Annotated in this window: 53 protein-coding genes (2 of these 53 only partly in view); 32 read left to right on the top strand and 21 right to left on the bottom strand. The window is 64.0% G+C overall.

The genetic code is table 11. From position 1 onward, the window contains the following. The 5 genes from L0F51_RS15015 to mutS all read right to left on the bottom strand — a co-directional run. Positions 1-214, bottom strand: the 5' end (the start) of a protein-coding gene (locus tag L0F51_RS15015; RefSeq protein ID WP_234629978.1) for a universal stress protein. 269 nt of this gene lie to the left of the window's left edge; the window shows 214 of its 483 coding nt (coding positions 1-214); it begins with the start codon at positions 212-214; its stop codon lies beyond the left edge, outside the window. A gap of 49 nt (positions 215-263) precedes the next feature. After that, on the bottom strand, positions 264-1,325 hold the full coding sequence (gene trpS / locus L0F51_RS15020) for a tryptophan--tRNA ligase (protein WP_234629979.1): 1,062 nt from the start codon (positions 1,323-1,325) through the stop codon (positions 264-266). Between the two features lie 76 nt (positions 1,326-1,401). Further along, entirely contained in the window at positions 1,402-2,964 is a 1,563-nt protein-coding gene (gene murJ, locus L0F51_RS15025; protein WP_234629980.1) for a murein biosynthesis integral membrane protein MurJ, read from the bottom strand. 60 nt (positions 2,965-3,024) lie between these two features. After that, on the bottom strand, positions 3,025-5,844 hold the full coding sequence (locus L0F51_RS15030) for a [protein-PII] uridylyltransferase (protein ID WP_370642421.1): 2,820 nt from the start codon (positions 5,842-5,844) through the stop codon (positions 3,025-3,027). After that, the gene (gene mutS, locus L0F51_RS15035; protein WP_370642422.1) at positions 5,841-8,594 is read right to left on the bottom strand and encodes a DNA mismatch repair protein MutS; all 2,754 of its coding nucleotides are present in this window, start codon (positions 8,592-8,594) and stop codon (positions 5,841-5,843) included. The genes L0F51_RS15030 and mutS overlap by 4 nt, the downstream gene beginning before the upstream one ends. 170 nt (positions 8,595-8,764) lie before the next feature. Between mutS and sppA the strand changes: the two genes are divergently transcribed. From sppA to pnp, 12 genes are all read left to right on the top strand, one after another. Further along, positions 8,765-9,727 (top strand): signal peptide peptidase SppA, encoded by a 963-nt coding sequence (gene sppA, locus L0F51_RS15040; RefSeq protein ID WP_234629981.1) that lies wholly within the window; start codon positions 8,765-8,767, stop codon positions 9,725-9,727. A 10-nt stretch (positions 9,728-9,737) separates the two neighbouring features. Beyond that, positions 9,738-10,025, top strand: a complete 288-nt coding sequence (gene ihfB / locus L0F51_RS15045) for an integration host factor subunit beta (protein ID WP_234629982.1) — start codon at positions 9,738-9,740, stop codon at positions 10,023-10,025. A gap of 4 nt (positions 10,026-10,029) precedes the next feature. Next, positions 10,030-10,380, top strand: coding sequence for a lipopolysaccharide assembly protein LapA domain-containing protein (locus L0F51_RS15050; protein ID WP_234629983.1), 351 nt, complete (start codon positions 10,030-10,032; stop codon positions 10,378-10,380). 14 nt (positions 10,381-10,394) lie between these two features. Continuing rightward, on the top strand, positions 10,395-11,354 hold the full coding sequence (locus L0F51_RS15055; RefSeq protein ID WP_234629984.1) for an ornithine cyclodeaminase family protein: 960 nt from the start codon (positions 10,395-10,397) through the stop codon (positions 11,352-11,354). 180 nt (positions 11,355-11,534) lie between these two features. Continuing rightward, positions 11,535-12,089, top strand: coding sequence for a ribosome maturation factor RimP (rimP, locus tag L0F51_RS15060; RefSeq protein WP_234629985.1), 555 nt, complete (start codon positions 11,535-11,537; stop codon positions 12,087-12,089). 95 nt (positions 12,090-12,184) lie between these two features. After that, positions 12,185-13,795: a transcription termination factor NusA gene (gene nusA, locus L0F51_RS15065; RefSeq protein ID WP_234629986.1), complete on the top strand. Its 1,611-nt coding sequence runs from the start codon at positions 12,185-12,187 to the stop codon at positions 13,793-13,795. Continuing rightward, entirely contained in the window at positions 13,792-14,484 is a 693-nt protein-coding gene (locus L0F51_RS15070; protein ID WP_370642423.1) for an RNA-binding protein, read from the top strand. The genes nusA and L0F51_RS15070 overlap by 4 nt, the downstream gene beginning before the upstream one ends. A gap of 12 nt (positions 14,485-14,496) precedes the next feature. Then, complete coding sequence (gene infB / locus L0F51_RS15075; RefSeq protein ID WP_234629988.1) at positions 14,497-17,127, top strand: translation initiation factor IF-2; 2,631 nt, start codon at positions 14,497-14,499, stop codon at positions 17,125-17,127. 154 nt (positions 17,128-17,281) lie between these two features. Beyond that, a complete protein-coding gene (gene rbfA, locus L0F51_RS15080) occupies positions 17,282-17,701 on the top strand; it encodes a 30S ribosome-binding factor RbfA (protein WP_234629989.1) in 420 nt (139 codons plus the stop codon). A 2-nt stretch (positions 17,702-17,703) separates the two neighbouring features. Further along, positions 17,704-18,606, top strand: a complete 903-nt coding sequence (truB, locus tag L0F51_RS15085; protein WP_234629990.1) for a tRNA pseudouridine(55) synthase TruB — start codon at positions 17,704-17,706, stop codon at positions 18,604-18,606. 164 nt (positions 18,607-18,770) lie between these two features. Beyond that, complete coding sequence (rpsO, locus tag L0F51_RS15090; protein WP_092812128.1) at positions 18,771-19,040, top strand: 30S ribosomal protein S15; 270 nt, start codon at positions 18,771-18,773, stop codon at positions 19,038-19,040. A gap of 170 nt (positions 19,041-19,210) precedes the next feature. Next, the gene (gene pnp / locus L0F51_RS15095) at positions 19,211-21,331 is read left to right on the top strand and encodes a polyribonucleotide nucleotidyltransferase (protein WP_234629991.1); all 2,121 of its coding nucleotides are present in this window, start codon (positions 19,211-19,213) and stop codon (positions 21,329-21,331) included. A 117-nt stretch (positions 21,332-21,448) separates the two neighbouring features. On the opposite strand, the gene L0F51_RS15100 is transcribed toward pnp, so the two are convergent. The 4 genes from L0F51_RS15100 to fabA form a co-directional block, all read right to left on the bottom strand. Then, positions 21,449-23,461 carry a bifunctional diguanylate cyclase/phosphodiesterase gene (locus L0F51_RS15100; RefSeq protein WP_234629992.1) on the bottom strand — a complete coding sequence of 671 codons (2,013 nt, stop codon included), beginning with the start codon at positions 23,459-23,461 and terminating at the stop codon, positions 21,449-21,451. Between the two features lie 162 nt (positions 23,462-23,623). Then, positions 23,624-24,454 (bottom strand): enoyl-ACP reductase FabI, encoded by an 831-nt coding sequence (gene fabI / locus L0F51_RS15105; protein WP_234630378.1) that lies wholly within the window; start codon positions 24,452-24,454, stop codon positions 23,624-23,626. An 8-nt stretch (positions 24,455-24,462) separates the two neighbouring features. Beyond that, positions 24,463-25,689, bottom strand: a complete 1,227-nt coding sequence (fabB, locus tag L0F51_RS15110; protein ID WP_234629993.1) for a beta-ketoacyl-ACP synthase I — start codon at positions 25,687-25,689, stop codon at positions 24,463-24,465. A gap of 36 nt (positions 25,690-25,725) precedes the next feature. Then, positions 25,726-26,253 (bottom strand): 3-hydroxyacyl-[acyl-carrier-protein] dehydratase FabA, encoded by a 528-nt coding sequence (fabA, locus tag L0F51_RS15115; RefSeq protein WP_128290424.1) that lies wholly within the window; start codon positions 26,251-26,253, stop codon positions 25,726-25,728. A gap of 196 nt (positions 26,254-26,449) precedes the next feature. Between fabA and irrA the strand changes: the two genes are divergently transcribed. Both irrA and L0F51_RS15125 read left to right on the top strand, forming a co-directional pair. Beyond that, complete coding sequence (gene irrA, locus L0F51_RS15120) at positions 26,450-26,881, top strand: iron response transcriptional regulator IrrA (protein ID WP_234629994.1); 432 nt, start codon at positions 26,450-26,452, stop codon at positions 26,879-26,881. Between the two features lie 169 nt (positions 26,882-27,050). After that, on the top strand, positions 27,051-28,166 hold the full coding sequence (locus L0F51_RS15125; RefSeq protein ID WP_234629995.1) for an ABC transporter ATP-binding protein: 1,116 nt from the start codon (positions 27,051-27,053) through the stop codon (positions 28,164-28,166). Between the two features lie 161 nt (positions 28,167-28,327). On the opposite strand, the gene L0F51_RS15130 is transcribed toward L0F51_RS15125, so the two are convergent. Next, positions 28,328-29,860 carry a YifB family Mg chelatase-like AAA ATPase gene (locus L0F51_RS15130; protein WP_234629996.1) on the bottom strand — a complete coding sequence of 511 codons (1,533 nt, stop codon included), beginning with the start codon at positions 29,858-29,860 and terminating at the stop codon, positions 28,328-28,330. Positions 29,861-30,194: 334 nt separating this feature from the next. On the opposite strand from L0F51_RS15130, the gene L0F51_RS15135 reads away from it, so the two are divergent. Beyond that, positions 30,195-30,890, top strand: coding sequence for a YrbL family protein (locus L0F51_RS15135; protein WP_234629997.1), 696 nt, complete (start codon positions 30,195-30,197; stop codon positions 30,888-30,890). 34 nt (positions 30,891-30,924) lie between these two features. On the opposite strand, the gene gshB is transcribed toward L0F51_RS15135, so the two are convergent. The 3 genes from gshB to rsmI form a co-directional block, all read right to left on the bottom strand. Next, positions 30,925-31,872 (bottom strand): glutathione synthase, encoded by a 948-nt coding sequence (gshB, locus tag L0F51_RS15140; RefSeq protein WP_234629998.1) that lies wholly within the window; start codon positions 31,870-31,872, stop codon positions 30,925-30,927. A 90-nt stretch (positions 31,873-31,962) separates the two neighbouring features. Next, positions 31,963-32,328: a YraN family protein gene (locus L0F51_RS15145; protein WP_234629999.1), complete on the bottom strand. Its 366-nt coding sequence runs from the start codon at positions 32,326-32,328 to the stop codon at positions 31,963-31,965. A 17-nt stretch (positions 32,329-32,345) separates the two neighbouring features. After that, positions 32,346-33,209, bottom strand: a complete 864-nt coding sequence (rsmI, locus tag L0F51_RS15150; RefSeq protein WP_234630000.1) for a 16S rRNA (cytidine(1402)-2'-O)-methyltransferase — start codon at positions 33,207-33,209, stop codon at positions 32,346-32,348. Positions 33,210-33,359: 150 nt separating this feature from the next. Here rsmI and L0F51_RS15155 point away from each other — a divergent pair, with 150 nt between their 5' ends. From L0F51_RS15155 to polA, 3 genes are all read left to right on the top strand, one after another. Continuing rightward, a complete protein-coding gene (locus L0F51_RS15155; RefSeq protein WP_234630001.1) occupies positions 33,360-34,532 on the top strand; it encodes a penicillin-binding protein activator in 1,173 nt (390 codons plus the stop codon). Positions 34,533-34,687: 155 nt separating this feature from the next. Then, positions 34,688-35,758, top strand: coding sequence for an acyltransferase family protein (locus L0F51_RS15160; RefSeq protein ID WP_234630002.1), 1,071 nt, complete (start codon positions 34,688-34,690; stop codon positions 35,756-35,758). A gap of 117 nt (positions 35,759-35,875) precedes the next feature. Beyond that, complete coding sequence (gene polA / locus L0F51_RS15165) at positions 35,876-38,911, top strand: DNA polymerase I (protein ID WP_234630379.1); 3,036 nt, start codon at positions 35,876-35,878, stop codon at positions 38,909-38,911. Between the two features lie 179 nt (positions 38,912-39,090). Here the strand turns inward: polA and L0F51_RS15170 are convergent, their stop codons facing one another. After that, complete coding sequence (locus L0F51_RS15170; RefSeq protein WP_234630003.1) at positions 39,091-39,411, bottom strand: hypothetical protein; 321 nt, start codon at positions 39,409-39,411, stop codon at positions 39,091-39,093. A gap of 261 nt (positions 39,412-39,672) precedes the next feature. Here L0F51_RS15170 and L0F51_RS15175 point away from each other — a divergent pair, with 261 nt between their 5' ends. Then, on the top strand, positions 39,673-40,314 hold the full coding sequence (locus L0F51_RS15175) for a hypothetical protein (RefSeq protein ID WP_234630004.1): 642 nt from the start codon (positions 39,673-39,675) through the stop codon (positions 40,312-40,314). A 3-nt stretch (positions 40,315-40,317) separates the two neighbouring features. On the opposite strand, the gene L0F51_RS15180 is transcribed toward L0F51_RS15175, so the two are convergent. Beyond that, positions 40,318-41,064 carry a sulfate transporter family protein gene (locus tag L0F51_RS15180; RefSeq protein WP_234630005.1) on the bottom strand — a complete coding sequence of 249 codons (747 nt, stop codon included), beginning with the start codon at positions 41,062-41,064 and terminating at the stop codon, positions 40,318-40,320. A gap of 48 nt (positions 41,065-41,112) precedes the next feature. Between L0F51_RS15180 and L0F51_RS15185 the strand changes: the two genes are divergently transcribed. Next, positions 41,113-42,126, top strand: coding sequence for an adenosine kinase (locus L0F51_RS15185; RefSeq protein ID WP_234630006.1), 1,014 nt, complete (start codon positions 41,113-41,115; stop codon positions 42,124-42,126). 155 nt (positions 42,127-42,281) lie between these two features. Here L0F51_RS15185 and hslU read toward each other — a convergent pair whose 3' ends face one another. Together hslU and hslV are read right to left on the bottom strand one after the other, a co-directional pair. Beyond that, positions 42,282-43,592, bottom strand: a complete 1,311-nt coding sequence (gene hslU, locus L0F51_RS15190) for an ATP-dependent protease ATPase subunit HslU (protein WP_128290437.1) — start codon at positions 43,590-43,592, stop codon at positions 42,282-42,284. Continuing rightward, positions 43,589-44,155 (bottom strand): ATP-dependent protease subunit HslV, encoded by a 567-nt coding sequence (hslV, locus tag L0F51_RS15195; RefSeq protein ID WP_234630007.1) that lies wholly within the window; start codon positions 44,153-44,155, stop codon positions 43,589-43,591. Before hslV ends, hslU begins: the two co-directional genes overlap by 4 nt. A 190-nt stretch (positions 44,156-44,345) precedes the next feature. Between hslV and hisB the strand changes: the two genes are divergently transcribed. From hisB to L0F51_RS15250, 11 genes are all read left to right on the top strand, one after another. Continuing rightward, complete coding sequence (gene hisB, locus L0F51_RS15200) at positions 44,346-44,939, top strand: imidazoleglycerol-phosphate dehydratase HisB (protein WP_234630008.1); 594 nt, start codon at positions 44,346-44,348, stop codon at positions 44,937-44,939. A 2-nt stretch (positions 44,940-44,941) separates the two neighbouring features. Then, complete coding sequence (locus L0F51_RS15205) at positions 44,942-45,466, top strand: DUF2628 domain-containing protein (protein WP_234630009.1); 525 nt, start codon at positions 44,942-44,944, stop codon at positions 45,464-45,466. Further along, the gene (gene hisH / locus L0F51_RS15210) at positions 45,463-46,104 is read left to right on the top strand and encodes an imidazole glycerol phosphate synthase subunit HisH (protein ID WP_234630010.1); all 642 of its coding nucleotides are present in this window, start codon (positions 45,463-45,465) and stop codon (positions 46,102-46,104) included. Before L0F51_RS15205 ends, hisH begins: the two co-directional genes overlap by 4 nt. A 7-nt stretch (positions 46,105-46,111) precedes the next feature. Next, positions 46,112-46,846 (top strand): 1-(5-phosphoribosyl)-5-[(5-phosphoribosylamino)methylideneamino]imidazole-4-carboxamide isomerase, encoded by a 735-nt coding sequence (gene hisA / locus L0F51_RS15215; protein ID WP_234630011.1) that lies wholly within the window; start codon positions 46,112-46,114, stop codon positions 46,844-46,846. A 97-nt stretch (positions 46,847-46,943) separates the two neighbouring features. After that, positions 46,944-48,911, top strand: a complete 1,968-nt coding sequence (locus L0F51_RS15220; protein WP_234630012.1) for a bifunctional diguanylate cyclase/phosphodiesterase — start codon at positions 46,944-46,946, stop codon at positions 48,909-48,911. Between the two features lie 186 nt (positions 48,912-49,097). Next, positions 49,098-49,889 (top strand): imidazole glycerol phosphate synthase subunit HisF, encoded by a 792-nt coding sequence (gene hisF / locus L0F51_RS15225; protein WP_234630013.1) that lies wholly within the window; start codon positions 49,098-49,100, stop codon positions 49,887-49,889. Then, entirely contained in the window at positions 49,886-50,224 is a 339-nt protein-coding gene (locus tag L0F51_RS15230; RefSeq protein ID WP_234630014.1) for a phosphoribosyl-ATP diphosphatase, read from the top strand. The genes hisF and L0F51_RS15230 overlap by 4 nt, the downstream gene beginning before the upstream one ends. Beyond that, positions 50,212-51,177: a type I pantothenate kinase gene (gene coaA, locus L0F51_RS15235; protein WP_234630380.1), complete on the top strand. Its 966-nt coding sequence runs from the start codon at positions 50,212-50,214 to the stop codon at positions 51,175-51,177. Before L0F51_RS15230 ends, coaA begins: the two co-directional genes overlap by 13 nt. Before the next feature lie 2 nt (positions 51,178-51,179). Beyond that, positions 51,180-51,917 carry an orotidine-5'-phosphate decarboxylase gene (pyrF, locus tag L0F51_RS15240; protein ID WP_234630015.1) on the top strand — a complete coding sequence of 246 codons (738 nt, stop codon included), beginning with the start codon at positions 51,180-51,182 and terminating at the stop codon, positions 51,915-51,917. Positions 51,918-51,928: 11 nt separating this feature from the next. Further along, on the top strand, positions 51,929-52,240 hold the full coding sequence (locus L0F51_RS15245; protein ID WP_128290448.1) for a DUF1330 domain-containing protein: 312 nt from the start codon (positions 51,929-51,931) through the stop codon (positions 52,238-52,240). Between the two features lie 4 nt (positions 52,241-52,244). Then, positions 52,245-53,027 carry a molybdopterin-synthase adenylyltransferase MoeB gene (locus L0F51_RS15250; protein ID WP_234630016.1) on the top strand — a complete coding sequence of 261 codons (783 nt, stop codon included), beginning with the start codon at positions 52,245-52,247 and terminating at the stop codon, positions 53,025-53,027. A 36-nt stretch (positions 53,028-53,063) separates the two neighbouring features. Here L0F51_RS15250 and L0F51_RS15255 read toward each other — a convergent pair whose 3' ends face one another. Beyond that, entirely contained in the window at positions 53,064-54,062 is a 999-nt protein-coding gene (locus L0F51_RS15255) for a D-glycerate dehydrogenase (protein WP_234630017.1), read from the bottom strand. Between the two features lie 298 nt (positions 54,063-54,360). Between L0F51_RS15255 and L0F51_RS15260 the strand changes: the two genes are divergently transcribed. Further along, complete coding sequence (locus L0F51_RS15260; protein WP_234630018.1) at positions 54,361-54,762, top strand: SH3 domain-containing protein; 402 nt, start codon at positions 54,361-54,363, stop codon at positions 54,760-54,762. Between the two features lie 39 nt (positions 54,763-54,801). Here L0F51_RS15260 and L0F51_RS15265 read toward each other — a convergent pair whose 3' ends face one another. The 3 genes in view from L0F51_RS15265 to L0F51_RS15275 are tightly spaced (at most 1 nt apart) and all read right to left on the bottom strand, a layout consistent with a single transcriptional unit that may run on beyond the window. After that, a complete protein-coding gene (locus L0F51_RS15265; protein WP_234630019.1) occupies positions 54,802-55,629 on the bottom strand; it encodes a carbohydrate ABC transporter permease in 828 nt (275 codons plus the stop codon). A gap of 1 nt (position 55,630) precedes the next feature. Then, positions 55,631-56,626 (bottom strand): carbohydrate ABC transporter permease, encoded by a 996-nt coding sequence (locus L0F51_RS15270; protein WP_234630020.1) that lies wholly within the window; start codon positions 56,624-56,626, stop codon positions 55,631-55,633. Next, positions 56,623-56,904, bottom strand: the 3' end of a protein-coding gene (locus tag L0F51_RS15275; protein ID WP_370642424.1) for an ABC transporter substrate-binding protein. The gene runs 984 nt beyond the window's last position; the window shows 282 of its 1,266 coding nt (coding positions 985-1,266); its start codon lies off the right edge, out of view; it ends in the stop codon at positions 56,623-56,625. The genes L0F51_RS15270 and L0F51_RS15275 overlap by 4 nt, the downstream gene beginning before the upstream one ends.

A 56,904-nucleotide genomic window follows, 5' to 3' on the forward strand; every position in this document is an offset into this window, starting at 1 on the left:
CTTCCATGGCTTCAGCGCGCATCACTTCTTCGACGCCCAGCCAATGCTGGAAATCACCAGGCTCGATGACGAAGAGCATGGTGACGGCGCCGTTGGTGCGCTCCGCACGCTTTGCGGCATAGCGCATCGCGCGCACGCATTCCGGCGTGTCGTCGATCACCACCAGGAATTTTCGCTTGTGGCCCTCTGCCCGGGCGCGTCTCGGCCGCATCATGCACTCATGCTGCCATTGGCGGGAGCTGTCAGCAAGCGTGGCGTCGCCGTCATGCGGCAGACCCGCTCTTGGCTTGCGGCCGCAAGAGCCCGACCACGTCCTTCACCTCATCCATGATCGGATCGGCAATGGCGCGCGCCCGGTCGGCGCCACGGGCGAGCAGCGCGTCGATCTCGGCCGGATCGGCGAGCAGGCGCCGCATCTCGTCCGCGATCGGCGCGAGGCGAGCAACCGCAAGATCGGCGAGCGCCGGCTTGAAGGCGGCAAAGCCCTGTCCGCCATATTCGGCGAGCACGGCCTCCTTGCTGGTGCCGGCGAGCGCGGCATAGATCCCAACGAGGTTGTCGGCGCCGGCGCGATCCTTGAGACCCTCAAGCTCAGAGGGAAGCGGCTCCGGATCGGTGCGCGCCTTGCGCACCTTCTGGGAGATCGCATCGGCGTCGTCGGTCATGTTGATGCGCGAATAATCGGACGGATCCGACTTCGACATCTTCTTGGTGCCATCGCGCAGGCTCATGACGCGCGTCGCGGGTCCCGTGATGAACGGCTCCGGCAGCGGGAAAAACTCTTCTGCGAAGCCGTGAGCGGCGATCGATTCGGCGAAGTCGTTGTTGAACTTCTGCGCGATGTTGCGGGCGAGTTCCAGATGCTGCTTCTGATCCTCGCCGACCGGCACATGCGTGGCCCGGTAGACGAGAATGTCGGCGGCCATCAGGTTGGGATAGACGAAGAGGCCCGTGGAGACGTTCTCGCGATCCTTGCCCGCCTTCTCCTTGAACTGCGTCATGCGGTTGAGCCAGCCCATGCGGGCAACGCAGTTGAACACCCAGGCAAGCTCGGCGTGAGCCGCCACGGCCGATTGATTGAAGATGATCGAGCGCTCGGGATCGACGCCGCCGGCGATATAGGCGGCGGTCAATTCGCGAATGTTGGAGCGCAGCTCCTTCGGATCCTGCCACAGGGTGATGGCGTGGAGATCGACGACGCAATAGATGCAATCGTGCGTCTCCTGCATCTTCACCCAGTTCACCATGGCTCCGAGATAATTGCCGAGATGCAGCGAATGGGTCGGTTGCATGCCGGAAAAGACACGGTGTGGATGGCTTGTCATGGGGATTGTCCGAAAGGAAACGGTGGGAATTTCGGATGCCGTTATCGCCGCTCGATCACCACCACGCAAGGCCGCTTCACGCAGCCCTGCGCCGCATGAGACCGGCGAGCGCACGCAGATCCGCCGCCCCGATCAGATGCGCCACGGCGAAGTAAACGGCGGCGGCAACGCCGCATAAGCCGAGCAGCAGACCAAAACGTACGAGGAAGGGTTCGCCCGGCGCCATCAGCGGTGCGAGCCAGAGGGCGCCGACGTAGAGAACGCCGCCCAGAACCGCCGATGCTGCGACAATGCGCGGCGTCCGGCGCAGGACGACACTGTCGACGGTCCAATGGCCGCGACGGCGCAACGTCAGGATGAGCAGCGTGATGTTGGTCCAGCCGGAAACCGCCTCGGCGGTCGCGATCCCCGCCTCGGCAAAAATCGGAAAGAGCGTCAGAGCGAGCGCCACGTTGATCGAAACGGCGATGGCGGAAAACATCATCGGCGTCTTGGTGTCTTCGCGGGCGAAATAGCCGGGCGTGAACACCTTGACGAGGACGAAGGCCGGCAGGCCGAAACCGAAGACGCGCAGGGCTGCGGCCGTCGCCTCTCGCGTCTCCACGGAAAAGGCACCGCGCTCGAAAAGCACACTCACCAGCGTTTCGGGGATGGCGATCAGCGCGGCGGCCGCGGGCAGCGTCAGGAAGAAGGCGAATTCGAGCGCCCGGTTCTGCACATGCGTCGCCTCGCGAAAATGCTCCGCCTTCAAGGTGCGCGACAGTTCCGGCAGGAGGACGACACCGATCGCGATCCCCACCACGCCGAGGGGCAGCTGATAGAGCCTGTCGGCATATTGCAGGATCGAAATGGCTCCGGCCTTGGTCGAGGCGATGATCTGGCCGATGAAGAGATTGATCTGCGTGATGCCGCCGGCGGCGGCCGCAGGTGCCGCAAGCCAGAGAAGCCGCTTCACGCCGGGGGTCCACTTCGGCCGCTTCAGGCGCATATGGAAACCGATGCGCCGCGCCGCCCAGGCGACCATGAGGAGCTGCAGAACACCCGCCACCAACACCGACCATGAGAGGATGCGGCCGACCTCGGGTCCGCTCATGTCCTGCAAGAAGGTGACGGCCAGGGCGGCGATCGTGGTGACGTTCAGAAGGACGGGGGCGAGCGCGGGAATGAAAAACGTGCGGTGTGCGTTCAAGACGCCCGTCACCATCGCCGTCAGCGACATCAAGACGAGATAGGGAAACATCACCCTGAAGAGCTCGATCGTCAGGGTGAACTTTGCGGGATCCTCACGGAAGCCCGGCGCCAGAATGGTAACGATGAGCGGGGTGGCCACCATCACGAGGGCGGTGAGTGCGAGAAGCACGAACATGAGCGCCGCCAGCACATCCTCGGCGAACAGGCGGGCCCGATCCTCCCCGTCGCCTTCGAGTGTGCGCGAATAAAGCGGCACGAAAGCCGCGTTGAAGGCGCCTTCTGCAAAAAGCCTGCGAAACAGGTTCGGAAACCGGAAGGCGGCGTAAAAGGCATCGGCCACCGGCCCGGCGCCGAGAGCCGCGGCGATCAACATCTCCCGGACGAAACCGAGAACCCGGCTGGCGAGCGTGGCGCCGCCGACGGAGACGAATTTTTTGACGAGGCTCACGGGCGGCGGCTCATTCTGTAAAAAAGCGCGGAGGGGAGAAGAGAAGCAAGGAGGCCGCTCTCAAGAGGCGGCCAAGGCCGCCGCATCCGCGGCAGCGCCTTCGATGATGGCAACGAGTTCGCGCCGGATGCGCTTCTGGCGCGCCTGCGCCGTGATTTTCTGGCCGAGAAGATCGGTCACGTAGAACGTATCGACCGCGCGTTCGCCGAAGGTGGCGATGTGGGCGGAGGCGATGTCGAGACTGAGATCGGCGATCACTCTCGTCAGATCGTAGAGAAGCCCGATGCGATCGAGACAGGCGATCTCGATCACCGTGAACCGGTCAGAGAGAGAATTGTCGATCTTGACGTCGGGCTCGATGGTGAAGGCATCCTGCTTGGCCGGACCTTCACGCCGCTTGGCGAGCATGTCGGGCAGATGCACATGGCCGGCCAGCGCTTGTTCGATCAGGGCTGCGACCCGCTCGGCGCGCCGCCTCTCATCCGCATCCGCCTCGAAAGCCCGAGAGACGACGATGGTATCGAGAGCGCGACCATCCGTGGTGGTGAAGATTTGCGCGTCGACGATGTTCGCCCCCGTCGCCGAGCACGCCCCGGCCATCAAAGCGAGAAGCCGCGGATGGTCGGGCGTCAGGATGGAAATCTCGGTGACGGCCTCGAAATCGCGCACCGTCACCTCATGGGCGAAAGGCCGGTTGCCGTCGCCCGTGCGGCGGATGAACTCGGCGTGCCGGACCTGGTCTTCCAGAGCCGTGCGCAGCCAGTAGGCCGGGTAATGCAGTTCGAGCAGGCGTTCGCGCTCCTCCTGCGGCCAGTCGGAAAGCTTGGCGGAGAGCTCGGCGCGGGCGCGGGCGATGCGCTCGTTGCGGGCGATCTTGGAATGACCGCCGGTCAGGATCAGCTCGGTCTCGTTGTAGAGCGTGCGCAGAAGCTGGCCTTTCCAGCCGTTCCAGACACCCGGTCCGACGGCCCGGATATCGCAGACGGTGACGATCAGGAGCAGCTTCAAACGCTCCGTCGTCTGCACCACCTTGGCGAAGTCCATGATGGTGCGCCGATCGGCAAGATCGCGCGACTGCGCCGTGATCGACATCGTGAGGTGCTGCTCCACGAGCCAGGCGACGGTTTCCGTCTGGTGGGCGGTGAGACCGAGCCGCGGGCCGACCTTTCTGGCGATGCGGGCCCCGGCGATGGAATGATCTTCCACCCGCCCCTTGGCGATGTCGTGCAGAAGCAGCGCCACGTAAAGCACCGTCTTGTCTGCGATCTCCGGCAGGAAATCCGTGCACAGCGGCAAATCTTCGGTGAGGCGGCCGCTTTCCAAAGCGGCGAGCGTTCCGATCGTGCGGATCAGATGCTCATCCACCGTGAAGTGGTGATACATGTTGAACTGCATCATCGCGACGATGCGGCCGAACTCCGGCAGGAACTTCCCGAGCACCCCGGTCTCGTTCATCTGCCGCAGAATGACCTCCGTATTCTCTCCCGAACAGAGGATCGAAAGGAACAGACGGTTCGCTTCCGGATCGTTCTGCAAATCCGGCCCGATCAGGCGCAGCGACTTCGTGATGAGGCGCACCGTATCGGGGTGAAAGGCGTGGCTGCCTTCCGCGGCATAATGAAAAACGCGGATGAGATTGACCGGATCGCGGGTGAAGACGGCTTCGTCACGCTCGCGCAGCCGGTTGTTCTCGACGTAGAAGTCGCCGAGAAAAGCGGCCTCCTGCCGCCGCACTTTGAACGTCCGCAGGAGACGGTTGAGGCGCGCCTCCTTCTTCTGCTGGCGCTCTTCGAGGGCCGCACAGACGATGCGCGTCAGGTCGCCCACGTCCTTCGCCACGAGAAAATAATGTTTCATGAAGCGTTCGACGGCTTTGAGCCCGGGATGCCGGGTGTAGCCGAGCCTTCGGGCGAGCTCGGGCTGGAGATCGAAGGAGAGGCGTTCCTCCGCCCGGCCGGTGATGAAATGCAGATGACAGCGCACCGCCCAGAGGAAGTCGTCGCATTTGCGGAAGAGACGGTTTTCGGCCCGACTCAGAAGCCCGGCCTCGACGAGCGCCTCGCCACCAGCATGCGTCTGATAGACGTATTTGCCGATCCAATAGAGCGTCTGCAGATCGCGCTGGCCGCCCTTGCCCTCTTTGACATGCGGCTCGACCAGATAGCGTGACGTGCCGATGCGCGCATGCCGGGAATCGCGCTCTGCAAGCTTGGAAGCGATGAATTCCGGCGCCGTCCCTGCGACCACTTCCTTGTTGAAGCGCTCCTGCAGATCCTTGAACAGGCTGTCTTCGCCGCAGAGGAAGCGTGCCTCCAGAAGCGCCGTGCGCACGGTCATGTCCTGCCTGGCCATGCGGATCGATTCCGTCACCGTGCGGGTTCCGTGACCCACTTTGAGGCCGAGATCCCACAGCATGTAGAGAACGAATTCCGTCACGCTCTCCGACCAGGCGGTGGATTTATAAGGAAACAGAAACAGCAGATCGATGTCGGAGCCGGGCGCAAGCGTGCCGCGGCCGTAGCCCCCCACGGCGGCAACCGTGAGCCGCTCGGCGGAAGAAGGATTGCTCGCCGGATAAACGAGGCCGCCGAAATCGACGAGAGCCACGATCATAGCGTCGAAGAAGGTCGAAAGCCTCTGTGCGGCCCTAACCCCCTTGCCGTCCTCCTCCAGATCCTCGCGCACTTTGGCGCGCGCCTCGCCGAGGGCGGCTTTGAGCCCGGCAAGAAGCTGCGCCCGCGCTCCGGTCCGCGCCGGATCGCCGTCCGCAAGAGGCGCACGAAACACCTCGGCCAATCGCTCGGGATCGATCGGCAAATCCGCGTAGCGGGAAAAATCGAGATCTATCGCAGAACGGAGTTCGGTCTCAGTCACGCTCATATCTTTGCCGATCGACGCAGGCGTTTCAGTTCAAACAATTGGTCGAGAGCCTGCCTTGGGCTGAGCTCGTCCGGGTCGAGCCCGTCAATATAAGCCAACAACTTCGTGGTTTCTTCATCGATCTCGACGCGCGCCGGCCTTGCGGCGAAGAGCGGCAGGTCGTTCAACAACTCCGCCGGGCTGGACTTGCGGTCGGCCGCCTCGAGCCTGTCGAGGATGACACGAGCCCGGGCGATGACCGGCGAGGGCAGACCGGCGAGTTTTGCGACCTGGATGCCGTAAGAACGATCGGCCGCGCCGGCGACAACCTCGTGCAGGAAGACGACATCGCCCTTCCATTCCTTCACCCGCATCGTGGCGTTGTCGAGGCGGGGAAGCTTGCCGGAGAGCGCGGTGAGCTCGTGATAATGGGTGGCAAAGAGCGTCCGGCAGCGGTTCTGCTCGTGCAGATGTTCAACCGCCGCCCAGGCGATGGACAGGCCGTCGAACGTCGCCGTGCCGCGCCCGATCTCATCGAGAATGACGAGGGCTCCGGGGCCCGCCTGATTGAGGATCGCCGCCGTCTCGATCATCTCCACCATGAAGGTGGAGCGGCCGCGGGCGAGATCGTCGGCAGCCCCGACGCGCGAAAAAAGCCCGTCTACCACGCCGATATGCGCGGCGTTGGCCGGCACATAGGCGCCGGTCTGGGCGAGGATCGCAATGAGGGCATTCTGGCGAAGAAAGGTCGACTTGCCCGCCATATTCGGGCCGGTGACGAGCCAGATGCGGCCCGTCTCGTCGTCGGCGTTGCCCAGGTGGCAGGAATTGCCGACGAAGCTGTCGCCCGAGCGGCGGAGCGCCTGTTCCACCACGGGATGGCGCCCCTCCTCCACGATGAAGGCGCGGCTGGCATCGATATGGGGGCGAACGCAGTTTTCCGCCGCCGCAAACTCGGCGAAGCCTGCGGCGACATCGAGGGCCGCCAGCGCCTCGGCCGTCCGGCGGATATCACCGGCAAGCGCTCCGGCCGCCTGCGCGAGATCGGCGAAGATCTGCAACTCGATCGCCAGCGCCCGGTCGGCGGCAGAGGCGATCTCACGCTCCAACTCTCCGAGCCGCGGCGTCGTGAAGCGCATCGCATTGGCGAGCGTCTGCCGGTGGATGAAGCCCGATTCCTCCTTTTGCAGAGGTGCGGCCTGGGCGGCGCTCGCCTCGACGAAATAGCCGAGCACGTTGTTGTGGCGGATCTTGAGGCCGCGCACACCTGTCGCGTCGCTGTATTCCTTCTGCAGCGAGGCAATGATGCGGCGGCTCTCATCGCGGAGAAGCCGCAGTTCGTCGAGGTCGGACGAGAAGCCTGCCCGCACGAAACCGCCGTCCCGCTTGAGGAGCGGCAGTTCCTCGGCAAGGGCTGAGTCGACCGACTGACTGAATTCGCGCGGCGCCTGAGAGAGAAGGCCGGCTATCTCCTTAAGGTCTGATTCTAAAGGCAAATCGAGCTCGGACAAGAGATCCGACAAAGACAGAGCGACCCGCAAACCGGAGGAGAGCGCGGAGAGATCGCGAGGACCGCCGCGGTCCAGGGTCAGGCGCGTGAGCGCGCGCAGAATATCAGGTGCCTCACTGAGAACGCGCCGCAGCCTGGTTCTGAGCGCGTCTTCCTCGAGAAGCGTCGCGACGCTGTCGAGACGAAGATTGACCGCGGCCGGATCCGTCAACGGGCTCGCCAGACGCTGCGCGAGAAGACGGGAGCCTGCGGGCGTCACCGTGCAGTCGATCGCCTCGATCAGCGACCCTTTCTTCTCGCCATGCAGCGTGCGGAAGAGCTCGAGATTGGCCCGGGTGGCCGCATCGATGCGCATCGCCGCGCCGTCATGCTCGCGGCGGAGCGGCGCGATCGGCGGACGTGCCGCGATCTGGGTCTTTTCGACATAAGCGAGAATGGCCGCGGCGGCCGCCGTCTCGGCGCGCGAGAAATCGCCGAGACCGTCGAGCGAGGCGACGCCGAAATAGGTCGTGATGCGTGCGCCGGCCGTCCCGGGCTCGAAAAAAGAGGCTGGCAGCGGCGACAACGTGGCCCCGACGAGAGCAACGGCCGAGGAGAGCGCCTGATCGCTCGCCAGCCTGTCGACGACGAGCACTTCGCTCGGCTCGAGCCGCGCAAGACAGCGCTCCAGCCCGCCCGCCGGCACGGTCGTGACGCAGAACTCGCCGGTCGAAATATCGATCCAGGCAAGCGCATGGGCCGGGGCCTCGCCGTCGGAGGCCGGGATCCGGCTGACGGCCGCCAGAAAGTTGTTGCGCCTAGCGTCGAGCAACGTCTCTTCGGTGAGCGTACCGGGCGTGACGAGGCGCGTCACCTCACGTCGAACGACGGATTTGGAGCCGCGGCGCCGGGCTTCCGCCGGATCTTCCGTCTGTTCGCAGACGGCCACACGGAATCCGGAGGCGATCAGCTTCTGCAGATAATCGTCGGCCGCGTGCACCGGCACGCCGGCCATCGGAATATCCTCTCCGAGATGCTTGCCGCGCTTCGTCAGCGCGATGCCGAGGCAGCGTGACGCCTTCTCGGCGTCGTCGAAAAAGAGCTCGTAGAAATCGCCCATGCGATAGAACAGGAGGCAATCCGGATTGGCCGCCTTGATCTCGATATATTGCTCCATCATCGGCGTCAGCTTGGGCGCACCGGCCTCCTTGGAAGCAGGCTCGGCAGGACGGGGCACCGGGGACGACGCCGGAGCGGTTTTTGTAGCGGAAGCGGTCGGCATGCGCGAAGCTTAACGACAGCGCCGCGCCGATGCCACATCGACCGGGCGGAAGGCCCCAAGATTCCGAAGCCACGACGCTTGCGGATTGACGAATATGTAGCGGGCAGAAATGCATGGGAGCGCTTGCGGCGGTGTCTGGCTGCTGCTACCTCGCCCGGAAGGAGTACCGGATGGACACTGAGGATCTTATCGAGCGCCGCCGTTTGCGGCGCCGCGCCAGTTTCTGGCGGGTCGTCGCCTTCGTCGTGGCGATCGCCGCGGTGGCGTTTTTCGTGCGGCAATCCGGTGTCGTCGGCGGGTCCGGCGACCAGATCGCACGCATCTCGGTGGAGGGCTTCATCCCGACGCGCCCCGACGCGGTGGATCTCCTGGAGCAGGCGGCCGACACAGACAGCGTGAAAGCCATTATCCTGCGCATCGATTCACCCGGCGGCGCGGCCTCCGGAGGCGAGGCGCTCTACAAGGCCGTGCGCGATGCGGCTCAAAAGAAGCCGGTGGTCGCAACGATCGAGGGCCTCGGAGCCTCTGCCGCCTACATGACGGCAATCGGCGCGGATCATATCGTGGCGCGCGAGACGGCTCTGACAGGCTCGATCGGGGTGATCCTGCAATTCGCGACGGTCGAAAACCTTCTCGACAAGCTCGGGGTCAATTACGTCGAGGTGAAGAGCAGCCCGCTCAAAGGCGAGCCGACACCGTTCGAGGCGCCGAGCCCGGAAGCGCTTGCCATGGTGCAGTCGGTCATCGACAGCTCGTATGACTGGTTCGTCGGCCTCGTGGCGGAGCGTCGCAACCTTCAGCCCGATGCAGCGCGCCGATTGTCCGACGGCAGCATCTTCACCGGACGCCAGGCGGTCGAAAACGGCCTGATCGATGCCGTCGGGGGCGAAGACGAAGCCAAAGCGTGGCTTTCGGCGGAGCGCAACGTCTCTGCCGACCTGCCACTCAACGACTGGGAGAAGGATGAGGGGACCTTCTCCGGTCTCACCTCCGCCGGGGCGGCGGTGGTGATGAAGGCGCTCGGTCTCGAAGACCAGTTTCAGGCGCTTTTGGGGACTCTGCCGCAGCGTCTCGCTGTTGACGGGCTCGTATCCGTTTGGCAGGGTAATTCTTCAATAAGATCAGGTCGCTAGGGGGACGGCGGTGATCAAGTCAGAACTCGTACAGAAGCTCGCGGACAAAAATCCGCATCTCTATCAACGGGATGTGGAAGCGATAGTGAACGCCATTCTGGAAGAAATCGTCGGGGCGCTGTGCCGCGGCGACCGTGTCGAACTCAGGGGTTTCGGCGCATTTTCTGTGAAGAACCGGCCTGCTCGCACCGGCCGCAACCCCCGCACGGGGGAAGCCGTTTCCGTCTCGGAGAAATACGTGCCATTCTTCAAGACCGGTAAAGAAATGCGGATCAGGCTCAACGGCGGAGACGAATAAGGCGATGCAACAGCTCGCTTGGCTCATCAAGTGGATCATCCTTCTTCCGATCCTGGTGGTGATCGCGCTTCTCGCCGTCGCCAACGATCAGACGGTGGCGCTCAGGCTCAATCCGTTCGACGCCGACGATCCCGTTCTCAGGGTCGAGCTGGCCTTGTATCAGGTGGCGTTCGCAGCCTTTGCCCTCGGTGCCATCTGCGGCGGCATCGTCATGTGGAACGGGCAGCGCAAATATCGCCGCCAGGCCCGCGAAAAGCGGCATGAAGCGGCGGCGCTTCAGGCTCGCGCCGACAAAGCAGAACGGCAGGCGCATCAAAATGCCGGCCTTCTGGCGGGGCCGGCGCCGCGCGCCTGAGGGCGGATCTTGCAATGCGCGTCATTCCCGCAGCGGATATCGCGGATGTTCTGACCTTCCCGGAGCTCATCGAAACGCTGAGAAGCGCCTTTCGGCAAGGGGTGGTGACACCGGTCCGCCACCACCATTCGATCCAGTTTCCCGATCAGGCGGAAGCGACGCTGCTTCTCATGCCGTCGTGGAACGACTTCGACCAGCAGGGTCATTCCGGGCGCGGCTATGTCGGCGTCAAGATCGTGACGGTCTTTCCCGACAATGCGAGCCGCGGCAAGGCGGCCGTCGCAGGGGTCTATCTCCTCTTTTCCGGCAAGAGCGGCGAGCCGCTCGCCGTCATCGACGGATCTGCGCTGACGGTCTGGCGCACGGCGGCAGCTTCCGCGCTCGCCGCCTCCTATCTCGCCAGGCCGGATGCCAAGCGCCTGTTGATGGTGGGGGCCGGAGCGCTTGCCCCCTACCTCATCGAAGCGCATGCGGCCGTGCGCCCGATCGAGGAAGTGCTGATCTGGAACCGACGCCCTGAAAAGGCGGAGCGGCTTGCCGAAAGGCTGCGCCCACGGCGCTACCGTCCGCATTTCACCGAAGATCTGGAAGGCGCCGTACGGGGGGCCGACATCGTCTCCTGCGCGACCTTGTCGAACCATCCGATCGTCAAGGGCGAATGGCTCAAGCCCGGCGCCCATCTCGACCTCGTCGGCGGCTTCCGCCCGGAGATGCGCGAAACCGACGACGACGCCATCCGCCGTGCCCGCGTCTTCGTCGACACGCGCGAGGGGGCGATGAAGGAAGCGGGCGACATCGCGCAGCCGCTCGAAAGCGGCGTCCTGACGGCGGACGATATCACCGCGGACCTCTTCGAGCTCACACGCGGCGAGAAGGCCGGCCGCCGCTTCTACGATCAGATCACGCTGTTCAAATCGGTCGGAACGGCGCTCGAAGATCTGGCCGCTGCGGTCCTGGTGTTTTCGCGCGCCTGACCCCTCGTCTCGGCGAAGTCTTCTCGGGGCGCTTGAAACGTCGGCGGTAAAATCGTATATCGGCACCAACAATTCTCGAATACCGTCGAGAGTGGGTCCTCCGGGTCCCGCTCTTTTTTATTGCCGCCACTTGGCTCAAGCCGTTGCTGCAAGGCGGGTTTCCGCATCTTCGGGAGGAAGATGACCGACTCAGACATGCACACTCCGTCGAGCGAGCGATTGATCCGCGAGACCGGACTGGAAGCACGTATCGCGCATATCGCCGAGCCCGTCGTATCGGGTCTCGGCTACGAACTGGTGCGCGTCAGAGTGCTGGGCCAGAACGGCATGACCGTGCAAATCATGGCCGAGCGTCCGGATGGGACGATGGGCGTCGACGATTGCGAAGCCATCAGCCGCGACCTGTCGCCGGCTCTCGATGTCGACGATCCGGTCGGACGGCCTTACAATCTTGAAGTGTCCTCTCCTGGCATCGACCGCCCGCTGACGCGGGTGAAGGACTTCGAATTGTGGGCCGGCCACGAAGCGAAAATCGAAATGGCGGCCTTGCAGAACGGCCGTAAGCGCTTCCGCGGCATCCTGCTCGGCGTGCGCGATGGCGCAACGGGCATTCGGGTGCCGAGCGAAGGCGGCAGCGACGATGTATGGCTGCCGCTTACCGAGGTCGCCGATGCCAAGCTCATCTTGACCGATGAGTTGATCGCGGCGACGCAGGCGGACCGCCAAAGCGACTGAACGACGAACGAGGGTCAGGGATTTCGGTCCCGATCGCTTCAGGCCCGCAAGGGCAAGGATAACAGGCCCGGTGGGCCGGGAAACGGAGCTGTCCAATGGCAGTGAGTGCAAACAGGCTCGAACTTCTGCAGATCGCCGACGCGGTGGCGCGGGAGAAGAGCATCGACCGGCAGATCGTCATCTCCGCCATGGAAGACGCGATCCAGAAGGCGGCGAAATCGCGCTATGGCGCGGAAACGGATGTGCGCGCCGAGATCGATCCGAAAACCGGCGACATCCGACTGCAGCGTCTCCTGGAAGTGGTCGAGACGCCTGAAGATTTCGCAACGCAGATCGCGCTTGAAGACGCGCGCGGCCGCAACCCCGCAGCGCAGGTCGGCGACTTCATCTCCGAACCTCTGCCGCCGCTCGATTACGGCCGCGTCGCCGCGCAATCGGCCAAGCAGGTCATCATGCAGAAGGTGCGCGACGCCGAGCGCGACCGTCAGTACGAAGATTACAAGGACCGCATCGGTGAAATCGTCAACGGCACGGTCAAGCGCGTCGAATACGGCAATGTCGTCGTCGATCTCGGCCGCGGCGAGGCCATCATCCGCCGCGACGAGCTGATCCCGCGCGAAAATTTCCGTTACGGCGACCGCGTCCGCGCCTATGTCTACGATGTGCGGCGCGAGCAGCGCGGGCCGCAGATCTTCCTGTCGCGCACGCATCCGCAATTCATGGCGAAGCTCTTCACCATGGAAGTGCCGGAAATCTACGACGGCATCATCGAGATCCGGTCCGTTGCCCGCGATCCGGGCTCGCGGGCGAAGATCGCCGTCATCTCCAACGATTCATCCATCGATCCGGTCGGCGCCTGCGTCGGCATGCGCGGTTCGCGCGTGCAGGCCGTGGTCGGCGAATTGCAGGGCGAGCGCATCGACATCATCCCCTGGTCGCCGGATGCGGCGACCTTCATCGTCAATGCCTTGCAGCCGGCGGAAGTCTCCAAGGTGGTGCTCGACGAAGATGCAGAACGCATCGAGGTCGTGGTGCCGGAAGACCAGCTTTCGCTCGCCATCGGCCGCCGCGGCCAGAATGTGCGGCTCGCCTCGCAGCTCACCGGCTGGGACATCGATATCCTGACGGAAGACGAGGAATCCGAGCGCCGTCAGAAGGAATTCCAGGAGCGTACCGAGCTCTTTCAGAATGCCCTCGACGTCGACGAGATGGTCGCGCAGCTCCTCGCCTCGGAAGGTTTTGCCGACGTGGAAGAGATCGCCTTCGTGGAAATCGACGAACTCGCCACCATCGAGGGCTTCGACGAGGACACGGCCGAAGAGCTGCAGATGCGCGCCCGCGAATACCTGGAGGCTCTCGAAGCCGAACAGGACGAGGAGCGCAAGAAGCTCGGCGTCGCCGACGATCTCAAGGAAATCACCGGCGTGACGACGGCCATGCTCGTCGCCTTCGGCAAGAACGACGTGAAGAGCGTCGAAGATCTCGCCTATTGCGCCGTCGACGATCTCGTCGGCTGGACCGAACGCAAGGACGGCGAGACGAAACGCTTCGCCGGCATCCTCGACGACTTCTCGCTGTCGCGCGAAGAGGCGGAGGAAATGGTCATGGGCGCCAGGCTTCATGCCGGCATCATCACCGAAGCCGATCTCGCTCAGCCTGAAGAGGAGAGCGACGAGGCCGAGGAGGAGGAGACGGCATCAGCGTGATCGAGGCGGCTCCAGCTCTTGCAGAAAAGCACTCCGGCCCCAAAATAGGGAGGAGGCGAATGTGTGCCGTCTCCCGGCAGGTGCTGCCGGAGGACAGGCTGATACGCTTCGTCACATCTCCCGAAGGCGACGTCGTCGCCGATCTCAAAGCGCGCCTCCCCGGGCGCGGCATGTGGCTCGAAGGGCGGCGACCCGTCATCGAGGAAGCCCGCCGGAAGCATGTTTTCGACCGTGCTTTGAAGACCAAGGCAAAGGTTGCTGACGATCTCGGTGATCAGGTCGCCGCACTTTTGAAGAGCCAGCTTCTCGGCCGCCTCGGACTTGCGGCAAGAGCGCGGCAGGTGGTGTGCGGCTTTGCCAAGGTCGAAGCGGCCCTGCGTTCCGGAGAGGCAATCTGCCTCGTCCATGCTGTCGAAGCGGCGGATGACGGACGCAACAAGCTGGCGGGTGCCGCGCGGCAAGGTCTGGCCTCGACCGGCACAGACGAGCCCCTTCTCGTCGCCCATTTGACGACCGCCGAATTGGGTTTGGCATTGGGGCGGCCACATGTGATACATGCTGCCGTGCTGGATGGCGCGGCGGGACGAAGTTTTCATGACGCGGCGCTGCGCAATCTCCGCTTCGACAACGAGATCTGTCAGCAGCCGCCAGAGCGCGAACACGATATTGACGTCGCCGACCGGCGATGAATGGGAATAGGCATGAGCGAGACGACAAGCAAAGGCGACAAAACGCTTCGCGTAGGAGGCCGTAAAACGCTGTCCTTGAGGCGTGACACAGATACGGTGCGCCAAAGCTTCTCCGGCGGACGATCGAAAGCAGTCGTGGTGGAGAAGAAGCGTCGCCGCCACGGGGGCGGCGATCGTCCCGATGCGCCCGAAACGCCGATTCAGACCACGACACGACCGACGCAGGCCGCCAAGGCTCCGCCACCACCGCCCACGCCACCCGTGCGCGAACAGCAGCAGCGCGGCCGCACCGGCCTCGTCTTGAAATCCTTGACCGAGGACGAGCGTGACGCCCGCGCCCAGGCGCTGGCCGATGCCCGCGTCCGCGAAGCGGAAGAACGCCGCCAGGCGGAGATCGAGGCTGCGCGCCGGGCCGAGGAAGAAAAGCGCCTCGCCCAGGAGCGCGAAGAAGCCGCGCGCCGTCAGGCCGAAGAAGACAAGCGCCGCGCCGCGGAAACGGAAGCGCGCCGTCGCAGCGAAGAAGCCACCGGCAAGCACGAGGCGACCCCGGCCGCCGGGGATCAGGCCGCAGCGCCGGCTGCCACGACATCTGCGCCTGCCGCAACGGCCAAGGCCGCAAAGGCAGCTCCGGCTGCCGCCGGCGGAGCCGCGGGCAATGCCGACGAGGCGCCCAAGGAAATCCGTGCCGTGCAGAGGCCGAAGCGTCCCGAGGTCGCCAAGCCCGCGAAGAAGACGACGGGTGGCGGTGATCGCCGCCGCGGACGCCTCACCGTGACGAACGCCCTCGAAGATGGCGACCGCGAACGTTCGCTTGCTTCGATCCGGCGCAAGCGCGAGAAGGAAAAGCGTCAGCAATCCGGCTTCTCGCCCTCGAACGAGAAGATCGCGCGCGACGTGACCATCCCGGAGGCGATTTCCGTGCAGGATCTCGCCAACCGCATGGCCGAACGCGCCGTCGACGTGATCCGGCTTCTGATGAAGTCCGGCACAATGGTGAAGATCACCGACATTCTCGATGCCGACACCGCACAGCTCGTGGCCGAGGAAATGGGTCACAATGTGCGCCGCGTGGCCGCATCCGACGTGGAAGAAGGTCTGTTCGACGTGCCGGATGTGCCAGAAGATCTGCGGCCGCGGCCGCCGGTCGTGACCATCATGGGCCATGTCGACCACGGCAAGACCTCGCTTCTCGACGCGATCCGCGAAACCAAGGTCGTCGCCGGCGAAGCGGGTGGCATCACCCAGCATATCGGCGCCTATCAGGTCGAGAAGAACGGTCAGAAGATCACCTTCATCGACACGCCGGGCCACGCCGCCTTTACCGCAATGCGTGCCCGCGGTGCGCAGGCAACGGACATCGTCGTCCTGGTGGTGGCGGCCGATGACGGCGTCATGCCGCAGACGGTGGAAGCCATCAATCATGCGCGCGCCGCCGGCGTGCCGATGATCGTGGCGATCAACAAGATCGATAAGCCCGATTCCGATCCGATGCGCGTGAAGACCGATCTTCTGCAGCATTCGGTGGTCACGGAATCGATGTCTGGCGACACGCTCGAGGTCGAGGTTTCGGCCACCAAGCGGATGAATCTCGACGGACTTCTGGAAGCCATCCTGCTGCAGTCGGAGCTTCTCGACCTGAAGGCCAATCCGAACCGCAGCGCGGAGGGCATCGTCGTCGAGGCGCAGCTCGATCGTGGCCGCGGTCCGGTGGCAACCGTGCTCGTGCAGCGCGGCACGCTGCATTCGGGCGATATCATCGTGGCCGGTTCCGAATGGGGCCGTGTGCGCGCGCTCATCGACGACACCGGAGCCCAGGTGAAAGAGGCCGGACCGTCTCGGGCCGTCGAGGTGCTCGGTTTCCAGGGAACGCCTGAGGCCGGCGACCGCGTCGCGGTCGTCGAGAGCGAAGGCCGTGCCCGCGAGATCTCCGAATATCGTCAGCGCGTGCGCCGCGAAAAGGCGGTCGCCCGTCAGACGGGACAGCGGGGATCGCTTGAGCAGATGATGAACCAGCTGCAGGTGGAAGGAACCAAGACCTTCCCGCTGGTCATCAAGGGCGACGTGCAGGGTTCGGTCGAAGCCATCATCGGCGCTCTCGACAAGATCTCCACGGACGAAGTCGCGGCAGACATCGTGCATTCGGGCGTCGGTGGCATCACCGAATCCGACATCACGCTGGCAGCGGCCTCCAACGCGGCGGTCCTCGGCTTCAACGTGCGTGCCAACAAGCAGGCCCGCGAAGCGGCAGCCCGCGATGGCGTCGAAATCCGCTACTACAACATCATCTACGACCTCACCGATGACGTGAAGGCGGCGATGTCGGGCATGCTTTCGCCCGAACGGCGCGAAACCTTCATCGGCAATGCCGAGATCCTGGAGGTGTTCAACATCACCAAGGTCGGCAAGGTCGCCGGTTGCCGCGTCACCGAAGGCAAGGTGGAGCGCGGAGCGGGTGTGCGCCTCATCCGCGACAACGTGGTGGTGCACGAAGGCCGGCTTTCGACGCTCAAGCGCTTCAAGGACGAAGTCCGCGAAGTGCCGGGCGGCCAGGAATGCGGCATGGCCTTCGAGAAGTACGAGGATATGCGCGTCGGCGACATCATCGAGTGCTACCGCGTCGAAGAAGTGGCTCGGACACTTTAAGCGTCGGCCCTTCGCCGGGTTCTCCAGAGCTTCGCCTCCGGCATAGCCGGGGGCGTTGACGCTCACGTGGCTCGGTCCCGGTTCTATCGTTGTCGGGATGCGCGACCCTGCCGCGGCCGACATTCACTCATCAATGCCGTTGCCTTGAACGACTATGTCCCGTTTTGAAAGTTCTCATTCTGCCGGCCCCTCGCAGCGTCAGCTGCGGGTGGGCGAGCTCGTCCGCCATGCACTTGCCGAAGTCCTGCAGCGCGGCGAAAGCAACGACCCGGCCCTCGATGGCGTCATCGTCACGATCGCCGAAGTCAGAATGTCGGCGGATCTCAAACATGCGACCGCGCTCGTCCATCCCCTCGGCATCGAGGACGGCGACGGCGTCGTTGCCGCGCTCAACCGCAATGCACGTTTCCTGCGCGGGCGGATCACACCTGCGCTGCGCCAGATGCGCGCCATGCCGGATCTCAAATTCCGCCTCGACACGCGCTTCGAGGACGATGCGCGCATCGACGAATTGCTGCGCTCGCCGGAAGTGCAGAAAGATCTCCACGACGACGATGAAGAGGAAGGCCGCTAGACATGTCCCGTCGGCGCAACAAAGGCCGCGACGTTGACGGCTGGCTCGTCCTCGACAAACCCGTCGGCATGACCTCCACGGAAGCCGTCGCCAAAGTGAAACGGGCTTTCGACGCAAAGAAGGCCGGCCATGCGGGGACCCTTGATCCCCTGGCCTCCGGCTGTCTGCCGATCGCCCTCGGCGAGGCGACGAAAACCGTCGCCTTCGTCATGGATGGGCGCAAAGTCTACGAATTCACCGTGCGCTGGGGCGAGAAGACGGAAACCGACGATCGCGAAGGCCCGGTCGTGGAGCGCTCGGACGTGCGACCCAGTGAAGACGACATCCGCGCCCTCATTCCCGATTTCACCGGCACGCTGTCGCAAGTGCCGCCGCGCTACTCGGCCGTCAAGATTGCGGGTGAACGCGCCTATGATCTCGCCCGCGACGGGGAGACGGTCGAGCTCGAACCGCGGGAGATCGTCGTGCACCGGCTGGATCTCGTCGATTGTCCCGATGCCGATCACGCAATCTTCCACGCCGAATGCGGCAAGGGGACCTATGTCAGGGCATTGGCGCGCGACATGGCCGAAGAGCTCGGCACGGTCGCGCATGTCTCCGCCCTTCGCCGGCTCGTCGTCGGGCCATTCGGTGAAGACGACATGGTGCCCTATTCGGAGCTCGAGGCGAACGCAGAGACGCCGGGCGCCTTGTTGCGACCGGTCGAAGCGGGGCTCACCGATATTCCCTCGATCCGGATCGACAATCAGGCCGCGATGCGGCTCAGGAACGGCCAGGCGGCTTTCCTGCGCGGTGCCGACGCCCCGATCGGCGGCAGCGCCTATACGGTTTCGGAAGGTCGCCTTGTCGCGCTCGTCGATATTGCCGGCGGCGAAATGAATCCTCGGCGCGTTTTCAAGCTTTAACGCGCCGTAGTACCCGCGGCAGCGGCTTAAAGCTGGAAAAATGCCGCATTCTCGCTTATATGAGCGCTGGCGCCGCCTGCCCTTCGGGTCGCTGGGCGGCGTTTCTTATAAGGCCTTGGCTGGACGACATCCCGGCTGATGGCATCACCACGAAAGGATACGAGATGTCGATCACACCCGATCGCAAGCAGGAACTGATCAACGAATACGCCACGAAGTCGGGCGATACCGGCTCGCCGGAAGTGCAGGTCGCGATCCTCTCTGAGCGCATCGCCAACCTGACGGAGCATTTCAAATCGCACGCCAAGGACAACCATTCCCGGCGCGGCCTTTTGAAGCTCGTCTCGCAGAGGCGTCGGCTCCTTGATTACCTGAAGCGCAAAGACGCGGAGCGTTATCAGGCGCTCATTTCCCGTCTCGGGCTGCGCCGCTAGGCGCCTAATACAGGCAGCGGACGGCAAAGGCCGCCGCTGCCTTTTGATGTTCAAGGCTGGAACGGCCATGGCAGGATCGCTGGATGGTCTCGCTGCCGGGACCGGAGCGAAGACCTTCCCGCCATCTTGCGCATGGTCCTTCTCGCCTCCATACGAAAGGCAGAACACCCATGTTCGATCACCAGACAGTTGAAATCGACTGGGCCGGGCGTCCGCTCCGGCTCGAGACGGGCAAGGTCGCCCGTCAGGCGGACGGCGCCGTCGTCGCCACTTACGGCGAGACCACCGTCCTCGCCACCGTCGTCTCCGAAAAGGAACCGAAGCCCGGCTTCGACTTCTTTCCGCTGACCGTCAATTACCAGGAAAAGTACTACGCGGCAGGTCGGATCCCGGGCGGCTTCTTCAAGCGTGAGGGACGTCCGACCGAAAAAGAGACGCTGACCTCGCGCCTCATCGACCGGCCGATCCGTCCGCTTTTCGCACCGGGCTACAAGAACGACACCCAGGTGATCGCGACCGTCCTGTCGCACGACCTTGAAAACGATCCCGATATCGTCGCCATGGTCGCGGCTTCCGCGGCCCTCACCCTTTCGGGTGTTCCCTTCATGGGCCCGATCGGTGGTGCCCGGGTCGGCTACATCAACGGCAGCTACGTTCTCAACCCGACCGTGGACGAGGTGAAGGAATCGCGCCTCGATCTCGTCGTCGCCGGCACCGGCGATGCCGTCCTGATGGTGGAATCGGAGGCGGACGAGCTTCCCGAAGACGTCATGCTCGGCGCGGTGATGTTCGGTCACAAGGGCTTCCAGCCCGTCATCGACGCCATCATCAAGCTTGCGGAGCGTTCCGCCAAGGCGCCGCGTGCCCATGAGGTCGAAGACCGGAGCGCCCTTCTCGCCCAGGTCCGCGACATCGTCGCGGAGGATCTGAAGTCGGCCTATCTCATCGCCGACAAGGCCGAGCGCAAGGGCGCCGTCGACACCGCCAAGGCGAAGGCCGTCGAGGCGCTGACGGACGAAACCAATCCGGACGCCCCATCGAAGCAGGTCGTCGGCGACATCTTCAAGAAGCTCGAAAGCGAGATCGTCCGCGGTCGCATTCTCGACGAAGGTGCGCGCATCGACGGTCGTGACCTGAAGACGGTCCGGCCGATCGTGGCCGAAGTCGGTATTCTGCCGCGCACGCATGGCTCGGCCCTCTTCACCCGCGGCGAGACGCAGGCCCTCGTGGTCGCCACCCTCGGTACCGGCGAAGACGAGCAGATGATCGACAGCCTCGAAGGCACCTACAAGGAAGCCTTCATGCTGCACTACAACTTCCCGCCGTTCTCCGTCGGCGAGACGGGCCGTATCGGCTCGCCGGGCCGCCGCGAGATCGGCCACGGCAAGCTCGCCTGGCGCGCCATCCACCCGATGCTGCCGCCGGCGCACGAGTTTCCGTACACGTTCCGCGTCGTCTCCGAGATCACGGAATCGAACGGCTCGTCGTCGATGGCGACCGTCTGCGGCACGTCGCTTGCTCTGATGGATGCCGGTGTGCCCCTGAAGAACCCGGTCGCGGGCATCGCCATGGGTCTCATCAAGGAAGACGAGAAGTTCGCCGTCCTCACCGACATCCTCGGTGACGAGGACCATCTCGGCGACATGGACTTCAAAGTCGCCGGCACGACCAGCGGCGTCACGTCCTTGCAGATGGACATCAAGATCCAGGGCATCACCGAAGAGATCATGCAGGTCGCGCTCGACCAGGCGAAAGACGGCCGCATGCACATCCTCGGCGAGATGTCGAAGGCGCTGACGCAGGCCCGTCCGGAGCTCGGCGAATATGCGCCGCGCATCGAGACACTGAAGATCCCGGTCGACAAGATCCGCGAAGTCATCGGTTCCGGCGGCAAGGTCATCCGCGAGATCGTCGAGAAGACGGGCGCCAAGGTCGACATTTCCGACGACGGAACGGTCAAGGTGGCCTCGCCGAACGGGGAATCGATCCGCGCGGCCATCAAGTGGATCCGCTCCATCACGGACGATCCGGAAGTGGGCGCGATCTATCGCGGCACCGTGGTGAAGACCGTCGATTTCGGCGCCTTCGTGAACTTCTTCGGCTCCAAGGACGGGCTGGTGCACATTTCCCAGCTCAACAACGGCCGCCCCGCCAAGGTGACCGATGTCGTCAAGGAAGGCGACGAGGTCTATGTGAAGCTCATGGGCTTCGACGAGCGCGGCAAGGTGCGCCTCTCCATGAAGGTCGTGGACCAGGAGACGGGTGAGCCGATCGAGCCGGAAGCCGCGTAAGCGAACTGGCAGACAAAAACAGGAAAGGGCGCCCACGAGGCGCCCTTTTCTTTTTCGGGTCTTTCACTTTCTGAGGCGGGTGTTTGCTGGGCCCTCCTCGCAGCAACTCCGATATTCTCAGCCGTTCGCAACGAGCCGAATGTTGCGCCCGCCCCCACGTGTCGGGCCAGGCGGGGGAGTGGCCGCCCCATCGCCTTCACCCTCCGCTGTCGCTTTTGCGGCGCGGCTGCGCGCGGCGGTCGCCAGCGCCTCTTGCCCGATGACCTCTTCGACGCTGACGGGCGCGCCATAGAAATAGCCCTGGGCGAGGTTGCAGCCGCTTTCGCGGAGCAGATCGCGATGCGCCTCGTTTTCCACGCCCTCGCCGACGACCGCCATGCCGAGCGACTGGCCGAGGCGGCATACCGCTGACACGACGGCGCGGGCCTTTTGCGGGTCGGAGATGCGCGACAGAAACGTTCGGTCGAGCTTGATCTTGTCAAAGGGATAGCGAGACAGAAGACCGAGGCTCGAGGTTCCGACACCGAAATTGTCGAGGACGAGGGAGACGCCGGCTTCGCGCAGCCGTTCAAGCCGCGAAAACGCCGCCTCTTCTCCGCGTCCGAGAATGCTCTCGTTGACCTCGATTTCGATACGGTCGGGGGGGATGTCGGAATTCGCCAAGGCTTCGGCGATGTAGGTCTCCGTGCCGTCGCGCTGCAGCTGCGCGGCCGAAAGATTGACCGCCACCCGAACGCCGGCCGGCAGGGCACGGCAATCGCGGGCGACCTGGCGGATCACCCATTCGCCCATCGGAATGATCAGGCCCGTCTCCTCGGCAACCGACAGGAACATCGATGTCGGAACGAGATTCTGATTGGTGAGCTTCCAGCGCAGAAGCGCCTCATAGCAGACGACCTCACCGCTCTTCAGATCGTATTGCGGCTGATAGAGGAGCGTGAAGAGGTCGTTCTGGATGGCATAGCGCAGGCCGTCTTCCAGAGTTTCACGCGAGCGCTGGTCCTCTGCCATCTTCGGATCGAAGAAGCGCCAGGTCTGTCGTCCCCCCGCCTTGGCCCGGTAGAGGGCGAAATCGGCGTTTCGAATCAGTGTCTTGGCGGTGTCGCCGTTGTCCGGCCCGACGGTGATGCCGATCGAGCAACCGATGGTGATCTCGTGGCCTTCGATCCGAAACGGCTGCTCGATCAGCCGGATCATGCGATCGGCGAGCGCGGGCAGAGCATGGTTGTCGTGGACAACAGGGACAATGACCGCGAATTCGTCACCCGAGAGACGGCAGAGCAGATCTTCGTCGCGCAGGGAGTTCTTCAAGCGCTCCGCCGTCGCACGCAAGAGATTGTCGCCGACCGGATGACCAAGTGTATCGTTGATGCTCTTGAAGCCGTCGAGATCGAGGATCAGGAGGCCGATCTTGTGGGTCTTTTCGGAGGCCGTTCCAAGCATCTCTCCGAGGCTTTGTTCGAACTTCTTCCGGTTGCCGAGCCCTGTCAGCTCGTCGTGCATCGCGATGTAGACGAGATCCCGTTTCTCACGCTGCATTTGCTGCGTGCGATAGGTGTAGCCCGCCATGAAAGAGAAGAACGTCACAACCGCGATGCCCGTCAGATAGACGAGTTGCCTGTTGAACGTCGTCAGGAGCTGCGACGCCTCAAATGTCTGGTCGAAGCGGACGGCGACCTGGCGTCCCTCGGGAGTGACCGGGAAAACGACCCAGGTCGCGAAATGCGGCGAAAGAAATAGGGATTCGTCGACGGCGTGGACCGAACGCTGCTGGTTTCCGAGCTGGCTCCCCTCCGTCTTCAGGATCGGCCGAAGCTCCTTTTCGGACCGGCCTTCATCGCCGACCACCGTCACGACGCCCGTCTGCGGATCGTCGACGGCCAGGGTATCGATGGCGAAGGAGCGCAGAAGCGGCGCGTTGAGCGCTTCGGAACGCCCGTCGAGAAGTCCCTCCAGGCCGCTTCGACCGTGGCGGGCACTCTCGTACCAGGCCGTGGCGACGAGCGCGGCCTCGTTCTTCAGAACCGAGCGGATCTGGTAATGGCCGACAAGGAAAATGCCGACGACCACACTGACGGCGATGAGGACCGCAAGAAGCGGAGAGACGAGCCTCTTGCCGATCAGACGCATCCTTACTCCCCATCGCTGCGATGGCCATCGCCATCCGATCGTCGGGAAGCTAGGTCACCGCGCTTAGAGAAGCGTAAATGGGGGTTGCGAGAGGCCGTGGGAAACGGGGATATCGGCGCGGCGAAATGGCAAGCCGACCAAGCCTCGACGTCCGAAAGCGGCCTATTCGGAAGCCGCTTCCTCGTCGATGATATCTTCTTCCCGCTTCAGCATCTCCAGCCGCGGCATGGAGACGGTGCTGTAACCGGAATCGACGAAATGGATTTCGCCCGTGACCGCCGCCGAAAGATCGCTCAACAGATAAAGGCCGGCACCGCCCACATCGGAGATCGTCACGGCCCGGCGCAGCGGCGAATTGGCCCGCTGATAGTTGAACATGAGCCGCGCATCGGAGACGCCCGAACCGGCGAGGGTGCGCACCGGACCCGCAGAAATCGCGTTCACGCGAATGCCAGCCGTGCCGAAATCGCTCGCCAGATAGCGCACCGAAGCCTCGAGCCCGGCCTTGGCGACGCCCATGACATTGTAATTCGGCATGACGCGCGTGGAGCCCGCATAGGTCAGGGTGAGCGCGGACGCTCCCGGCGACATCAAGGGCGCCGCGCGGCGCATGATGTCAGTGAAGGAGAAACACGAGATCACCATCGTGCGCACGAAATTCTCGCGCGAGGTATCGACGAAACGGCCCTTCAACTCGGCCCGGTTGGAAAACGCGATAGCGTGGACGAGGAAGTCGAGCTGTCCCCAATCGTCGGCGATCTTTGCGAATACGTCGTCCATGGAGGCGTCGTCCTCGACATCGCAAGGATAGACGCGGGTCGAGCCGACACTTTCGGCCAGCGGCTTCACGCGTCGGCCAAACTGTTCGCCCTGATAGGTGAAAGCGAGCTCGCCGCCATGTTCGGCGACCGCCTTGGCGATGCCCCAGGCAATCGAATGATCATTGGCGACACCCATGACGAGGCCGCGCTTGCCTTCCATCAGGCCTTTCATTTGAGACATCAGGAACCGAGCCGTTGAAACACCAAAGTGGCGTTGGTGCCGCCAAAGCCGAAGGAATTCGACAAGGCTGTGTTGATCTCCACGCCGTCGCGCCGCTCGCGCAGAATCGGCATGTCGGCGAAGGCGGGATCCATCTCCTCGATGTGAGCGCTCTCGCAGATGAAACCGTTTTGCATCATGAGAAGCGTGTAGATCGATTCCTGAACACCCGTGGCGCCTTGCGAATGGCCGGTGAGCGACTTCGTCGCCGCAATCGGCGGGCATGCATCGCCGGAGCCGAACACCTCGCGGATCGCCTCGATCTCCTTGAGGTCACCGACCGGCGTCGAGGTCGCGTGCGGATTGATGTAGTCGATCTTTTCGCCGACGTTCTGCAGCGCCATGCGCATGCAGCGGATCGCCCCCTCGCCGCTCGGCGCGACCATATCGACACCATCGGAGGTGGCGCCATAGCCGACGATCTCGGCATAAATCTTGGCGCCGCGCGCCTTGGCGTGCTCCAGCTCCTCGAGCACGAGGACGCCCGCGCCGGCGCTGATGACGAACCCGTCTCGGTTTCTGTCGTAAGCCCGCGAGGCAATGGCTGGACGATCGTTGTACTTCGTGGACAGCGCGCCCATGCCGTCAAACAGCACCGACAGGGTCCAATCGAGCTCCTCGCAGCCGCCGGCGAACATCACATCCTGCTTGCCGAACTGAATCTGCTCGCAGGCATTGCCGATGCAATGGTTGGACGTGGCGCAGGCCGAGGAGATCGAATAATTGACGCCCTTGATCTTGAACCAGGTCGCAAGCGTCGCCGAAGCGGTCGACGACATGGCTTTCGGCACGGCGAAGGGGCCGACCTTTCGCGAGGAACCTGCCTCACGGGTCTTGTCGGCCGCCTCGATGATGGCACGGGTCGAGGGCCCACCAGAGCCCATGATGATGCCGGTGCGCTCGTTGGAGATGTCGTCCTTCTCGAGGCCCGAATCTGCGATCGCCTGTTCCATCGCGACGTGGTTCCAGGCCGTGCCGCCGCCGTGAAAACGCATGGCGCGTCGGTCCACGACCGTGCTGGCATCGAGCGTCGGCGCGCCGTGCACCTGACTGCGCAGGCCATGCTCGGCATAAGACGGCGCGAACACGATCCCCGAGCGCGCTTCCCGCAGGCTGGTGAGAACCTCCTGCGTATTGTTGCCGATCGAGGATACGATCCCCATACCGGTGACGACGACCCGTCGCATCACCTTCTCCCTTTGATAGTCCGGTCCTGGCGCGCCTTACGCGGTGGCGACAGCCTGATTCGCTGTGAACAGCCCGACCTTCAGATCTTTTGCGCGGTAAATGACTTCTCCGTCGGCCTTCAGCCAGCCATCGGCGATGCCGAGCGTGAGTTTGGAGCGCAGGATGCGCTTCAGCTCTATTCCGTACTCCAGTCGTTTGACGGTCGGAAGAACCATACCGGAGAATTTCACTTCTCCGACGGAGAGCGCGCGGCCCTTGCCCGGGGCACCGAGCCAGCCGAGGAAGAAGCCGAGAAGCTGCCACAGGGCATCGAGACCCAGGCAGCCCGGCATCACCGGATCGCCATGGAAATGGCAGGGAAAGAACCAGAGGTCGGGACGGACCTCCATCTCGGCACGGATCCGCCCCTTGCCGTATTCGCCACCTTCGTCAGCAATCTCCGAAATACGGTCGAACATCAGCATCGGCGGCAGCGGCAATTGCGCATTGCCCTCCCCGAAAAGCTCTCCCCGCCCGCAGGCAAGAAGGTCCTCATACTCGAAATGGCTGCGCCGCTCATTCATTGCATTGGTCTTTCTGTGAGGCGGGTCATTTGGGTTCCTTAACGACAACCCGCTACCTAACATACCGCGCCGCGTAGCGAAACCGAGCCGCGCGGCAACAGCGACACAGCGTCAGAGTTGTCAGAACGATACAAATTCGCATATAGGGCTAAAGGCAGCGTCCTATAAACTCTTTGACTGCCGAGAGCGAGCTGACATGACGGCTATACACAACCACAATTCGCCTGAGCAGCTGACCCGTTGGCTGCGTCGTGCCGGTCTGCGGCCGACGAGACAGCGTGTGGCCCTGGCCGGCTTGCTGTTCAAGAAGGGTGATCGGCATATTTCCGCAGAGCTTCTGCACGAGGAAGCGCAACTGATGCGGGTGCCGGTCTCGCTTGCGACGATCTACAACACCCTGCATCAGTTCACCGAAGCCGGGCTGCTGCGAGAAGTCGCAGTCGATGGGGCGCGGACCTATTTCGACACGAACGTGTCCGACCACCACCATTTCTTCGTCGAAGGGGACAATTCCCTTATCGATATCGATGGTCCAGTGAGCCTGACGCACGTTCCCGAGCCCCCCGAAGGCATGGAAATCACCGCCGTCGAGGTCGTGGTGCGGGTGCGTCGCCGGACAGACGCCTGAGACGAAAGCCAGGTCGCAATTCCTCAGGCGTAGCGGCCTAAGAGAGCTTTGCGCCGGACGGAGCTGCAGCCTCTCGCCCCATCGGGCGTTTCCCAGACAATTGCTTGAAGCGAAGGGCCGGCGGCGCCTTCGCTGAACGGCGATCGGTCGTCAAATGGGAGGAGCTTCGATGGCAAATGTCAGGCTTAGCGGCGTCGATAAGGCCTTCGGCAAGGTCAAAGTGCTCGAGGGCATCAACCTCGATATCGAGGATGGGGAATTCGTCGTCTTCGTCGGCCCATCCGGTTGCGGCAAATCCACGCTTTTGCGCGTGATCGCCGGGCTTGAAGACATCACGCGCGGCACGCTCGAAATCGGCGGAGAGATCGTCAACGACCGCACTCCGAAGGAGCGCGGCATCGCCATGGTGTTCCAATCCTACGCGCTCTATCCGCATATGAGCGTGTACGACAACATGGCCTTCGGGCTCCGCCTCGACAAAGGGGCCGGGCGCGATGCGGTGGACAAGCGGGTTCGCGAGGCGGCGCGCATTCTCCAGATCGAGCCCTATCTCGACCGGCTGCCGAAGGAGCTTTCCGGGGGCCAGCGCCAGCGCGTGGCGATCGGGCGCGCGATCACCCGGGACCCGGCGGTCTTTCTCTTCGACGAGCCCTTATCGAACCTCGATGCGGCGCTGCGCGTGCAGACGCGCATCGAGATCGCCCGTTTGCACGAGAAGATGCCCGACACGACCATGATCTACGTGACCCACGACCAGGTGGAGGCGATGACGCTCGCCGACCGCATCGTCGTGTTGAACAAAGGCCGGGTCGAGCAGGTCGGCACGCCGTTGGAGCTCTACCACCGGCCAGACAATTTGTTCGTGGCGAAGTTCATCGGCTCGCCCGCCATGAACATTCTAGCTGCCACCTTCAGCACCACGCAGGACGGGCTGCGGGTCGCACCCGAAGGCGGCAGAGACCTCACTCTCCCACGCTCCGAGGGGATCGCCATCCCACAAGGCCCTGGTCATCTCGGTGTCCGACCGGAAAGCCTCCGCCTCGCGGAAGCCGGCGAGGCCACATTGATCGAAGGCGAGGTGACGCTGGTGGAGCTTCTGGGCGAGGTCACGCTCGTCTACGTCGATATCGGCCGCCAAGACGATCCCGTGGTGGCGAAACTTGCCGGCGAAGTGGCGGTCGAGCGCGGCGAAAGCGTGCGTCTTGCTGCCAATGCCGAAGATTTGCAGCTCTTCGACGCAAACGGCCGGGCTCTTCGACACCAACGAGTGCAGAAAGCCGCCTGACCGGCCGTTTTTCGCGGACGTGCCACACGGGCGATCACGCTCGGGCGAGGACGCATGGCGCCGCTCATCCCCCCTGCGGATGATCGCGGGAAGAGGCTCGAGCGCCCCTTTTCGGCATCACTCGGCCTTTGGTTTCCGCGGCTTTTCCGCGGATGCGCGCCTCATGCGGCCGCGGCAAGCAGAGACGCGCTCTGGCGGTAGCTCAAGGCCTCCGCCACATGGATGCGGCGCACCTTTTCCTCCTGGTCGAGGTCGGCGAGCGTGCGCGCGACCTTGAGGACGCGGTGGTAGCCGCGCGCCGATAAGCCCATCGCTTCCGCGGCATCGCGAATGAGACGGGCACCGGCCTCGTCCGGAGCTGCGACATCTTCCACCACGCGACTGCCGGCGCGCGCATTGATGCGCAGGCCCGGCAGGCCGCGGGACATGTAGCGCTCCGCCTGCATCGCACGCGCCGCCGCCACACGCTCGCGCACGGCCGCACTCGGCTCCGCCTCGGCCGGCCCGATCAGATCGATGGCGGAGAGTGCCGGCACCTCGATGCGAAGATCGATGCGGTCGATCAAAGGCCCTGAGAGCCGGGCCTGATAATCGGCCGCACAACGGGCGCCGCGCCGGCAGGTATGCCCGGGCTCGCCCGCCATACCGCAGCGACACGGGTTCATCGCCGCAATCAATTGAAACTCAGCCGGGTAGGTGACCCGGTGATTGGCGCGCGCGATGACGGCTTCGCCGGTTTCGAGCGGCTGGCGCAGCGAATCCAGCACGGCCGGCGTGAATTCCGGCAATTCATCGAGGAAGAGCACGCCGTGATGGGCAAGCGACACCTCGCCCGGACGCGCATTGATGCCGCCGCCGACCATCGCCGCCATGGAGGCCGAATGGTGTGGCGCCCGATAGGGTCGCTGGCTCGACAGCCGCCCGCCGGCAAGTGTCCCCGCGATCGAGGAGATCATCGACACGTCGAGGAGTTCGCGCGGCGCAAGCGGCGGCAAGATCGAAGGCAGCCGGCTCGCCAGCATCGATTTGCCGGCCCCCGGAGGGCCGATCATCAGCATGTTGTGGCCACCGGCTGCGGCAATCTCCAACGCCCGTTTGGCGCTCTCCTGACCGCGGATCTCTGAGAGATCGGGAAGGGCCTCGCTCGCGGCGCGAAGTGCGGGCTTGGGCTGGGACAGGACCTGACTGCCGGCGATGTGATTGGCGAGCGCAATCAGGCTCTTCGGCGCCAGAATGGCGAGTTCTTCACCGGCCCACGCAGCCTCCCCGCCGCAGGTGGCGGGGCAGATGAGCCCCTTCTTCAGCGCATTGGCACTGATGGCGGCCGGCAGCACACCCGCCACCGCTTCGATGCGACCGTCGAGGCCGAGTTCCCCAAGCACCACATGATCGCTGACGGCATCGCCCGGAATGGCGCCCATCGCCGCCATCAGGGCAAGCGCGATCGGCAGATCATAATGGCTGCCTTCTTTCGGAAGGTCTGCCGGGGCGAGATTGACGGTGATGCGCTTGGCCGGAAGCGCGAGACCCGACGCATGAATCGCCGCCTGCACACGTTCTCGACTTTCCGCCACCGCCTTGTCGGGCAGGCCGACAATGTTGAAGAGCGTGCGCCCCGGCGCGATCAGCACCTGGACATCGACGGGGATCGCCTCGACCCCGCGAAAAGCCACTGTCGTAACGCGAGAAACCATCGTCCCCACCCCCGTTCTGATTGCAGAATGACTCAGCTTTTGGAGGATGACAAGAACGAAAAAGGAACACGATCCGAGAGGCGCACCTGTTGCGCAAGAGAAACAATATGAAACGCATCAGTCACTTTTTTGCGTTTCCGGGCCCCCAGTCCTTGAAACCGTCACGCCCGCGGACTTTATGACAAATACATAACATTCGCGGCGGATCGACGCTGCGGGTGCGAACAGGCGGCCGGGGCACATGGTCTGCGATTCGATTGAAAAGAGGCGCGCTTCGGCGCGCCTAAGGGCGTTTTTTGCGCCGGTTTGGGCGTTCGTCGCCGGACCGGAAACGATGCACGCGCAAGCGGACCGGCGGTCCGAGGCGGGCATCGTCAATCTCAGCCGGGCGATCCCGTTTGCGCGCGGAGGTCGACGGCTCTGCTTTGTCGATCCCTCACGCAAAGATCGCGGGATCAAGGTGCGGCGACCGGATTACACGCTGGCCGACCAGCGCCGGTCAAAGGCCGCGTGGAAGCGTCTGCGACCGCTCGTGCGCTTCGACGACAACCGTCAGGACGAGCACATTCTGCGCCGCCTCGGCCAGGTCCGCGGCGAGGCAGCCTTCGCGCATGTTGCGCGGCAGTTCGGCTTCCTACGGACAAGCCTCGGGATGGGGCTCTCGGTGGAGCTCATTCGCGACGGCGACGGCGAGATCTCACGCACGCTCGAAAGCTATCTGACGATCCACGGCTATTCGCCGGAATGTCAGGCGGCCGTTGAGACGTTTTGCGACCATCTCGTCACCTATCGCGTGCCGACGCGAAAAATCATGTTGTGCAATGTTCTCGTCCAGGAAGACATCGACGGCCAAATCCGCCGGCTCGTCCTCATCGACGATTTCGGCACGACCAATTATTGCCCGTTCTTCCTGCGCACCGACGCGTCGCAAGAACGCAAGGTGTTGCGCAAGGTCGACGATTTCGTCGCCCGCATTCACGGCTTCGTCGCCGGCGAGGTGATGCCGTCGGCCGTCTCGCTTCTCGACTGAGCCAGGCTTGAGGGCGGGGGTTCTGCCCCGCCCGTCAGCCCACGCAGCGCTGTTCGATCGCGTCCCACACCATCGCAGCCGCATCGATATCCGAAAAACGCTGCAACTCGCGGATGCCTGTCGGCGAGGTGACGTTGATCTCCGTCATCACGTCGCCGATCACGTCGATGCCGACGAGAATGAAGCCGCGCGCCTTGAGTTCCGGGCCAATGCGCGCGCAGATTTCGCGGTCGCGGTCGGTGAGATCGGCGGCGACAGCCTTGCCGCCGACATGCATGTTCGAGCGCGCATCACCCACCGCCGGGATCCGGTTGATCGCACCGGCGGGCTCGCCGTCGACGATGATGATGCGTTTGTCGCCCTTGCGGATCTCCGGCAGATAGCGCTGCACGACGAAGGGCTCGCGGAAGGTCGTTTCGAAAAGTTCGATCAGCGAGGACAGGTTTTCGTCCCCCTCGCTGATGCGGAAAACGGCGGCACCACCATTGCCGTAGAGCGGCTTCAAGATGATGTCGCGGTGCTTTTCGCGGAAGGCGCGGATCGCTGCGATGTCGCGGGAGATCAACGTCTCGGGCATCAGATCGGAAAATTCGGTGACGAAGAGTTTTTCCGGCGCGTTGCGCACATGGGCCGGATCGTTGACGACGAGGGTCTTCGGGTGAACGCGCTCCAAGAGATGCGTCGCCGAGATATAAGCCATGTCGAAGGGCGGATCCTGACGCATCAGGACGACATCGAAATCTTCGAGCCCGAGCTGCTGATCCGCCTCGTCGAGCTCGTAATGGCGGCCGACCTCGTCGGCAACGCTCACCGCCCGCATGCGGGCAAAGACGCGGCCGGCTTCCATCGAAAGGTGCCGCGGCTCGTAATAGAAGAGGCTGTGGCCGCGCTTTTGCGCCTCCAGCATCAGCGCGAAGGTAGTATCGCCGCGAATATCGATCTGAGCGATCGGATCCATCTGCACTGCGACTGAAAGGGCCATTGGTCTCTCCGTTCTTCTGGCTTCTGCGTTAGCCGCGCTTCATTCCCGATGCAATCAAGTGGCCCGATGCAATCGAGTGGCCGGAGGCATTCAATTGGGAGGGCGAAAGGCGTCCGCAAGATGCCGAGGCAAACGAAAAGGCGAAACGAGAACGAGATCGAAGCGCTGCGTGAATTGCATGGCGGCGGGATGCCGCGAGGTCCAAACGCTTGCGGCGGCGCCGATGCGCCTTTCGCTGCGTGGGGTAAGCGCCCAGTCTGCCGCTGCTCTTTCACCGCGAAGCTTCACCTCGACGAAGGCGACGGTGCGGCCGCGACGGGCAATGAGATCGATCTCGCCAAGTGGCGTCCGGTAGCGGCGTGCGAGGATCCTATACCCCTTCATCATGAGGAAGAGCGCCGCCGCCATCTCGGCCATATGGCCCTGTCGGTAGGCCCGGCGCCGCTTCTCGCTCATTCAGTGCCCCCCGTCTCTCACTCCTTGCCGAGCGACAGCGCACGCTGATAGAGCGCGCGCCGCGGCAGGCCGGTTTCCTCCGCAACCTCGCGGGCGGCATCCTTGACCCCCATCGTGCCGAGACGCTCGGCGAGCATGCGGTCCAGATCGGCCTCATCGAAGCCTTCACCCGCCTCCCTGGGGGCTGGGGGCCCGATCACGACGACAATCTCGCCTTTGTCCTGTTCGCCCGCCGCGTCGGCAAGATCGGCGAGCGAACCACGCAGGAACGTCTCGTGCAGCTTCGTCATCTCCCGGCACAGACAGACGGGCCGATCTCCGAGGATCTCGTTTGCGTCGCGGGCGAAGGCCTGGAGCCGATGCGGCGCTTCCAGAAGAACGAGGGCGAAGGGAAGATCGGCGAGCCGCCGAAGCGCGTCGCGCCGGGCTTTCTCCTTCGCCGGCAGAAAACCCAGAAAGAGCGTCGCCTCGGCCGAAATCCCGGCAACGCTCAAGGCCGCGGTGAGGCTCGAGGCGCCGGGGATCGGATGGACGGCAACACCTTCGGCGACCGCACGCGCGACGAGCCGCGTGCCGGGATCGGAGACGACCGGCGTGCCGGCATCCGTGACGAGCGCCACGGCCTCGCCCTCCGCCATCAGCTTCACGAGGCGGTCGTCGACATCGGGATGGGAATGTTCGTGATAGGCGGTGAGGCGGCTGGTGATGCCGTAGCGCGACAGAAGTTTGCGGGTGACCCGGGTGTCTTCCGCCGCGATCACATCGGCCGCGGCCAGAACCTCCAGCGCGCGAATGGTGATGTCGCCGAGATGACCGATCGGCGTTGCCGTGACATAGAGGCCCGGCTCGAGATGCGGCGCCGTCAGTTCGTGGCCCCGCATGACGAAAATTCTATCTCTGTCTCCGGCCATTCTCTGCGGCTGCCCTTGAGACGGCGCCACGCGCCGCTTATGACGAATGCCTAGGATCCAAAAGGGGGCCTGGCAACCATTCCGGGCGGGAGAGACGACGTGTTCAGGCGAAATTTTTCGATGCCGAATGGCCTTTTCGGCTGGTTCGCGACAGCTCTCGTTTTCCTGTTTCTGGCGGGATGCACCTCGATGTCGGGGAACGGCGGCGGCAACCTGCCGGTCAATCAGGGGCCTGCCGCGCCGACCGGAGAGGTCATCGGCAGCGGCACCACGCGGGTCGCCATGCTTTTGCCGCTGACGGCGACGGGCAATGCCGGCACCGCCGCGCGGGCCTTCCGCAATTCCGCCGAGATGGCGATGAGCGACTTTCCCAACGTGCCGATCTCCCTCATCGTCTATGACACCGGCGGCACGCCGGCAGGCGCGCAGGCGGCCGCCGAAAAGGCCGTCTCGGAAGGAACCAAGATCGTTCTCGGACCGCTTTTCGCCTCATCGGTCAGCGCCGCAGCACCCGTGGCGCGCCGCGCCAATGCGCCGATGGTGGCCTTCTCGTCCGACACCGCAGTTGCCGGCCCGGGCGTTTATCTCCTGAGCTTCCTGCCGGGCTCCGATGCTGAACGCATCGTCTCCTATGCGGCGAGCGAAGGGCGGGAATCCTTCGCCGCGCTCCTGCCCAACAACGCCTATGGCACCGTCGTCGACGCGGCCTTCCGCCAGGCGGTCGCCAATGCGGGCGGACGGGTCGTCGCGATCGAGCATTACGACCTCAACGACACCGATATCCGGGCGAAGACGGCCGATATCGCGGCCATTTCCTCGCGCATCGATGCGCTTTTCATTCCCGACGCCGGTCAGGCGCCAGCCCTCATCTCGCAGGCGCTCGGCTCCGCCGGCAGCAATATCAAGCTTCTTGGCAGCGGCCAGTGGAACGATCCGGCCGTCCTCAACAATGGCGCGCTCGCCGGGGGCTGGTTTCCGGCGCCGACGCGGCGCACCTTCGACGGGTTCGCCGCACGCTACCGGGCGGCCTATGGCTCGGAGCCGCCGCGCAACGCGACGCTTGCCTACGATGCCACGGTTCTGGCGGCCGGGCTGGTGCGGCAGAATCCCGACGACGCGTTCGCCGCGAGCCTTCTCACCAATGCGAACGGCTTCAACGGTGTCGATGGCGTCTTCCGGCTCAAATCGGACGGCACCAATCAGCGCCAGCTCGCCGTCTACGAGGTCACCGGCTCGGGCGCCCGTCTGATCGACGAAGCCCCCCGTTCCTTCTCCGGCGCCGGCGGTTTCTGATAGCCGAAGATTGCGGCATGCAGCCCGCCCGACCCGACGGAGCAGCCTTCCGGCAACAATCCCTGCAATTTTAACTGTCTTTTAGAATATGTCGCGACGCCGCGGAGCAAGCTTCGCATAGTAGACGGGGTTTCTTCCGAAAGAAGGATCGCGCCATGGATGCGGCCGGCACAGCGACCACCTCAGCACGAACGCGCGTCGCATGGGTCGACGTCGCCAAGGGGTTTTGCATCATCATGGTGGTGATGATGCATTCGACGCTGGGGGTGGAGAAGGCGGTCGGCGCCAACGGCTGGATGAATTACGTCGTCGAATTCGCCCGCCCCTTCCGGATGCCCGACTTCTTCATGATTGCAGGGCTTTTTCTGTCCGCCCGCATCACCGCGCCCTTGCGCCTCTATGTCGACCGCAAGATCCTGCATTTCGCCTATTTTTACGTGCTCTGGCTCACAATCCAGTTCGTTCTGAAGGCGCCCGAATTCGCCTCGGATTATGGCTGGGACGGCGCTTTGCTGTTCTACCTGAAGAGCTTCGTAGAGCCTTTCGGCACGCTCTGGTTCATCTACCATCTGGCGATCTTTTTTGCCGTGACGCGCCTCGTTCATGGCCGCGTGCCGGCCTGGCTCGTCTGGCTGGTGGCGGCCGGGCTTGAAATCGCGCATATCGACACCGGCTCGATGCTGATCGACGAATTCGCCTCGCGCTTCGTCTATTTCTACACGGGCTTCATCCTCGCCGATGCGATCTTCCGTTTTGCGGATCGGGCCGACCGACATCTCCTTTTCGGTGTCGGCTATCTCGCGGCCTGGGGCGTCCTCAACGCGGCCTGTGTTTTCGGCGGCATCTCGAAGCTTCCCGTCGTTTCGCTCGGCCTCGGTTTCGCGGGGGCGGTCGCGGTCTGCACCTTCTCCGTCTTGCTGGCGAAGACGCTCGTTTCGCGTCCCCTCACCTATCTCGGCGCCAATTCGATCGTCGTCTATCTCGCCTTCTTCCTGCCGATGGTGGTGACCCGCACCGTCCTTTTGAAGCTCGGCCTCATCACCGATATCGGCACGATCTCGCTTCTCGTCACCGCGGCGGGCGTCATCGGCCCGGTCATCTTGTATGAATTCACCCGACGCACCGGCTGGGGCACCTTCCTGTTCGTGCGGCCCGCCTGGGCCCGGATCGACCAGCCCTGGCGCCGCGAGCCCGGGCAGAAGGCGGCGATCGCCCCGGCGGAGTAAATCTCCTCTTCGCAGGGGATGCCGCCTGGGCCGGATCGGTTCTGCTTGAAATCGGAGGCGCGGCAGTCAAATCTCCGCGCCATGAGCTCCTCCGAAAAATCCGCCTCCGGCGCCGGCATGACATCCGGCGATCATCTCGTCCTCGTCGACGGCTCGGCCTTCATCTTCCGCGCCTTCCATGCGCTGCCGCCTTTGACACGCAAATCCGACGGCCTGCCCGTCGGCGCCGTCTCCGGCTTCTGCAACATGATCTGGAAGCTCCTGCAGGAGGGGCCGACGCCGGAAAAGGGCGACGAACCCACTCATTTTGCCGTCATCTTCGATTATTCGGCGAAGACGTTCCGCAACGACATCTACCCCGCGTACAAGGCGCATCGGCCCGAACCGCCGGAGGATCTCGTTCCGCAGTTCAGCCTGATCCGCGACGCCACGCGTGCCTTCAACCTCGCCTGTGTCGAACAGCAGGGATGGGAGGCGGACGACCTCATCGCCACCTATGCGAAGCTCGCCTGTGAGGCCGGGGCGCGCACGACCATCATCTCCTCCGACAAGGATCTGATGCAGCTGATCGGGCCCTCCGTCATCATGTTCGACACGATGCGCGACCAGCTGATCGATGCCGAATTCGTCATGCAGAAATTCGGCGTCTTCCCCGACAAGATGATCGATCTGCAGGCGCTGACCGGCGATCCGACCGACAATGTGCCGGGGGTGCCGGGCATCGGGCCGAAGACCGCCGCGCAGCTCCTGCACGATTACGGGGATCTCGAAACGCTTCTCTCTCGCGCATCGGAGATCAAGCAGAACAAGCGCCGCGAGAACCTCATCGAATTTGCCGAGCAGGCGCGCATCTCCAAAAAGCTCGTCGAACTCTCCACGAGCGTGCCGCTCGAGGTGCCGCTCGGCGATCTCGCCGTAGAAAGCCTCGATGCGGCGAAAGCGATCGGTTTCTGCAAGGCGATGGAGTTCAACACGCTGACACGCCGCATCGCCGAAAAGATGGAGGCCGATGCGGCGGCGATCTCAGCGCCGACACTCGAGATCGCGGGGTGGGGCGCAGGCCCCGCCGCGCACGGCCCGGACCTTGCCGAGACGAAGGGGGACGGTACGGACAGTGTCGCAGCGCCTGTCGACGGCGCCTTCGCCGACGAACGCGGCTTCCTGGCGGCCCCGGCCGATCTTGTGCGCCAGCGCGCCGAGACGGCGACTGAACCGAAGATCGATCCGAGCTCTTACGAATGCGTGCGCACGATCGAGGCGCTGGAGGCCTGGATCGAACGTGCCTATGCGGCGGGGCGTCTTGCCTTCGATACGGAGACGACGAGCCTCAATCCCTTGCAGGCGACGCTGTGCGGCGTCTCGCTCGCCGTGGCACCGGGTGAGGCGTGTTACGTGCCTCTCGGACACCGCCGCCCCGATGCTGCCCCCCATTCCGACCTGTTTGGCGGGGGTGCGGAGACGGGAAAGGCCCGTGAAGCCGGGGCGGAGGGCGGTGCCGACTCTCTCTCTTTTTCCGATCCAAGCGATAGTGACTATACGCAGATCGGGGAAGCCAGGGCTCTCGAACTCCTGAAGCCGCTCCTGGAAGACCCGACGATCCTCAAGATCGGTCAGAACCTCAAATACGACTGGCTGCTCCTCAAAGCCCGCGGCATCGAGATCGCAAGTTACGACGACACGATGCTGATTTCCTACGCGCTCGATGCCGGTTTCGGCCAGCAGCACGGCATGGACATTCTCTCGGAGCGCCATCTCGGCCACAAGCCGATCGCCTATAAGGACGTCTGCGGCACGGGTCGCGACAAGGTCACCTTCGACTTCGCGCCGATCGACCGCGCCACCTCTTATGCCGCCGAGGACGCCGACGTCACACTGCGGCTTTGGCTGGTCTTGAAGCCGCGCCTTGCTGCCGAAGGGCTCACCAATGTCTACGAGCGGCTGGAACGGCCGCTTCTGCCGGTACTCGCCCGCATGGAAGAGCGCGGCATCAAGGTCGATCGAGACATCCTCTCGCGCCTTTCCGGACGCTTTACCCAGAAAGCGGCAGGGCTCGAGGCGGAGATCGTCGAGATGGCGGGCGAGAGCTTCAATATCGGCTCGCCAAAGCAGCTCGGGGAGGTTCTCTTCGGCAAGCTCGGCCTGCCGGGCGGCCGCAAGACCAAGGGCGGGCAATGGTCGACGGACGTCAAGGTGCTGGAGGATCTCGCAGCCGAGGGCCATCCCCTGCCGATGAAGATCGTCGCCTGGCGCCAGCTCACCAAGCTCAAGGGCACCTATACCGACGCCATCCCCTCCTATCTCGACACACGCGGGCGGGTGCACACGTCTTATTCCCTCGCCTCCACGACGACGGGCCGCCTCTCCTCTTCCGAGCCGAATCTGCAGAACATTCCTGTCCGCACCGAGGAGGGACGCGAAATCCGCACCGCCTTCGTAGCGGAGGAAGGCACCCGCCTCGTCTCGGCCGATTATTCGCAGATCGAACTTCGGATTCTCGCCCATATCGCGGAAATCCCGGCGCTCCGCCGCGCCTTCGAGGACGGGCTCGACATTCATGCGATGACGGCCTCGGAGATGTTTGCAACGCCGATTGAAGGCATGGACCCGATGATCCGCCGCCGCGCCAAGGCGATCAATTTCGGCATCATCTACGGCATTTCGGCCTTCGGGCTCGCCGCCCAGCTCGGCATCGGCCGCGAGGAGGCGGGCGACTACATCAAGACCTATTTCAAGCGCTTCCCGGGCATCCGCGATTATATGGAGGAGACGAAGGAGAAGGCGCGCGACAAGGGCTATGTCGAGACGCTCTTCGGGCGCCGGGCGCATTTCCCGAACATCAAGCACTCCAACCATTCGATCAGGTCAGGGGCGGAACGCGCAGCGATCAACGCGCCGATCCAGGGATCGGCGGCCGATATCATCCGCCGCGCCATGATCCGCATGGAAGATGCCCTCGCCGAGGCCAAGATTTCCGCGCGCATGCTCCTGCAGGTGCATGACGAATTGATCTTCGAAGTGCCGGAAGAAGAGGTGGAGGCGAGCCTTCCCGTCATCCGCGAGGTGATGGAAAAGGCGGCGGAGCCGGCCGTGGCGCTCCGGGTCCCGCTGCAGGTCGATGCGCGCGCTGCCGGCAATTGGGAAGCGGCGCATTAGGCAGCTGATCGAGTTGCCCGCGGTCATGGCGGACCGGACGAGCGCCGACATGGCGCAGCGTTAGGCGGACAATTGTCAGGCGGACATGCGCGCGCCCGGCCTCTCCTCACCGGCGAGACCGGGCGCGATGCAATCCTGCGGCCGGCATGCGTCGACCGCAATCGACAACGAAGCTTCCGTTACGCGGCGCTGCCGCCCGCACCGTTCGCAGGACCGGCCGGGGCCAGATCCAGAACAGCGCCCGACGCCTTCGGCTCGATCGGCTGCAGCTGCTTGCGTTCCTCGTCGGTCCACGTGGCGATATGGATCACCGCCGCCGGCTCGCCGGGCTGGCTCGGATCATTCACCGGTTCCAGGACGAGAAGGCCGGTGTTGTCGACGTAAAACGTATGGTCGCCGAAGTTCTGCTTCAGCGGCTCCATAGCCGGGTTGTCTTCCGGAATGGGTTCGGCACCCACGGTCTCACGGACCGCGGCAATCTGGTTGTCGCTGAGTTTCAAGCATAGCCCCCAAAGTTCGGGGTTCGGACCCGACGCCACCGAACGTCTGCGGGTCCATCTGTTGGGCGAATAGGCGGCGCCATTCCTCGCAGGTAGGCGCCCCACCTGGCTCCGCAAGGGGCGGAAAGCGCGCCCGGCGCGTTTTTATGCAGCCATTTCGTGTATTTTTGCAGTTTGACGTTGTTCCGGAGGCTTCACATTGTGGGGAACAGCGAGAGGAAGCTCGGGTTTCGTCCATGAGCCAATTCCGAGGAGATAACGATGGCCGCATCGAAATCGGCGCGCATCAAGACGCTCCTGGAGCGTCACGGGACCACTTATTGCGACGAACTTGGCATCCCGATCGCGAAAAACACGCCCTCCCCCCTGTTTCGCTGGCTGACCGCTTCGATCCTGTTTTCCGCGCGCATCAGCGCCGACAATGCCTTTCGCGCAGCAAAAGCCTTGGCGGACGCCGGCTACACGACACCCGACAAAATGGCTGCCGCGAGCTGGCAGGACCGCGTCGACGTCCTCACCTCGCATGGCTATGCCCGCTACGACGAGAGCACGTCGCGGATGCTCGGTGAGACCTCGGAGCTGCTTCTCGAGAAATATCGTGGCGATCTCAGGAAATTGCGCGAGGCGGCCGACGAGGAGCCGGCCCGGGAACGCAAGCTCCTGAAGGAATTCAAGGGCCTTGGCGATGTCGGCGTCGACATCTTCTTCCGCGAGGTACAGCCGGCCTGGGACGAGCTTTTCCCCTTCGCCGACAAGAAGGCTTTGTCTGCGGCGAAAAAACTCGGTCTCGGCGAGGATGCCGAGGAGCTCGCGAAACAGGTGTCCCACAAGGATTTTCCGCGCCTTGTCGCGGCGCTCGTCCGCGCCGACCTTGCGCGCGATCTCGGCGACATCTCCGGTTGATTGTCAGGCGGGAGCGAGCAACCCGCCGGGTCTGCGCTCAGATTTTTGGATGCGCTTGTGCACATGCACCATGAAGGCGGTGGCAAAAAGCGGCGCCAGGAGATTGACGAGAGGCACGGCGGTGAAGCCCGCGATCACGAGGCCCGCCAGGAAGATGCGGCCGGAATGCCGGAGCCTGAGGATCTTCGCCACGCGCCGATCGTGAAAACGCCGCGCCGCGAGATCGAAATATTCCCGGCCGAGAAGGTAGCCGTTGGCGACAAAGAAGATGACGACACCGAAGCCGACGAAGAGAACGAGAGGCAAGGCGACGAGATTGACGCCGACGACCACGAGCGTGAACTGCAACGTGGTGAGAATGCCCTCCATCAAGGGGAGCGCCCTTCCCAACGGCTCGTTCGGATAATGGTTCTTCTCCACCACCTCGGCGATCTCGTCGAGGAAAATGCCGGCGAAAAGCGAGGTTGCCGGCGCCGCCAGGAAAGCAAGCCCGACGACGAGACCGATGCCGGAGACGATCGTCAGACCGGTTTCGAGCCAGGGATAGGGCAGCGCCAGAAAGTGCACGACGAGCCCTTCGAGGACCAGCCACAAGACGAGCAAGAGCCCGAGCGTCAGGCCGACCGACTTCCACAACACGTTGCGGAACGGCGGCGAGAGGATTTCTTCCAAAGAACGTTGGGCATCGTCGAACATGGCGGCGAAGAGATAGGAAAAGCGCGACGACCGGGCAAGCGCCGAGATTTGCAAAGCACCGCCCGATCGGCTACCGCGCAAAAACCTTTTGGAGGGGAGCGAATGGCCGAACGGAAATACGATGTCCTGGCGATCGGCAATGCCATCGTCGATGTGCTGGCACAGGCGGACGATGCTTTTCTCGTCAGCGAAAAACTCGTCAAAGGCTCCATGCATCTGATCGAGGCCGATCGCGCCGAGACGCTTTACGACACGATGGGTCCGGGCCAGCTCATCTCCGGCGGCTGCGCCGGCAATACGGCGGCGGGTGTGGCATCTCTGGGCGGTGCGGCAGCCTTCATCGGCAAGGTGGCGGACGACGAGCTCGGCCATTTCTACCGTCACGACATGCAATCGGTCGGTATCGCCTTCCCCGCGAAGCCGCTGGCGGAAGGAGCACCGACGGCGCGCTGCCTCATTCTGATCACGCCTGATTCCGAGCGCACCATGAACACCTATCTCGGTGCCTGCCAGGAGCTCACCCCAGCCGACATCGACAAGGCGACGGTGGAAGCTGCGGAAATCACCTATCTCGAAGGCTATCTGTGGGACCCGCCGAAAGCGAAGGAAGCGTTCCGCACGGCCTCCGAGATCGCCCATGGCGCCGGCCGCAAGGTGGCACTCACCTTGTCGGATTCCTTCTGCGTCGATCGCTTCCGGGCGGAATTCCGGGAGCTGATGCGCAGCGGTGTCGTCGACATCGTCTTCGCCAACAACCATGAGGTTCTGGCTCTCTACGAGACGAGCGACCTTGCGACCGGCATCGAGTCGCTCGCGGCGGATGTCGACCTCGCCGCCGTCACGCTCGGCGCGGAAGGCTCGCTCGTGGTGCGCGGAGCCGAACGCATCACCGTTCCGGCACCCGAGGTCGAGACGATCCTCGACAAGACCGGCGCCGGTGACCTTTACGCTTCGGGCTTTCTCTTCGGCCTTGCCCGCAGCGCGCCGCTCGGCCGCTGCGCGGAGCTCGGCTCGCTCGCCGCGGGCGAGATCATTTCCCATCTCGGCGCGAGACCGCAGGCCTCGCTTCGGAGTCTCGCGGAACAAGAGCGTTTGTTGGCAGGGCTCGCAGCCTGACCCTGCAAAGCCGATAAACGCTCTTATGCTCAGCCATTTAGAATATCAGTCAATCGACTGACTAAAAAAGCGGGGCGCGATCTGATGTCGTGCCCCGCTCATATTGCAACACGAAGCCTCGTCCGGCCGGCCGGTGCGAAGCTCAGAACAAAAGCCTAGAGAATGAAGCGGCTGAGATCGGCATTTCGGGCCAGATCGCCGACATGTTCCTCCACATAGGCGGCGTCGATCGTGACCGTCTCGCCATGCCGATCCGGCGCGGTGAACGAGATCTCGTCGAGGATCCGCTCCATCACGGTCTGCAGCCGCCTTGCGCCGATATTCTCCACGCTGGAATTGATCTCCACACCGAGCCGCGCGATCGCGTCGATGGCATCGTCGGTGAATTCCAGCGTCACGCCTTCGGTCGAAAGAAGCGCCACGTACTGCTTCACGAGGCTTGCTTCCGTCTCCGTCAGGATGCGGCGGAAATCTTCCTCCGTCAGCGCCCTGAGCTCCACACGGATCGGCAGGCGGCCCTGCAGCTCCGGCAGAAGGTCCGACGGCTTCGACACATGGAATGCGCCTGAGGCCACGAAGAGGATGTGGTCGGTCTTCACCGGCCCGTGCTTGGTCGCAACCGTCGTGCCTTCGACGAGCGGCAAGAGATCGCGCTGCACGCCCTCGCGGGAGACATCGCCGCCGGCGCGCCCATCGCGAGCGCAGATCTTGTCGATCTCATCGAGGAAGACGATGCCGTCGTCTTCCACCGCGCGGATGGCCTCCTGCACGATCTGGTCGTCGTCGAGGAGATTGTCGGATTCTTCGGCGATCAAGAGATCGTAGGAATCCTTGACGAGCGTCTTGCGCGTCTTGGTGCGGCCCTGGCCGAAGGCTTTGCCCAGCATCTCGCCGACATTCATGACGCCGACGGAGGCACCCGGCATGCCCGGCACCTCGAAGGCGCCCATCGGGTTGGAGACGTCGCGCACCTCGATCTCGATCTCCTTGTCGTCGAGGAGACCTTCGCGCAGCTTGTGGCGGAAGCTGTCGCGGGTCGTCGGGCTCGCATGCTGGCCGACGAGCGCGTCGAGAACCCGCTCTTCGGCCTGCAGATGCGCCTTCGCCTGCACTTCCTTGCGCTTCATCTCGCGCACCATGGCGATGCCGGCCTCAACGAGATCGCGGATGATCTGTTCGACGTCGCGGCCGACATAGCCGACCTCGGTGAATTTCGTCGCTTCCACCTTGATGAAAGGCGCATTGACGAGCTTGGCGAGGCGGCGGGAAATCTCGGTCTTGCCGACACCGGTCGGGCCGATCATCAGGATGTTCTTCGGCAGAACCTCTTCACGCAGCGGGCCTTCCAGCTGCTGGCGGCGCCAGCGGTTGCGAAGGGCGATGGCGACGGCACGCTTCGCCTCTTTCTGGCCAATGATGTAGCGGTCGAGCTCCGAAACGGTCTCGCGGGGGGAAAAGGTTGTCATGAGGCGGACTCCGCCGTGAGGCTTTCGACGATGATGTTGTGATTGGTGTAGACGCAGATCTCGGCTGCGATCTGCATGGCGCGGCGGGCAATGTCCTCCGCGTCGAGATCGGAATCGCCGAGCGCCCGAGCGGCGGCGAGAGCGTAATTGCCCCCGGAACCGATGGCGGCCACGCCTTCCTGCGGCTCCAGAACGTCGCCGGTGCCGGTCAGAACCAGCGTCGTCTGCTTGTCGGCGACGATCATCATCGCCTCCAGGCGGCGCAAATAGCGGTCGGTGCGCCAGTCCTTGGCGAGCTCCACGCAAGCGCGCATGAGCTGGCCCGGATATTGTTCGAGCTTGGCTTCAAGCCGCTCCAGAAGCGTGAAGGCGTCCGCAGTCGCACCGGCAAAGCCGGCGATGACATCGCCTTTGGCGAGCGGGCGGACCTTGCGGGCATTGGCCTTCATCACGGTCTGACCCATGGTCACCTGGCCGTCGCCCGCGATCACGACTTTGCCGCCCTTGCGAACGGTCACGATGGTCGTGCCGTGCCAGGGGGCGGCGGGATCGAATTCTGTCACTGATTGCTCCTTGTCAGCGGATGCGGGTGAGCCGTGGAGGCCTCGACCGGCACCCCCTCTTTCTGTGCAGGTTGACCCCTATTTAGGCATGCGCGGCCGGCCTGCAAACGCGCTGCGGCATGTCGGGTGCGTACAGCGCATTTGCAATGGTCCCGCCCGCTGGTAAGACGGGCGGCGAAGGAGAGCCGTGATGCGCAAGGCCGAGCTGAGCCGCGACACCAGCGAAACCAAGATCAGCCTCGCCATCAATGTCGATGGCGGCGGGCGCTACGATGTCGAGACGGGCATCGGTTTCTTCGATCACATGCTGGAGCAGCTCTCGCGCCACTCCCTGATCGACCTGACGCTGAAGGCCGACGGCGATCTCCACATCGACCAGCACCACACGGTCGAAGACGTCGGCATCGCACTCGGCCAGGCGCTCGACCGTGCGCTCGGCGACCGGCGCGGCATCACCCGCTACGCCTCGCTCGATCTCGCCATGGACGAAACGCTGACGCGCGCGGCCGTCGACGTGTCGGGCCGGCCCTATCTCGTCTGGCGCGTCGGCTTTGCGCGCCACAAAGTGGGCGATTTCGACACGGAGCTCTTCAAGGAATTCTTCCAGGCGTTTGCCCAGAACGCCCGCATCACGCTCCATATCGAGAATCTTTACGGCGAGAACGCCCACCACGTCGCCGAGACCTGCTTCAAGGCGGTGGCACGCGTGCTGCGGCAGGCGCTTGCGCTCGATCCGCGGATTGCCGACGAGATTCCCTCCACCAAGGGCACGCTGACGGCTTGAGCATGTTTTCCAGGACGACCCATTACACGGTGCATCTGCCGCCCGAAAAAGAGGGCGTCGATGGAGCCCTGCGCGCCGTTTTCGTTAAGGACGGGATGAACTGGCCGGCACTTGTCATCCCGTTCCTGTGGCTTCTCTACCGGCGCATGTGGCTGCCGCTCCTGCTCTACCTCGTGGCAAGCGGGGCGGTTGCGGCACTCGGCTTCCGCTTCGGGGAAGCGGCGGCGCAATGGTGCGGCCTTCTCTTTGCGATCCTCTTCGCGCTCGAGGCCAACAATCTCCGCCGCTGGTCCCTGTCGCGCCGCGGCTGGCGCGAGGCGGGGGCGGCCTCCGGCCGCTCCGAGGACGAGGCTGCGATCCGCTTTTTCGGCGGGCGGGACGACGAATTCGCCGCGCCGAGGCCGATCGCCTCGCGGCCCGTCGTTCCCGAAGTTGCGCCGGCCCGCCCGCGCGGGCGTCCGTGGTCGGCCGCCGGCGATCGCGACACGCCGGAGGTCATGGGGCTCTTTCCGGAGAGGGGCGGATGAGCGTTGCGATTATCGATTACGGTTCGGGCAATCTGCGCTCGGCCGCCAAGGCGTTTCAGCGGTCTGCGCGCGAAAGCGGCTATGCCGGCGAGGTCGCCGTCACCTCCGACCCGGAGGTCGTGCGGCGCGCCGACCACATCGTTCTGCCGGGCGTCGGCGCCTTTGCCGATTGCCGCCGCGGGCTCGACGGCGTTCCTGGCATGGTGACGGCGCTCGAGGAGACCGTCATGAAGGTCGGTCGCCCTTTTCTCGGCATCTGCGTCGGCTGCCAGCTGATGGCGACACGTGGGCTTGAGAAGGAAACAACGGCGGGCTTCGGCTGGATTCCGGGCGACGTCGTCGAGATCAGCCCGAAAGATCCAGAACTCAAGATCCCGCATATGGGCTGGAACGAGCTCGTCGGGCGCCATCCCCATCCGCTTCTCGCCGGCATCGACGAGGCGCTCGACGCCTATTTCGTCCATTCCTATCACGTTGTGGCGGCCGTTCCCGAACATGTGCTCGCGACGGCCGATTACGGCGGGCCGGTCACGGCGATGATCGGTCGCGACAACATTGCCGGCACGCAGTTTCACCCCGAAAAGAGCCAGGCGCTCGGCCTGGCGCTGATCGCCAATTTCCTCAACTGGCGTCCGTGAGGCCGCAATGATCCTGTTTCCCGCGATCGATCTGAAGAGCGGCGAATGCGTGCGCCTGAAGCGTGGCGAGATGGGCGAGGCGACGACCTACAACGCCGATCCTGCGGCGCAGGCGCGCGCCTTCGCCGATATGGGTTTCACCTGGCTGCACATGGTCGATCTCGATGGGGCCTTCGCCGGCGAAAGCCGTAACGGTGCAGCCGTCGAAGCGGTGCTGGCGGCCACCGGCGACCGTCTCAAGGTGGAGCTCGGTGGCGGCATCCGTTCCATGGCGCAGATCGAGGCCTGGCTTGAAAAGGGTGTGACGCGGGTAATTCTGGGCACGGCAGCCTTGCGCGATCCGGACCTGGTGAAGGACGCGGCGGGACAATTTCCAGGGCGCATCGCCGTCGGTATCGATGCGCGCGACGGAAAAGTCGCGGTGGAAGGCTGGGCGGAAACCTCCGACATGGAGGCGCAGGACCTCGCCAAGAGCTTCGAAGACGCCGGGGTCGCGGCCATCATTTATACCGACATCGACCGCGACGGCGTTCTTGCCGGGATCAATTGGGAGGCGACGATCGCCCTTGCGGAGCACGTCTCGATTCCGGTCATCGCCTCCGGCGGTCTCGCCTCGATGGCCGATATCGTGCGCCTCACCATGCCCGATGCTGCGAGCCTTGAAGGCGCGATCACCGGGCGGGCGCTCTACGATGGCCGCATCGATGCTGACGCCGCGCTCCAACTGCTCAACGCGCTCTGAAACGTAGTCTTTCATTCACCACGCCAGATCGGGTAATTTGAGATAAATACACCCTGCGCGTATGACATTTTCGTCTGCGCAATGTAAGGTTGCCAGAATGTCATCTGGCCGTGGTTTCCTGCCTGGTTTCGTGCTCCTGATCCTGCCCGTCGTGGCGATTGCCGCGGCGATCTGGGTCGGGTCGGACACAATCGAACGCGGCCTGCAGCTCAACGCGGCCAACACCACCTCGGCCTGGGCGAAGTATATGACTGCCAGCATCGCCGATCTGGAGGAGATCGCGGCGGGGGCAGAACCGTCTCCGGAAACGCTGGCGACCCTCAACAAAATCCGAGAATCGGCCGAGGTCTTTCGCGTCAAGCTGTTCGGGCCGAACGGCAATCTCCGCATGATCCTCGACGACCACGAGCTTTCGGACGTCGACAAGGCATCTTTAGCGCAACACAACCCTGAAGCCGCTGTCGCGGCGGCAGGCGGCGCAATGCAGATCGAAGTCGCGCATGGCACACCGCCCGAGCGCCCTGCCTATTATTCGGAAGCCTACGTGCCTCTGCGCAAGGATGGCAAAACCATCGCCATCGCCGAGATCTACGTCGACCAGACGGACGAATTCGAGGCCATTCAGGCGACCGTGGCCCGCAGCGCCATCCTTCTGTCCATCATCATTCTGATCGCCTCAGGCGTCCCGGTCTTCGGCTTCGTCCAGCGCTACAACGCGAAGCGACGAGCCGATGCGCGGGCGGCGTACGCGGCTGAGCATGACGGCCTGACGGGCCTTCTCAATCGCAGCGGCTTCATCGCCCGCAAGCGTGGGCTCCTTGCCAAGGCGAAGCCCGTCGTCGTCGTCTCGCTCGGGATCGATCGCTTCGGCGCCGTCAACACCGCCTTCGGACCGGAGCGAAGCGACTACATTCTCTTGGAAGCGGCGGAGAGATTGAAAAGCCTCGCCGAGCCCGAAGCGATCGTCGGCCGCGTCAGCGGTACGGAATTCGCCTTCGCCATGAACGTCAACGATTTGAAGGACGGCGCTCGCCTTGCCGAACGTGCCCTGAAGCTCATCCGGCGCGGCTTCGTGGCCGACGGCCACGTGATCAATCTCACGGCAAGCGCCGGGCTCACCCTCGCCGAGAAGGGCGAGCATCCCGGCAGCCCCTTATCGCGCGCCAATGTCGCCATGTGCCGCTCACGGGCGAAGGGCGGCGATCGGCTCACGATCTTCGATCGGCGCATGGGCGCGGAACTCGAAGCGGGACGGGACCTGGAAACCGTGCTTCGGGCCGCCGTGGAGCACGAGCGTTTCGAGCTCTATTATCAGCCGATCTTCACGGCAAAGGATCGCTCGCTCACCGGTTTCGAAGCCCTGCTGCGCATGCCGAACGGGGAAGGCGGTTTCGTCTCGCCGGCACGGTTCATCCCGCTTGCCGAACAGCTCGGCCTCATCCACCGTATCGGCCGCCTGGCGCTCAACCGCGCCTGCGAGGCCGCGAAGACCTGGCCCGGCGGATACAAGGTCGCAGTCAATCTTTCGCCGGTGCAGTTCGATTCCCGCAACATCGTGGAAATCGTGCGCCAGGCCCTCGCCAAGAGCGAACTTCCACACGAAAGGCTCGAGCTCGAGATTACCGAGGGCGTTCTGTTGATCGATTCTCTCGACGCCGTGCAGCAGCTGAGCCAGCTCCGCGAGCTCGGCGTGAAACTGGCGCTCGACGATTTCGGCACGGGTTTCTCTTCCCTCGCTTATCTCTGGAAGCTCCCGGTCGATAAGGTGAAGATCGATCAATCCTTCCTGCGCGCGATGGAATCGCAAGACGATGGAGCTGCGGCAATCATCCGCTCCATCGTCGTCCTCGGCCATTCGCTCGGGCTGGCCGTGACGGCGGAAGGTGTGGAGACATCCGAACAGCTCGATTTCCTCGAGGAGATCGGCTGCGATTTCCTGCAGGGCTACCATCTAGGACGTCCGGCATCGGCGGAAGCTGCTGCGAGCCTTGCCCGCAAAGCCGCGGAGGAGCGCGACGGCCAAAATGCCGCGCGGGCCCGCGAGCACGGCGCCGTGGCTTCCTGACCGCGTCCCGGCCGCAGTTTCGCACCCGCGCGACGCGCGGGCGGCCGATGAGCCCGCAAGCTCCCGACTCTTCGTCTTCTTCAAAAAATCCATCCGCGATGGCTTGTTGTAACGCACCTTATGCCGCCGCTATAAGGGCCGCCGTTGCGCATCCGCGCTGAAGCTGAAAAGCCTTCGGAGCACTCCTTGCTCAAAGCCCGTGTCATCCCGTGTCTCGACGTCAAGGACGGCCGTGTCGTCAAAGGCGTCAATTTCGTAGATCTCATCGACGCCGGAGATCCGGTGGAAGCCGCCAAGGCTTACGATGCGGCCGGCGCCGACGAACTTTGCTTCCTCGACATCACCGCCAGCCACGAGGAGCGCGACACGCTCCTCGACGTTGTCGCCAAAACGGCGGAGCAATGCTTCATGCCGGTCACTGTGGGCGGCGGCGTGCGGACCGTTGACGATGTCCGCCAGCTTCTCCTTGCCGGCGCCGACAAGGTTTCCGTCAACACCGCCGCCGTCAACGATCCGAGCTTCGTCGGCCGGGCCGCCGACAAGTTCGGCGATCAATGCATCGTCGTCGCCATCGACGCCAAGACGGTGACTCCAGGCCGGTGGGAGATCTTCACCCATGGCGGCCGCAAGCCAACCGGCATCGACGCCATCGAATTTGCCCGCGAAGTCGTGTCTCTGGGCGCAGGCGAGATCCTTCTCACCTCCATGGACCGCGATGGAACGAAGACGGGCTTCGACCTCGCATTGACGCGGGCGGTCGCCGATGCGGTCCGCGTTCCGGTCATCGCCTCCGGCGGTGTCGGGACGCTCGATCATCTGGTGGAAGGCATCCGCGACGGCCATGCAACGGCGGTGCTCGCGGCCTCCATCTTCCATTTCGGCACCTTTAGCGTCGCTGAAGCCAAGGCCCATATGGCGCGCGCGGGCATTCCCGTGCGCTCGCTTCCGCAGGAGAAAGCCCGGATGGGCATGTCATGACCGATTTCACGCTGGAAGAGCTCGCCGCCACGATCGGCGCGCGCGCCGCCTCGGGCGACGACAATTCCTATACTGCGAGGCTTCTCGGCAAAGGCGTCGCAAAATGCGCCCAAAAGCTCGGCGAAGAAGCCGTCGAAGCCGCGATCGCGGCTGCGGAGCGCGACAACCAGGCGCTCACCAAAGAGGCGGCCGACGTTCTCTATCATCTCCTCGTCCTCCTGCACGCCGCCGGTGTCTCCTTCGACGAGGTCAAGGCCGAGCTTCAGAGCCGCACCGGGCAGAGCGGTCTCGATGAGAAGCGCTCGCGCTGCCCCACCGCCGACTGGAAGAGCTGATGGATCAAGTGTCGCCGCGCTCGCTCTCGCCCTATCGGTATTTCAGCGTCGAGGAGTGGTCGAAACTGCGCGCCGACACGCCGATGACCTTGTCGGCGGAAGAGGTCCATGCGCTCAAGTCGATGAACGACCCGATCTCCATCAGCGAGGCGGAGGCGATCTATCTTCCTTTGTCGCGCCTTCTGTCCTTCCACGTGGAAGCCAAGGACAAGCTTTATGCCGTGCGCTCGAAATTCCTCGGCGCAAAAGAAGGCAAGATGCCGTTCATCATCGGCATCGCCGGCTCCGTGGCCGTCGGCAAATCGACCACCGCCCGCATCCTGAAGGAGCTGATGGCACGCTGGCCGGGCCATCCGCGCGTCTCCCTCGTCACGACCGACGGCTTTCTCTATCCGAACGCGGTTCTGGCGAAGCAGGGCATGATGGAGCGCAAGGGATTTCCCGAGAGCTACGACGTCACGACGCTTCTGCGCTTTCTCTCCGACATCAAGGCCGGCAAGCGCGAGGTCACAGCCCCGGTCTACTCCCACCTCACCTACGATATCGTGCCGGGCGAGACTTTGACCGTCGATCAGCCGGACATTCTGATCCTCGAAGGCCTCAACGTGCTGCAGACACGGGACCTGCCGCGGGACGGAAAGGAAGTCCCCTTCGTCTCCGACTTCTTCAACTTTTCCATCTATATCGACGCGGACGATAACGTCATCCGGCGCTGGTATATCGACCGCTTCATGAGCCTCAAGGGAACGCGGTTTACCGATCCGAGGTCGTATTTTCACCGCTACGCCAATATCGAAGACGACGAAGCGCGCCGCGTCGCCGAGGGTCTCTGGGAGCGCATCAACCTCGTCAATCTCGACGAGAACATCCGCCCGACGCGACCGCGGGCCGATCTCATCATCGGCAAGGCGGGCGACCATTCGGTGAATGAAGTGGCGCTGAGGAAATTGTGAAGATGCTCGACACCCAGAATTCTGCGGCAGGCCGCGATATTCGCCCGCGCAACGCGCGCGATCGGCTGATCGTCGGTCTCGACCTTCCCGATCTTGCAACCGCCCGCGCCATGGTGGAGACGCTCGGCGATACGGTGACGTTCTACAAGATCGGCATGGAGCTGGTCTTTGCGCGCGGTCTTAGCCTGATCGAGCCGCTTCGGGCGGAGGGAAAGCGCGTCTTTCTCGATATGAAGCTGCTCGATATCGACAATACCGTCGCCGGAGGCATCGCCAATCTTGCCCGGCTCGGGGCAACGCTCACCACCGTTCATGCCTATCCGAAGGCAATGCGCGCGGCCGCCGCGGCGCGCGCTGACGCCAATCTCGGACTTCTTGCCGTCACCGTTCTCACATCCATGGATGACGCCGATCTCGATGAGGCGGGTTATGCGGAAAGTGCCGCCGAGCTCGTTCGCCGCCGCGCCGCCCAGGCCAGAGCCAGCGGCATCGACGGCATCGTCTGTTCGCCACTCGAGGCCGAGGCGATGCGTGCGCTTCTCGGTCCCGACATGCTGATCGTGACCCCCGGCGTGCGCCCGACATCCGCAACGAGCGACGACCAGAAGCGCGTGATGACGCCGGCCGACGCATTGCGGGCCGGCGCCGATTACCTCGTCGTTGCCCGGCCGGTGGTCAAGGCCGCCGATCCGAAAGCCTCAGCCCAGGCGATTGTGGACGAAATCGAAGCGAATTGCTGAAGGAGGGAAGAATGCCGAAGGGCTATTGGATCGCCCGCGTCGATGTGCGCGACCCCGAGCGCTACAAGGATTATGTCGCCGGCGCTGCCCCCGCCTTTGCCCGCTTCAAGGGCAAGTTTCTCGTCCGCGGCGGCCCGATGCATTCGCTGGAAGGAAATTCGCGCGCCCGCAACGTGGTCATCGAATTTGCCTCCGTCGACGATGCGCTCGCCTGCTACCATTCGCCCGAATACCAGGCCGCGCGCGAGCACCGGGTGGCGGTGGCGGATGCGGAGCTCGTGATCGTGGAAGGCTATTCGGGGCCGCAGCCCGGCGCGTCCTGAACCGATGCCGGAGACGCCCCTCCCCGACGGTGCGCCCCAATCGGCGGAACCGGATCTCAGTGCGGAGGAAATCGCGCGCTACGCGCGCCATATCGTCCTGCCCGAGGTCGGAGGCCCCGGCCAGAAACGCTTCAAGCGCACGCGCGTCCTCATCGTCGGAGCCGGGGGGCTCGGCTCACCCGTCGCCCTTTATCTTGCGGCCGCCGGCATCGGCCGGCTCGGCCTCGTCGATGACGACGTCGTCTCGCTCTCCAATCTGCAGCGGCAGATCATTCATGCGAGCGCCGATCTCGGCATGGCGAAAGTGGAGAGCGCGCAAAGAGCGCTTTCCCGAATCAATCCGCATGTCGCCGTCGACACGCACAGGACACGGCTGACGAAGGAGAACGCGTCCGATCTCGTCACCGGCTACGACATCGTCGTCGATGGCTCCGACAATTCCGCCACGCGCTTCCTTCTTCCGGACATCTGCGAGGCAGCCCAAAAACCGCTGGTGACAGGCGCGGTCGGCCGCTTCGACGGCTCGGTGACGACGCTTTTACCCTTCAAGGACGACAATCCGCGTTACCACGATCTCTTTCCGAAGCCCCCGCCTGAGGGGCTCTTACCGAGCTGTGCGGAAGCGGGAATTCTGGGTGCGCTCACCGGCGTCGTCGGGTCGATCCAGGCCCTCGAGGTCATGAAACTCGCGGCAGGCTTCGGCGAGCCTCTGATCGGGCGGCTTCTCCTCTACGACGCCCTTTCCCAGCGCTTCGAGACGATCACCTACAAGCGCCGCAAGAGCTGAGCCTCATTGTGCCGGAGCGCCGTCGGCGCGCGACGGCTAGACCGAAAGCGGCAGCACGCGGTCCGGCGGCTTGTGGCCATCCATCCAGGTGCGGATGTTGATGATCACCTTCTCGCCCATCTCGATGCGGCCCTCGATCGTGGCCGAGCCCATATGCGGCAGAAGCACCGCCTTGCCTTCCTGGGCAAGCTTGATGAGCTTCGGATCGATTGCGGGCTCGCCTTCGAAGACGTCGAGGCCGGCGCCGGCAAGCGAGTTCGTCTCCAGGCATTCGATCAACGCCGCCTCATCGATGACCTCGCCGCGCGCGGTGTTCACCAGATAGGCATCCGGGCGCATCAGCTTCAGACGCCGGCGGGAAAGAAGGTGGAAGGTGGCCGGGGTGTGCGGACAATTGACGGAGATGATGTCCATGCGCGCCAGCATCTGGTCGAGCGAATCCCAATAGGTCGCTTCCAGGTCTTCCTCGGTCTTCGGATCGACGGGCCGGCGGTTGTGATAGTGGATCGACAGGCCGAAGGCCTGGGCGCGGCGCGCGACCGCCGTGCCGATCCGCCCCATGCCGACGATGCCGAGCCGTTTTCCCCAGATGCGGTGGCCGAGCATCCAGGTCGGCGACCAGCCGGGCCATGGCAGGCCGTTCGGCAGGATCTGGGCTCCCTCCGCCAGCCGCCTTGGGACGGCGAGGATGAGCGCCATGGTCATATCGGCCGTGTCGCCCGTCAAAACGTTCGGCGTGTTGGTGACGGTGATACCGCGCTCATAGGCGGCCCCGATATCGATGTTGTCGATGCCGTTGCCGAAATTGGCGATGAGCTTCAAGTTCGGTCCGGATTGGGAAAGCGCTGCGGCGTCCAACCGATCGGTGACCGTCGGCACGAGCACGTCCGCGGTGCGCAACGCCTCCACCAGCTCCGCCTGCGACAGCGGTCGGTCATCCAGATTGAGGTCAGCGCGAAACAGCTCTCGCATGCGCGTCTCCACCGGATCGGGGAGTTTGCGCGTTACGATGACGTGCGGTTTCGCCTTGGTCATGCACCACCTCTCCTTGGCGGCCCCCGCGGGAGCGACCGGCTGCCTTTAACATCTCTCTAGCAAAGGGCTGCTCAAAAACAAGGAACGAAGCGGCGCTTGGCCTCGCGGCGGAATGGCGCTAACACCTCCCGGTGTGATTTTCCGACCGCAGATGATGCGCCCTCTCCTCTTCCTTCGTTCTCGTCTCAGCCTTCTTCTTGTCTTGGCCCTGCTCGCCGTGGCGTGGCCGGGCGAGCCTGGATGGGCGCAGGCCCCTAAAGTGGGCCCGAGCGGCTATCCATTACCACGCTTCGTCAGCTTGAAATCAAATGCCGTCAACGTCCGCAAGGGGCCGGGCAAAAACTACGGTATTGCCTGGCGCTTCGTCCGGGCCGGTTTGCCGGTCGAGATCATCCAGGAATTCGAAACCTGGCGGAAGGTGCGTGATTCGGATGGCGCGGAAGGGTGGATCCACCAGAGCCTCCTGTCCGGGCGGCGCACGGCAATCGTGGCCCCCTGGGCCAAGGGTGAGCGCTTCAATGCCCATGCGGACGCAAGCGAGACGGCCCGGGTGACGGCGATTCTCGAATCGGGCGTGGTGACCGACGTGGTGCGCTGCCGCGAGGGCTGGTGCGACGTACGCGGCGACAATTACGAAGGCTGGGTGGAGCAGAATTCGCTCTGGGGCGTCTATCCCAACGAAAACGTCTCCGACGGCTGATCACACAGCCATCCGCGACATCAGCGGGAACGCTTCCGCTCACCCTTTCACACCTCCGGCCGTCAGGCCCGAGACGATCTTGCGCTGGAAAATCAGCACGAGAACGATGAGCGGCACGGTCACGACGACGGACGCCGCCATGATCGTGCCCCAGGGAATCTCCTGCTCAGACGCCCCCGACAGAAGCGCGATCGCGACAGGTACGGTGCGCGTGTCGTTGCTCGAGACAAAGGTGAGCGCGAAGAGAAATTCGTTCCAGGCGGCGATGAAGGCGAGAAGCCCCGTCGTCACCAGCGCCGGCCACATCAGGGGCAGGAACACCTTCATGACGATGGTCATCGGCTTTGCGCCGTCGACGATCGCCGCCTCTTCGATCTCCACCGGCAGATCCCGCATGAAGGTCGTCAGCACCCAGACCGTGAAGGGCAGGGTGAAGATCATATAGGCGAGGATCAGCGAAAACAGCGAATTGTAGAGGCCGAAGAGGCGCACCAGCTCGAAAAGTCCGGCGAGCACCGCGATCTGCGGAAACATCGAGACGGCGAGAATCGTCAAAAGCAGGATGCTGCGGCCACGAAACTCGATTCGCGACAGGGCGTAAGCCGCCGTGACCGCCAGAAAGAGCGAGATCGCCACCACCACGAAGGCGACGATGACGGAATTCAGGATGTTGAGCGGGAAGACGCCGTTGACGAGCACGTCGCGGTAATTGGCGAGCGAGAAATCCGTCGGCAGATAGTCGACGCGAAAGAGCGCCGTACCCGATTTGAAGCTCGTCAGAATGGCGTAATAGAAGGGGAAGACCGAGAAGAGCACGATCAGGACGACGAGGGCATAGAAGGCCGCGCGCCTGGCGAGGACCGACATCTCAGCGCCCTCCCCCGAGATTGAGCCGCGCCGCCTTGATGTAGACGAGCGTGATCGCGGCAATCACCAGGAAGAGCAGTGTCGAGGCGGCCGAACCGTAGGCGAACTGATCGAACTGAAAGAGGTTTTCCTGCGCGAAGACCGACATCGTCTTCGTCTCGGTGTTGTTGGGGGTCAGCACGTAGATGAGGTCGAAGACGCGCAGGGCATCGAGCGCCCGGAAGATGACGGCCACGAGGATCGCCGGGCGAATGAGCGGCAGCGTCACCTTGAAGAACACCTTGACCGGATGGACGCCGTCGATCTTCGCCGCTTCGTAGACGTCGGACGGCACCATCTGCAGCCCGGCGAGGATGAGAAGCGCCATGAAAGGCGTCGTCTTCCACACATCGACAATGATGACGGCCCACATCGCCATCTCCGGCGAGGCGGTCCAGGCGATCGGATGCGAGAGGATGCCGACCGACATCAGCATGTCGTTCAGGATGCCGAACTGGTCGTTCATCATCCAGGCCCACATCTTGGCCGAGACGATCGTCGGGATCGCCCAGGGGATGAGGACGGCGGCGCGCACAAAGCCGCGGCCACGAAACGGCACGTTGAGGACGAGCGCCACGATGAGACCGAGGACGGTTTCGATCGAGACGGAGACGAGGGTGTAATAGACGGTGTTCCACACCGCGTTCCACCATTGAGCGTCGAAGAAGAGGCCGAACCATTCGCCGGTCCCGTCGCCATAATCGACATATTCGAAATAGTTGCGCAGGCCGACGAATCGGGCGGCGTCGAGATCGGCCAAGCTGGCATCGGTGAAGGAGAACCAGATCGTCTGCAGAAGCGGCCAGCCGGCGACGAAAGCGAGGACGGCGAGCATCGGCGTGAGAAAGAGCCAGGCGGAGGCGAGCCGCTGCCTGGAAAGCGCGGAGCGCGCCGGAGGCTGTTCTTCAGTCCGCATCGCCTCGTCGGTCGGCGGGGCGCCCAGGGTCGCGTTCGTCATCGCCAGCCGTCCCGCTTCAGCCGGCGCAGCCGGTGTTCCAGCGTCTGGAGGTTGGTTTCCGCCGATGCCGCACCTGCAAGCGTCTCGTTGACGGCCGTCCAGAACTCCTTCGATACTTCGTTGTACTGCCGCTTCGTGGGGGCGGAGGGCCGCGGTACCGCCTTTTCGACCACATCCGCCCATTCGGCGATAATCGGCTGGCTTTCGGCGATGTCCGGATCGTCATAGAGCGCTGGGATCGTCGGCAGCCGCGCATAAGTGAGCGCCCGCTCCTTCTG

The sequence above is a fragment of the Afifella sp. H1R genome (genome assembly GCF_021462425.1).
Classification (GTDB): domain Bacteria; phylum Pseudomonadota; class Alphaproteobacteria; order Rhizobiales; family Afifellaceae; genus Afifella; species Afifella aestuarii.

Bases quoted from the DNA above. Each gene is read 5' to 3' on its own strand.
- trpS (WP_234629979.1), bottom strand. From the start codon at position 1,325: ATGACAAGCCATCCACACCGTGTCTTTTCCGGCATGCAACCGACCCAT.
- L0F51_RS15030 (WP_370642421.1), bottom strand. From the start codon at position 5,844: ATGAGCGTGACTGAGACCGAACTCCGTTCTGCGATAGATCTCGATTTT.
- mutS (WP_370642422.1), bottom strand. From the start codon at position 8,594: ATGCCGACCGCTTCCGCTACAAAAACCGCTCCGGCGTCGTCCCCGGTG.
- sppA (WP_234629981.1), top strand. From the start codon at position 8,765: ATGGACACTGAGGATCTTATCGAGCGCCGCCGTTTGCGGCGCCGCGCC.
- L0F51_RS15050 (WP_234629983.1), top strand. From the start codon at position 10,030: ATGCAACAGCTCGCTTGGCTCATCAAGTGGATCATCCTTCTTCCGATC.
- L0F51_RS15055 (WP_234629984.1), top strand. From the start codon at position 10,395: ATGCGCGTCATTCCCGCAGCGGATATCGCGGATGTTCTGACCTTCCCG.
- rimP (WP_234629985.1), top strand. From the start codon at position 11,535: ATGACCGACTCAGACATGCACACTCCGTCGAGCGAGCGATTGATCCGC.
- nusA (WP_234629986.1), top strand. From the start codon at position 12,185: ATGGCAGTGAGTGCAAACAGGCTCGAACTTCTGCAGATCGCCGACGCG.
- infB (WP_234629988.1), top strand. From the start codon at position 14,497: ATGAGCGAGACGACAAGCAAAGGCGACAAAACGCTTCGCGTAGGAGGC.
- rbfA (WP_234629989.1), top strand. From the start codon at position 17,282: ATGTCCCGTTTTGAAAGTTCTCATTCTGCCGGCCCCTCGCAGCGTCAG.
- truB (WP_234629990.1), top strand. From the start codon at position 17,704: ATGTCCCGTCGGCGCAACAAAGGCCGCGACGTTGACGGCTGGCTCGTC.
- rpsO (WP_092812128.1), top strand. From the start codon at position 18,771: ATGTCGATCACACCCGATCGCAAGCAGGAACTGATCAACGAATACGCC.
- pnp (WP_234629991.1), top strand. From the start codon at position 19,211: ATGTTCGATCACCAGACAGTTGAAATCGACTGGGCCGGGCGTCCGCTC.
- L0F51_RS15100 (WP_234629992.1), bottom strand. From the start codon at position 23,461: ATGCGTCTGATCGGCAAGAGGCTCGTCTCTCCGCTTCTTGCGGTCCTC.
- fabI (WP_234630378.1), bottom strand. From the start codon at position 24,454: ATGAAAGGCCTGATGGAAGGCAAGCGCGGCCTCGTCATGGGTGTCGCC.
- fabB (WP_234629993.1), bottom strand. From the start codon at position 25,689: ATGCGACGGGTCGTCGTCACCGGTATGGGGATCGTATCCTCGATCGGC.
- fabA (WP_128290424.1), bottom strand. From the start codon at position 26,253: ATGAATGAGCGGCGCAGCCATTTCGAGTATGAGGACCTTCTTGCCTGC.
- irrA (WP_234629994.1), top strand. From the start codon at position 26,450: ATGACGGCTATACACAACCACAATTCGCCTGAGCAGCTGACCCGTTGG.
- L0F51_RS15125 (WP_234629995.1), top strand. From the start codon at position 27,051: ATGGCAAATGTCAGGCTTAGCGGCGTCGATAAGGCCTTCGGCAAGGTC.
- L0F51_RS15130 (WP_234629996.1), bottom strand. From the start codon at position 29,860: ATGGTTTCTCGCGTTACGACAGTGGCTTTTCGCGGGGTCGAGGCGATC.
- L0F51_RS15135 (WP_234629997.1), top strand. From the start codon at position 30,195: ATGCACGCGCAAGCGGACCGGCGGTCCGAGGCGGGCATCGTCAATCTC.
- gshB (WP_234629998.1), bottom strand. From the start codon at position 31,872: ATGGCCCTTTCAGTCGCAGTGCAGATGGATCCGATCGCTCAGATCGAT.
- L0F51_RS15145 (WP_234629999.1), bottom strand. From the start codon at position 32,328: ATGAGCGAGAAGCGGCGCCGGGCCTACCGACAGGGCCATATGGCCGAG.
- rsmI (WP_234630000.1), bottom strand. From the start codon at position 33,209: ATGCGGGGCCACGAACTGACGGCGCCGCATCTCGAGCCGGGCCTCTAT.
- L0F51_RS15155 (WP_234630001.1), top strand. From the start codon at position 33,360: ATGCCGAATGGCCTTTTCGGCTGGTTCGCGACAGCTCTCGTTTTCCTG.
- L0F51_RS15160 (WP_234630002.1), top strand. From the start codon at position 34,688: ATGGATGCGGCCGGCACAGCGACCACCTCAGCACGAACGCGCGTCGCA.
- polA (WP_234630379.1), top strand. From the start codon at position 35,876: ATGACATCCGGCGATCATCTCGTCCTCGTCGACGGCTCGGCCTTCATC.
- L0F51_RS15175 (WP_234630004.1), top strand. From the start codon at position 39,673: ATGGCCGCATCGAAATCGGCGCGCATCAAGACGCTCCTGGAGCGTCAC.
- L0F51_RS15185 (WP_234630006.1), top strand. From the start codon at position 41,113: ATGGCCGAACGGAAATACGATGTCCTGGCGATCGGCAATGCCATCGTC.
- hslU (WP_128290437.1), bottom strand. From the start codon at position 43,592: ATGACAACCTTTTCCCCCCGCGAGACCGTTTCGGAGCTCGACCGCTAC.
- hisB (WP_234630008.1), top strand. From the start codon at position 44,346: ATGCGCAAGGCCGAGCTGAGCCGCGACACCAGCGAAACCAAGATCAGC.
- L0F51_RS15205 (WP_234630009.1), top strand. From the start codon at position 44,942: ATGTTTTCCAGGACGACCCATTACACGGTGCATCTGCCGCCCGAAAAA.
- hisH (WP_234630010.1), top strand. From the start codon at position 45,463: ATGAGCGTTGCGATTATCGATTACGGTTCGGGCAATCTGCGCTCGGCC.
- hisA (WP_234630011.1), top strand. From the start codon at position 46,112: ATGATCCTGTTTCCCGCGATCGATCTGAAGAGCGGCGAATGCGTGCGC.
- L0F51_RS15220 (WP_234630012.1), top strand. From the start codon at position 46,944: ATGTCATCTGGCCGTGGTTTCCTGCCTGGTTTCGTGCTCCTGATCCTG.
- L0F51_RS15230 (WP_234630014.1), top strand. From the start codon at position 49,886: ATGACCGATTTCACGCTGGAAGAGCTCGCCGCCACGATCGGCGCGCGC.
- pyrF (WP_234630015.1), top strand. From the start codon at position 51,180: ATGCTCGACACCCAGAATTCTGCGGCAGGCCGCGATATTCGCCCGCGC.
- L0F51_RS15245 (WP_128290448.1), top strand. From the start codon at position 51,929: ATGCCGAAGGGCTATTGGATCGCCCGCGTCGATGTGCGCGACCCCGAG.
- L0F51_RS15250 (WP_234630016.1), top strand. From the start codon at position 52,245: ATGCCGGAGACGCCCCTCCCCGACGGTGCGCCCCAATCGGCGGAACCG.
- L0F51_RS15255 (WP_234630017.1), bottom strand. From the start codon at position 54,062: ATGACCAAGGCGAAACCGCACGTCATCGTAACGCGCAAACTCCCCGAT.
- L0F51_RS15265 (WP_234630019.1), bottom strand. From the start codon at position 55,629: ATGTCGGTCCTCGCCAGGCGCGCGGCCTTCTATGCCCTCGTCGTCCTG.
- L0F51_RS15270 (WP_234630020.1), bottom strand. From the start codon at position 56,626: ATGACGAACGCGACCCTGGGCGCCCCGCCGACCGACGAGGCGATGCGG.